At 69.5% G+C, this 55,346-nt stretch carries 56 protein-coding genes and 2 pseudogenes (1 of these 58 running past the window's edge); 30 read left to right on the forward strand and 28 right to left on the reverse strand.

Annotated features, from left to right (window positions below):
- Positions 1-324 (reverse strand): annotated as a pseudogene (locus tag ACFO8M_RS25635) (hypothetical protein); the annotation flags it as partial.
- Complete coding sequence (locus ACFO8M_RS25640) at positions 318-461, reverse strand: hypothetical protein (protein WP_387980823.1); 144 nt, start codon at positions 459-461, stop codon at positions 318-320. The pseudogene ACFO8M_RS25635 and the gene ACFO8M_RS25640, both read right to left, overlap by 7 nt.
- A 36-nt stretch (positions 462-497) precedes the next feature.
- Here ACFO8M_RS25640 and ACFO8M_RS25645 point away from each other — a divergent pair, with 36 nt between their 5' ends.
- Entirely contained in the window at positions 498-905 is a 408-nt protein-coding gene (locus ACFO8M_RS25645) for a RidA family protein (RefSeq protein ID WP_387980824.1), read from the forward strand.
- Positions 906-943: 38 nt separating this feature from the next.
- Positions 944-2,524 (forward strand): N-acyl-D-amino-acid deacylase family protein, encoded by a 1,581-nt coding sequence (locus ACFO8M_RS25650; RefSeq protein ID WP_387981038.1) that lies wholly within the window; start codon positions 944-946, stop codon positions 2,522-2,524.
- Positions 2,525-2,597: 73 nt separating this feature from the next.
- Here the strand turns inward: ACFO8M_RS25650 and ACFO8M_RS25655 are convergent, their stop codons facing one another.
- The 3 genes from ACFO8M_RS25655 to ACFO8M_RS25665 are packed head-to-tail and all read right to left on the reverse strand — an operon-like array spanning position 2,598 to position 5,724.
- The gene (locus ACFO8M_RS25655) at positions 2,598-3,434 is read right to left on the reverse strand and encodes a carbohydrate ABC transporter permease (protein ID WP_387980825.1); all 837 of its coding nucleotides are present in this window, start codon (positions 3,432-3,434) and stop codon (positions 2,598-2,600) included.
- A complete protein-coding gene (locus ACFO8M_RS25660) occupies positions 3,434-4,423 on the reverse strand; it encodes a carbohydrate ABC transporter permease (RefSeq protein WP_387980827.1) in 990 nt (329 codons plus the stop codon). Before ACFO8M_RS25660 ends, ACFO8M_RS25655 begins: the two co-directional genes overlap by 1 nt.
- Positions 4,420-5,724, reverse strand: a complete 1,305-nt coding sequence (locus ACFO8M_RS25665) for an extracellular solute-binding protein (protein WP_387981039.1) — start codon at positions 5,722-5,724, stop codon at positions 4,420-4,422. Before ACFO8M_RS25665 ends, ACFO8M_RS25660 begins: the two co-directional genes overlap by 4 nt.
- Before the next feature lie 157 nt (positions 5,725-5,881).
- Between ACFO8M_RS25665 and ACFO8M_RS25670 the strand changes: the two genes are divergently transcribed.
- The 4 genes from ACFO8M_RS25670 to ACFO8M_RS25685 all read left to right on the forward strand — a co-directional run bounded on the left by ACFO8M_RS25670 (position 5,882) and on the right by ACFO8M_RS25685 (position 9,545).
- Complete coding sequence (locus ACFO8M_RS25670) at positions 5,882-7,105, forward strand: ROK family transcriptional regulator (RefSeq protein ID WP_387980828.1); 1,224 nt, start codon at positions 5,882-5,884, stop codon at positions 7,103-7,105.
- 9 nt (positions 7,106-7,114) lie between these two features.
- Positions 7,115-7,852, forward strand: a complete 738-nt coding sequence (locus tag ACFO8M_RS25675; RefSeq protein ID WP_387980829.1) for an SDR family NAD(P)-dependent oxidoreductase — start codon at positions 7,115-7,117, stop codon at positions 7,850-7,852.
- 32 nt (positions 7,853-7,884) lie between these two features.
- Positions 7,885-9,030: a galactonate dehydratase gene (gene dgoD / locus ACFO8M_RS25680; RefSeq protein WP_387980830.1), complete on the forward strand. Its 1,146-nt coding sequence runs from the start codon at positions 7,885-7,887 to the stop codon at positions 9,028-9,030.
- A 152-nt stretch (positions 9,031-9,182) separates the two neighbouring features.
- Positions 9,183-9,545, forward strand: a complete 363-nt coding sequence (locus tag ACFO8M_RS25685; RefSeq protein ID WP_387980832.1) for a hypothetical protein — start codon at positions 9,183-9,185, stop codon at positions 9,543-9,545.
- 147 nt (positions 9,546-9,692) lie between these two features.
- Here the strand turns inward: ACFO8M_RS25685 and ACFO8M_RS25690 are convergent, their stop codons facing one another.
- A complete protein-coding gene (locus tag ACFO8M_RS25690) occupies positions 9,693-10,463 on the reverse strand; it encodes a hypothetical protein (protein WP_387980834.1) in 771 nt (256 codons plus the stop codon).
- A gap of 41 nt (positions 10,464-10,504) precedes the next feature.
- On the opposite strand from ACFO8M_RS25690, the gene ACFO8M_RS25695 reads away from it, so the two are divergent.
- Entirely contained in the window at positions 10,505-11,644 is a 1,140-nt protein-coding gene (locus ACFO8M_RS25695) for a DNA recombination protein RmuC (RefSeq protein ID WP_387980836.1), read from the forward strand.
- A gap of 120 nt (positions 11,645-11,764) precedes the next feature.
- Here the strand turns inward: ACFO8M_RS25695 and ACFO8M_RS25700 are convergent, their stop codons facing one another.
- Positions 11,765-12,727, reverse strand: a complete 963-nt coding sequence (locus ACFO8M_RS25700) for a 4-hydroxy-3-methylbut-2-enyl diphosphate reductase (RefSeq protein WP_387980837.1) — start codon at positions 12,725-12,727, stop codon at positions 11,765-11,767.
- A 143-nt stretch (positions 12,728-12,870) separates the two neighbouring features.
- Between ACFO8M_RS25700 and xseA the strand changes: the two genes are divergently transcribed.
- Positions 12,871-14,076 (forward strand): exodeoxyribonuclease VII large subunit, encoded by a 1,206-nt coding sequence (gene xseA, locus ACFO8M_RS25705; RefSeq protein WP_387980839.1) that lies wholly within the window; start codon positions 12,871-12,873, stop codon positions 14,074-14,076.
- Positions 14,077-14,090: 14 nt separating this feature from the next.
- The gene (locus ACFO8M_RS25710) at positions 14,091-14,291 is read left to right on the forward strand and encodes an exodeoxyribonuclease VII small subunit (protein WP_387981041.1); all 201 of its coding nucleotides are present in this window, start codon (positions 14,091-14,093) and stop codon (positions 14,289-14,291) included.
- A gap of 137 nt (positions 14,292-14,428) precedes the next feature.
- Here the strand turns inward: ACFO8M_RS25710 and ACFO8M_RS25715 are convergent, their stop codons facing one another.
- On the reverse strand, positions 14,429-15,082 hold the full coding sequence (locus ACFO8M_RS25715; protein ID WP_387980840.1) for a DUF4245 family protein: 654 nt from the start codon (positions 15,080-15,082) through the stop codon (positions 14,429-14,431).
- A gap of 296 nt (positions 15,083-15,378) precedes the next feature.
- Here ACFO8M_RS25715 and ACFO8M_RS25720 point away from each other — a divergent pair, with 296 nt between their 5' ends.
- From ACFO8M_RS25720 to ACFO8M_RS25730, 3 genes are all read left to right on the forward strand, one after another.
- Complete coding sequence (locus ACFO8M_RS25720) at positions 15,379-16,266, forward strand: carbohydrate kinase family protein (protein ID WP_387981043.1); 888 nt, start codon at positions 15,379-15,381, stop codon at positions 16,264-16,266.
- 53 nt (positions 16,267-16,319) lie between these two features.
- Positions 16,320-17,300: an L-histidine N(alpha)-methyltransferase gene (egtD, locus tag ACFO8M_RS25725; RefSeq protein WP_387980842.1), complete on the forward strand. Its 981-nt coding sequence runs from the start codon at positions 16,320-16,322 to the stop codon at positions 17,298-17,300.
- Between the two features lie 70 nt (positions 17,301-17,370).
- A complete protein-coding gene (locus ACFO8M_RS25730; protein ID WP_387980844.1) occupies positions 17,371-17,994 on the forward strand; it encodes a histidine phosphatase family protein in 624 nt (207 codons plus the stop codon).
- Between the two features lie 95 nt (positions 17,995-18,089).
- Here ACFO8M_RS25730 and ACFO8M_RS25735 read toward each other — a convergent pair whose 3' ends face one another.
- On the reverse strand, positions 18,090-18,932 hold the full coding sequence (locus ACFO8M_RS25735; RefSeq protein WP_387980845.1) for a class I SAM-dependent methyltransferase: 843 nt from the start codon (positions 18,930-18,932) through the stop codon (positions 18,090-18,092).
- A 267-nt stretch (positions 18,933-19,199) separates the two neighbouring features.
- On the opposite strand from ACFO8M_RS25735, the gene ACFO8M_RS25740 reads away from it, so the two are divergent.
- The 3 genes from ACFO8M_RS25740 to ACFO8M_RS25750 are packed head-to-tail and all read left to right on the forward strand — an operon-like array spanning position 19,200 to position 20,524.
- Entirely contained in the window at positions 19,200-19,529 is a 330-nt protein-coding gene (locus tag ACFO8M_RS25740) for a hypothetical protein (RefSeq protein WP_387980847.1), read from the forward strand.
- A gap of 38 nt (positions 19,530-19,567) precedes the next feature.
- Positions 19,568-20,272 carry a lysoplasmalogenase family protein gene (locus ACFO8M_RS25745; RefSeq protein ID WP_387980849.1) on the forward strand — a complete coding sequence of 235 codons (705 nt, stop codon included), beginning with the start codon at positions 19,568-19,570 and terminating at the stop codon, positions 20,270-20,272.
- Positions 20,273-20,281: 9 nt separating this feature from the next.
- A complete protein-coding gene (locus ACFO8M_RS25750; protein ID WP_387980850.1) occupies positions 20,282-20,524 on the forward strand; it encodes a hypothetical protein in 243 nt (80 codons plus the stop codon).
- Between the two features lie 124 nt (positions 20,525-20,648).
- On the opposite strand, the gene ACFO8M_RS25755 is transcribed toward ACFO8M_RS25750, so the two are convergent.
- The gene (locus tag ACFO8M_RS25755) at positions 20,649-21,431 is read right to left on the reverse strand and encodes a hypothetical protein (protein WP_387980852.1); all 783 of its coding nucleotides are present in this window, start codon (positions 21,429-21,431) and stop codon (positions 20,649-20,651) included.
- 1,765 nt (positions 21,432-23,196) lie between these two features.
- Between ACFO8M_RS25755 and ACFO8M_RS25760 the strand changes: the two genes are divergently transcribed.
- The gene (locus ACFO8M_RS25760; RefSeq protein ID WP_387981044.1) at positions 23,197-23,898 is read left to right on the forward strand and encodes an alpha/beta fold hydrolase; all 702 of its coding nucleotides are present in this window, start codon (positions 23,197-23,199) and stop codon (positions 23,896-23,898) included.
- 74 nt (positions 23,899-23,972) lie between these two features.
- Here the strand turns inward: ACFO8M_RS25760 and ACFO8M_RS25765 are convergent, their stop codons facing one another.
- The gene (locus ACFO8M_RS25765) at positions 23,973-26,114 is read right to left on the reverse strand and encodes a HelD family protein (RefSeq protein WP_387980853.1); all 2,142 of its coding nucleotides are present in this window, start codon (positions 26,112-26,114) and stop codon (positions 23,973-23,975) included.
- A 94-nt stretch (positions 26,115-26,208) separates the two neighbouring features.
- Positions 26,209-26,634, reverse strand: a complete 426-nt coding sequence (locus tag ACFO8M_RS25770; RefSeq protein WP_387980855.1) for a GNAT family N-acetyltransferase — start codon at positions 26,632-26,634, stop codon at positions 26,209-26,211.
- Between ACFO8M_RS25770 and ACFO8M_RS25775 the strand changes: the two genes are divergently transcribed.
- Positions 26,633-27,436, forward strand: coding sequence for a hypothetical protein (locus tag ACFO8M_RS25775; RefSeq protein WP_387980857.1), 804 nt, complete (start codon positions 26,633-26,635; stop codon positions 27,434-27,436). The genes ACFO8M_RS25770 and ACFO8M_RS25775 overlap by 2 nt on opposite strands.
- 274 nt (positions 27,437-27,710) lie before the next feature.
- On the opposite strand, the gene ACFO8M_RS25780 is transcribed toward ACFO8M_RS25775, so the two are convergent.
- On the reverse strand, positions 27,711-28,598 hold the full coding sequence (locus ACFO8M_RS25780) for a sulfotransferase domain-containing protein (RefSeq protein WP_387980859.1): 888 nt from the start codon (positions 28,596-28,598) through the stop codon (positions 27,711-27,713).
- 140 nt (positions 28,599-28,738) lie between these two features.
- Here ACFO8M_RS25780 and ACFO8M_RS25785 point away from each other — a divergent pair, with 140 nt between their 5' ends.
- Positions 28,739-29,281: a thioredoxin family protein gene (locus tag ACFO8M_RS25785; RefSeq protein ID WP_387980860.1), complete on the forward strand. Its 543-nt coding sequence runs from the start codon at positions 28,739-28,741 to the stop codon at positions 29,279-29,281.
- A gap of 396 nt (positions 29,282-29,677) precedes the next feature.
- Here ACFO8M_RS25785 and ACFO8M_RS25790 read toward each other — a convergent pair whose 3' ends face one another.
- The 4 genes from ACFO8M_RS25790 to ACFO8M_RS25805 form a co-directional block, all read right to left on the reverse strand.
- A complete protein-coding gene (locus ACFO8M_RS25790) occupies positions 29,678-30,271 on the reverse strand; it encodes a Maf family protein (RefSeq protein ID WP_387980862.1) in 594 nt (197 codons plus the stop codon).
- Positions 30,268-30,483 (reverse strand): acyl-CoA carboxylase subunit epsilon, encoded by a 216-nt coding sequence (locus ACFO8M_RS25795; RefSeq protein WP_387980864.1) that lies wholly within the window; start codon positions 30,481-30,483, stop codon positions 30,268-30,270. The genes ACFO8M_RS25790 and ACFO8M_RS25795 overlap by 4 nt, the downstream gene beginning before the upstream one ends.
- A gap of 23 nt (positions 30,484-30,506) precedes the next feature.
- Positions 30,507-31,517, reverse strand: coding sequence for an NYN domain-containing protein (locus ACFO8M_RS25800; RefSeq protein WP_387980865.1), 1,011 nt, complete (start codon positions 31,515-31,517; stop codon positions 30,507-30,509).
- A gap of 234 nt (positions 31,518-31,751) precedes the next feature.
- Positions 31,752-33,335 carry an acyl-CoA carboxylase subunit beta gene (locus ACFO8M_RS25805; RefSeq protein WP_387981045.1) on the reverse strand — a complete coding sequence of 528 codons (1,584 nt, stop codon included), beginning with the start codon at positions 33,333-33,335 and terminating at the stop codon, positions 31,752-31,754.
- A gap of 33 nt (positions 33,336-33,368) precedes the next feature.
- Between ACFO8M_RS25805 and ACFO8M_RS25810 the strand changes: the two genes are divergently transcribed.
- From ACFO8M_RS25810 to ACFO8M_RS25820, 3 genes are all read left to right on the forward strand, one after another.
- Positions 33,369-34,166, forward strand: coding sequence for a biotin--[acetyl-CoA-carboxylase] ligase (locus tag ACFO8M_RS25810; RefSeq protein WP_387980867.1), 798 nt, complete (start codon positions 33,369-33,371; stop codon positions 34,164-34,166).
- Positions 34,167-34,199: 33 nt separating this feature from the next.
- Complete coding sequence (locus ACFO8M_RS25815) at positions 34,200-35,192, forward strand: hypothetical protein (RefSeq protein WP_387980869.1); 993 nt, start codon at positions 34,200-34,202, stop codon at positions 35,190-35,192.
- Between the two features lie 154 nt (positions 35,193-35,346).
- On the forward strand, positions 35,347-35,874 hold the full coding sequence (locus tag ACFO8M_RS25820) for a PH domain-containing protein (protein ID WP_387980871.1): 528 nt from the start codon (positions 35,347-35,349) through the stop codon (positions 35,872-35,874).
- Between the two features lie 50 nt (positions 35,875-35,924).
- Here ACFO8M_RS25820 and ACFO8M_RS25825 read toward each other — a convergent pair whose 3' ends face one another.
- Entirely contained in the window at positions 35,925-36,449 is a 525-nt protein-coding gene (locus tag ACFO8M_RS25825) for a GtrA family protein (protein WP_387980873.1), read from the reverse strand.
- 148 nt (positions 36,450-36,597) lie between these two features.
- Positions 36,598-39,153, reverse strand: coding sequence for a sigma-70 family RNA polymerase sigma factor (locus ACFO8M_RS25830; protein WP_387980874.1), 2,556 nt, complete (start codon positions 39,151-39,153; stop codon positions 36,598-36,600).
- 356 nt (positions 39,154-39,509) lie between these two features.
- Between ACFO8M_RS25830 and ACFO8M_RS25835 the strand changes: the two genes are divergently transcribed.
- The gene (locus ACFO8M_RS25835; protein WP_387980876.1) at positions 39,510-40,322 is read left to right on the forward strand and encodes a hypothetical protein; all 813 of its coding nucleotides are present in this window, start codon (positions 39,510-39,512) and stop codon (positions 40,320-40,322) included.
- Between the two features lie 55 nt (positions 40,323-40,377).
- Positions 40,378-41,064, forward strand: coding sequence for a tRNA (guanosine(46)-N7)-methyltransferase TrmB (gene trmB / locus ACFO8M_RS25840; protein ID WP_387980878.1), 687 nt, complete (start codon positions 40,378-40,380; stop codon positions 41,062-41,064).
- A gap of 16 nt (positions 41,065-41,080) precedes the next feature.
- Here trmB and ACFO8M_RS25845 read toward each other — a convergent pair.
- The 9 genes and pseudogenes from ACFO8M_RS25845 to ACFO8M_RS25885 all read right to left on the reverse strand — a co-directional run.
- Positions 41,081-41,311, reverse strand: a pseudogene (locus ACFO8M_RS25845) (PIN domain-containing protein); the annotation flags it as partial.
- A 20-nt stretch (positions 41,312-41,331) separates the two neighbouring features.
- On the reverse strand, positions 41,332-42,573 hold the full coding sequence (locus ACFO8M_RS25850) for a deoxyguanosinetriphosphate triphosphohydrolase (RefSeq protein WP_387980879.1): 1,242 nt from the start codon (positions 42,571-42,573) through the stop codon (positions 41,332-41,334).
- A gap of 39 nt (positions 42,574-42,612) precedes the next feature.
- On the reverse strand, positions 42,613-44,409 hold the full coding sequence (locus ACFO8M_RS25855; RefSeq protein ID WP_387980881.1) for a hypothetical protein: 1,797 nt from the start codon (positions 44,407-44,409) through the stop codon (positions 42,613-42,615).
- A gap of 149 nt (positions 44,410-44,558) precedes the next feature.
- On the reverse strand, positions 44,559-45,317 hold the full coding sequence (locus tag ACFO8M_RS25860) for an MBL fold metallo-hydrolase (RefSeq protein WP_387980882.1): 759 nt from the start codon (positions 45,315-45,317) through the stop codon (positions 44,559-44,561).
- 6 nt (positions 45,318-45,323) lie between these two features.
- Positions 45,324-46,127, reverse strand: a complete 804-nt coding sequence (gene murI, locus ACFO8M_RS25865) for a glutamate racemase (RefSeq protein ID WP_387980883.1) — start codon at positions 46,125-46,127, stop codon at positions 45,324-45,326.
- Between the two features lie 209 nt (positions 46,128-46,336).
- A complete protein-coding gene (locus tag ACFO8M_RS25870; protein WP_387980885.1) occupies positions 46,337-46,798 on the reverse strand; it encodes a hypothetical protein in 462 nt (153 codons plus the stop codon).
- Positions 46,799-47,064: 266 nt separating this feature from the next.
- A complete protein-coding gene (locus tag ACFO8M_RS25875) occupies positions 47,065-48,015 on the reverse strand; it encodes a PLP-dependent cysteine synthase family protein (RefSeq protein ID WP_387980886.1) in 951 nt (316 codons plus the stop codon).
- 20 nt (positions 48,016-48,035) lie between these two features.
- Positions 48,036-48,314 (reverse strand): MoaD/ThiS family protein, encoded by a 279-nt coding sequence (locus ACFO8M_RS25880; protein WP_387980888.1) that lies wholly within the window; start codon positions 48,312-48,314, stop codon positions 48,036-48,038.
- Between the two features lie 107 nt (positions 48,315-48,421).
- Complete coding sequence (locus ACFO8M_RS25885) at positions 48,422-48,904, reverse strand: Mov34/MPN/PAD-1 family protein (protein WP_387980890.1); 483 nt, start codon at positions 48,902-48,904, stop codon at positions 48,422-48,424.
- A gap of 157 nt (positions 48,905-49,061) precedes the next feature.
- Between ACFO8M_RS25885 and ACFO8M_RS25890 the strand changes: the two genes are divergently transcribed.
- The 7 genes from ACFO8M_RS25890 to ACFO8M_RS25920 all read left to right on the forward strand — a co-directional run.
- Positions 49,062-50,357 carry a nicotinate phosphoribosyltransferase gene (locus tag ACFO8M_RS25890; protein ID WP_387980892.1) on the forward strand — a complete coding sequence of 432 codons (1,296 nt, stop codon included), beginning with the start codon at positions 49,062-49,064 and terminating at the stop codon, positions 50,355-50,357.
- A 99-nt stretch (positions 50,358-50,456) separates the two neighbouring features.
- Positions 50,457-51,233 (forward strand): sporulation protein, encoded by a 777-nt coding sequence (locus ACFO8M_RS25895; protein ID WP_387980894.1) that lies wholly within the window; start codon positions 50,457-50,459, stop codon positions 51,231-51,233.
- A gap of 163 nt (positions 51,234-51,396) precedes the next feature.
- Positions 51,397-51,915: an EXLDI protein gene (locus ACFO8M_RS25900; RefSeq protein ID WP_387980896.1), complete on the forward strand. Its 519-nt coding sequence runs from the start codon at positions 51,397-51,399 to the stop codon at positions 51,913-51,915.
- A 383-nt stretch (positions 51,916-52,298) separates the two neighbouring features.
- The gene (locus tag ACFO8M_RS25905; protein WP_387980898.1) at positions 52,299-53,261 is read left to right on the forward strand and encodes an ATP-binding cassette domain-containing protein; all 963 of its coding nucleotides are present in this window, start codon (positions 52,299-52,301) and stop codon (positions 53,259-53,261) included.
- A 58-nt stretch (positions 53,262-53,319) separates the two neighbouring features.
- Positions 53,320-54,105, forward strand: coding sequence for an ABC transporter permease (locus ACFO8M_RS25910; RefSeq protein ID WP_387980900.1), 786 nt, complete (start codon positions 53,320-53,322; stop codon positions 54,103-54,105).
- Positions 54,106-54,273: 168 nt separating this feature from the next.
- On the forward strand, positions 54,274-54,501 hold the full coding sequence (locus tag ACFO8M_RS25915; protein WP_387980902.1) for a DUF4287 domain-containing protein: 228 nt from the start codon (positions 54,274-54,276) through the stop codon (positions 54,499-54,501).
- Between the two features lie 96 nt (positions 54,502-54,597).
- A protein-coding gene (locus ACFO8M_RS25920; protein ID WP_387980904.1) for a DUF6891 domain-containing protein crosses the window boundary here: on the forward strand, positions 54,598-55,346 show its 5' portion. It continues 166 nt past the right edge of the window; the window shows 749 of its 915 coding nt (coding positions 1-749); the start codon lies at positions 54,598-54,600; its stop codon lies off the right edge, out of view.

A 55,346-nucleotide genomic window follows, 5' to 3' on the forward strand; every position in this document is an offset into this window, starting at 1 on the left:
CGGTTCCCTCACAGCACCAGGCCGGGAGCTACCCGACACCAATCCTGCTGCAACCCACACTAATCGGCTTAGTTGCAGAGCCGCCGCGGGATCGGCGATCTGGTTGGCGATGAGGACGCGGGGCACGCCGAACCGGTGGGCCACACCGGCTTGGAAGAGATTGGCGACGGTGATCGCGGCGGCGCCGGCATCGAGCTGGCGGCGCCAGAGCTCGGGGGCCATGGTGGCCTTCCCATGGGGGGCGAGGGCCAGACGCCGCTCGGCGCACCAGGCGGCCATGGAAAGGAGGTTCTGCTCAAGGGCCTGCGCCGAGAGCGTCACCACGGGGGTGGGGAGGGTGGGGGTGGGGGCCCCGAAGCGATCCACTCGGCGATGGTGAGGCCGTGGGCCGCGGCCGGGATGCCTTTGCGGCGCCAGTCGAGGACCTCGTCGTGCAGGTCGCGCAGTCGGTTCTCGTCCATGGGTCACCGCCACCAATAGGAATGTATCTTTACTATATGACCGAGAAGATCGCGATCCGCACCGACGCGGCCCCGGCCCCCGCCCACGCGTTCCCGCAGGGCGTCCGCAAAGGCCCACTGCTCACCGTCTCAGGGCAGGGCCCGGTCGATCCGGCCACCGGCGCGTACCTGCACCCCGGCGACGTGAAGGCCCAGACACGCCGCACCCTCGAGAACGTGGCGGCGATCCTCGAAGCCGGAGGCGCGAGCCTCGACGACGTGATGACCCTGCGCGTCTACCTCGCCGACCGCGAGGACTTCGCGGCGATGAACGAGGTCTACGCCGCGTTCCTCGAAGAGCGGTGCGCCGAGGGCGTCCCGTACCCGACCCGCACCACGGTGGTCTGCACGCTCCCGCGAGCCGAGATGTTGGTGGAAATCGACGCCCTGGCCTGCATAGACTGACGCTCCGTGCCAGTTGAGGGAGGCGTCGAGTGCCTGCAGTGGACATCGTGATCCGGGGAGCCGAGATCGCCGACGGGACCGGTTCGCCCCGGTACGCGGCCGAAGTCGGCGTCAAGGACGGCCGCATCGCCTCGATCGGCGAGCGCCTCGACGGCGCCAGGACGGTCGACGCCGGAGGCCTCGTCCTCGCCCCCGGGTTCATCGACATGCACGCCCACTCCGAGCTGGCGGTCCTCGCCGACCACGACCACCTCGCGAAGCTCGGCCAGGGCTGCACCCTCGAGGTCCTCGGCCAGGACGGCCTGTCCTACGCGCCCGTGGACGAGACGACCGCCCCGCAGATGTGGGAGGCCATCGCCGCGTGGAACGGCCGCCTGGACGTCGACTACGACTGGCGCACGGTCGGCGAATACCTCGACCGGCTCGATCGCGGCATCCCGACGAACGCGGCCTACCTCGTCCCCCACGGCACCGTCCGGATGCTGGCGATGGGGTGGGAGGACCGCGAGCCGACGCCCGCCGAACTCCAGGTCATGAAAGCCCATGTGGCCCAAGGCATGGAGGAGGGCGCGCTCGGGCTCTCGGCGGGCCTGAGCTACGCGCCGGGCATGTACGCCGAGACCCGCGAGCTGGTCGAATTGTGCAAGGTCGTCGCGGGCTACGGCGGCTACTTCGGCCCCCACCAGCGCAGTTACGGCGCGGGCGCGATGGAGGGCTACGCGGAGATGATCGAAATCTGCCGCGCCTCGAGCTGCGCCCTGCACCTCGCCCACGCCACCCTGAACTACGGGGTCAACGAGGGCCGGGCCGCGGAACTCCTCAAACTCGTGGACGAGGGCCTGGACGAAGGCATCCCGATCAGCCTCGACACCTACCCGTACCTGCCGGGCATGACGATGCTCGCGGCCCTGCTCCCGAGCTGGTCGGTCGCCGGAGGCTATGGGGCCCTGAAGGAACGGCTGGCCGACACCGGGACCCGGGACCGGATCCTCCATGAGCTCGACGCCGAGGGCACCGACGGCGCGAACGGCGTCCCGGTCGACTGGTCGAAGATCGAGATCGCCGGAACCGGCGACCCGGGCCTGCGCGACCTGGTGGGCCGGCGCGTGAGCGAAGCCGCCGGAACACAGCAGCCGTCCGCGTTCTTCCTCGACCTCATCGTCCGCGACGAGTTCGCCACCGCCTGCCTCATGCACGTGGGCAACGAGGAGAACGTGCGGGCGATCATGCGCCACGGCGTCCACACTGGATCAACCGACGGCGTCCTCGCCGGGGAGAAGATCCACCCGCGGGCCTGGGGTTCGTTCGCGCGCTACCTCGGCCACTACACCCGCGAGCTCGGCTTGATGAGCGTCGAGGAATGCGTGGCCCACCTGAGCGGCCGCCCGGCGGCGGTCCTCGGCCTGCGGGACCGGGGCCTCGTCAAGGAGGGCTTCGCGGCCGACCTGGTGCTCTTCGATCCCGCCACGGTCGATGCCCGGGCGACGTTCGAGCAGCCGCGGCAGCAGGCCGCGGGCGTACCGTACGTGCTGGTCAACGGGCAGATCGCGATCGCGGAAGGAAAGCGCACCGAGGCCCTCGCGGGCCGATCTGTGAGAGGCGGCGGACCGAAGGCTTGACCCCGACTCCCGGTCCACCGCCCCGGTCGTGCACCGGCGCCCCGCCGAGACGAGGTCGGGACGCCGGAAACTCTTACTTCAAACCGGAAGTGGAGAAGCCCTGCACGAAGAAGCGCTGGAAGAACAGGAAGATCAGCAACACCGGCAGGATGAACATGGTGCTGCCCGCCGCCAGCAGGTTCTGCACCGGGAAGCCCTTCTCGTTGACGTACCCGGCGGTCATCGCCACGGCCAGGGTCGTCCGGTCGGCGCTGAGCAGCAGGCTCGGCGCGACGAAGTCCCCCCAGCTGGCGGTGAACGTCAGCACCATGCAGGCGGCCAGGATCGGCCCGGACTGCGGGATGAAGATCCGCCAGAAGATCCGGACGTGGCCGCAGCCGTCGAGGATCGCCGCCTCCTCCAGCTCCTTGGGGATGCCCGCGAAGAACTGGCGGAACAGGAAGACCATGAAGGCGGCGCCGCACAGGCCCCACAGGATCCACGGCACGTAGGTGTCGACCAGGCCCATCTTGGCGAACATCAGGTAGGTCGGGATGAGCGTGATGATGCCGGGCATCATCATCGTCGAGATCAGGAGTCCGAACCAGAACTTCTTGCCCGGGGCCGAGAGCCGCGCGAAGCCGTACGCCATCCACGCCGAGGAGATGGTGGTCAGCACCGACGAGATCGTGGCGAGGATGAGCGAGTTCCGGGCGTAGCCGAGGAAGTCGATGAACGTCAGGGCATCGAGGTAGTTGTGCCACTGCGGCGTCGCGGGGAACAGCTGCACCGGGAAGACCGACAGTTCGTTCGGGGCCTTCAGTGAGGTGAGGACGAGCCATCCGAGTGGACCGGAGAAGATCACCGCGAGCGTGATCAGCGAGATGTAGAGGGCCGTCATACGGGCCCGGCGTGCGATGTCGACGTTCATCAGCCCTCCTTCCGTTCAGTGGGGTCGACGCCGCCATAGAAGACCGTGCGGTTGCCGATCTTGAACACGATGCCGGTGATGAGCAGCACGAACAGGAACAGCACCCACAGCAGTGCCGAGGCGTATCCGAAGTGGCTCTTGGCGAAGTACTCGGCGTAGACGTGCACCATGAAGAGGTAGTTGCCCTCGGGCACGGCCGTGACCGCGGCCGCGCCGTTGACCGGCGCCAGCAGCAGCGAGGGCACGAAGACCTGCAGCGAACCGATCACGCCCGTGACCACCTGGAAGAAGATGATCGGGCTGAGGATCGGCAGCGTGATCTTGAAGAACGAGTAGACCGGGCCGGCGCCGTCCACTTTGGCCGCTTCGAGCAGCTCCCTCGGCACGTCCTGCAGGGCGGCGAGGGAGATGATCATCGATCCGCCCACACCCCAGAGGATCATCAGGATCAGGACGAAGCGGGTGTACGGGTCGGCCAGCCACGAGATCGGCTCGCCCCCGGCGGCGCCGACGAGGGCGTTGGCCGCACCGGCGTTCTTGTCGAAGATGATCTTGAACGTCAGGGCCGCGGCCACGCCGGGCACTACGGCCGGCAGGTAGAACAGGGCGCGGAACAGCGTCCGGCCCCGGAAGTCGCGGTTGAGCATGACCGCCATCGCCAGGCCCGCGGCGACGCCGGTGGGCACGGTGGCGAGCATGAAGATCCCGGTGCGGCCCAGGGACGCGATGGTCTGGCTGTCCTGGAAGACCCGAACGTAGTTGTCGAAGCCCACATAGGACCAATTCGGGGAGAGCCCGTCGGTGTTCGTCAGGCTCATCCAGAACGCGTACCCCAGCGGGAACAGCGTCAGGAGGACGAACCCGGCGATCCACGGGCCGACGAACAGGTAGAACGTCCGCGTCCGTTGCCCGGCCCGACCCCGCTTGCGGCGGGGCCGGGCCGATACCGCGGGGGGAGTCTCGCGCGACGCCGAAAGCGTTGCGGTCACTTCACCAGCTCCTTGCCCTCGTCCAAGAGCGCCTGCATGTCGGTGTTGAGCGTGTCGGCCAGCGAGCCGGCGGTGGCGTCACCGTTGATGGCGTCGGGCAGGTACTGGTTGAGCACGGCGTCGAGCGCCTCGACCTTGACGTACGGGGAGAAAGTGAGGACCTTGAAGTAGTCGGCCTCGGCCTCGACTGCGGCGAGCGCCTGCTCCTGGGCGGGGGTGCCGACCGGCAGGTCCGCGCGCAGGGAGAGGAGGCTCGGCATGCCCCAGCCGCCGGCGGCCCGCTCCTTGGCGGGGTCGCCGCCCATGAACCACTCGAAGACCTGCCAGGCCTCGTCCTGGTTCTTGGAGGCCTTGGGGATCCAGTAGCCGGTGGCGCCGAAGCAGGGGCTGAGCCGCTCGCCGCCCATGGTGGGGGCGGGGGCGAGGCGGGAGGTCGCGGCGAGTTCGGCCTCGGCGCCGATGGCGCCGCCGAACCAGTAGCCGGACCAGGACTGGGCCAGGCGGCCGGTCTGGTACGGGGGCCAGTCCCAGCCGTCGGGGTTGGGTTCGACGGGGCTGAAGCCGACCTTGGCGCGGGCGTATTCGAGGTACCAGGTGAGGGCCTTCTGCCCTTCGGGCGACGAGAAGTCGATGGTGCCGAGGTCGTCGGAGAGGAGGCTGCCGCCGGCGGAGGCGGTCATGTTGGCGAGGCTGATGAACAGGCCGAGGCCGCCGGCCGAGAGGCCGTAGACGGTGGTGGTGTCGCCGTCCTTCTGGGTGAGCTCTTTGCCCATGTCGAGCCACTGGTCGTACGTGACGGGCTCGGTGTCGGAGGGGTACGCGACTCCGGCGGCGTCGAAGAGGGCGGTGTTGTACCAGAACATGGCGTCCTGGGAGTAGTCCTTCGCCATGCCGTAGCGGGGGCCTTGTCCCTGGACGGAGCCGTCGTAGCGCCACACGTCGTTGACGGGGTCGATGTCGTCCTCTTTGAGCAGTTCGCTCTTGGCGAAGTAGTCGTCCAGCGGGAGCGCCAGATCGCGGGAGACGATGTACGACGTCTCGACGGCGCCGAGGCCGCGGACCAGGTCGGGGGCGGTGCCACTGGCGAGCATCGCGGTCAGTTTGGTCGTGTCGACCTCGACGCGCTTGATCTTGAGGTCGAGTTCCTTCTCCGCGGTCTTGATGAATTCCGGGCTGAACTCGTTCTCCGGGGCCATGATCGTCAGCGTCTTCTTGCCGCCGCCTCCTCCTGCCGAAGGGGCGCAGGCGGAGAGGGCTCCGGCGGTGGCCGCGGCGGCGGCACCGGCGGCGGTGCCGCGCATCAAGCTTCGACGGGACAACGACGTCCCGAGGGATCCACGCATGGGTTTCGCCTTTCAGAAAGGGGTTCGAAAAGTCTGTGGACGAAGGCTAGCTCTCCTCGCTTAAGTTCGTCAATAGTCTTGACAAAGGTTTCTGGGCGGGCTGTATGATCGGCGCATGCCCCGGACGAAGAGCGGTTCACTCCAGTCGCTGCGCCGGGCGAACCAGGAACGGCTGCTGACCCTCTTGCTGCGCAAGGGACCTACGCACCGCGCCGAGCTCGCCCGCCGCGCGGACTTGTCGCGCACGACCGTGTCGACGATCGTTACCGAACTGATGTCGCGCGGACTCGTGATCGAGCAGGACGGCGACCCCGACGGGGACGGCCGCGCGAAGGAGACCCTCGCGATCAATCCCGGTGCGGCCGTGGCGCTCGGCCTCGACTTCACCTTCGACCACGTCTGGGTGCACCTCTCCGACTTGGCGCACAACGAGATCTCGGGCGCGGGCCGGGCCGTGGACACCGACCTTGGCTGGGCCGAGCGCATCGACGTGGCCGCCGACCTGCTCGACGGCCTCATCGCCGAGCACGGCCTCGACCGCGCCAGGTTCGTGGGCGCGGGCATCGGCCTGCCGGGCCCGATCGAGAAGGCCACCGGCATCGTCTCCACGTCGCTGCCCGACCAGCCGTGGTCCCATGTGCACGCCGCCGACGAGTTCGCCCAGCGACTGCAGCTGCCCGTGACGATCGAGAACAACACCCGGCTCGAGGCCGTGGCCGAGGCCTACAGCGGCGCGGGCCGCGGCGTGCGCGACCTCATGTACGTGGGCCTCTCGAACGGCATCGCGGCCGGGCTCATCCTCGACGGCCGGGTCTTCCGGGGCGGAGTGGGCGCCGCCGGAGAACTCGGCCACACCTCGGTCAATGTGGACGGTCCGGGGTGCCCGTGCGGCAACCGCGGCTGCCTCGTACTCCACGCCGGGATCCCCGCGGTCCTCACCGCGCTGCGACCTCACTTGGGCGCCAAGGCGACCGTGGAGGACGTGCTCGCCGCCGCCGCCTCGGGCGACCGCGCCTGCGAAGGCGTGCTGGCCGACGTCGGGCAGATGACCGGCCGGGTCCTCGCCAGCCTGTGCAACCTGCTCAACCCCGAGCGCATCGTCGTCGGCGGCGAACTCGCCCGCGCCGGCGAAGTGCTGCTCGACCCGCTGCGCACCGCGATCCGCCGGTACGCCCTCACCCTCGTGCGCGAGGTCGACGTCGTCCCCGCCGCCCTCGACCTCGGCGCCCGCGCCGGTGCCGTCGGCGGCGCGGCCCTCATCCTGCGCGAACGCCCCGGCCTGGCATCAGCGCTGGTCGCGATGACCGAGCCCGGCAAGAACGCAGGGAACGGGCGATAGGGTCGCCGAATGAATCGATTCGAGGGCAAAGTCGCCGTCGTCACCGGCGGCGCCATGGGCATCGGGGCCGCCACCGTCACACGGCTCGCCAGTGAGGGCGCGGTCGTGTACCTCGCCGACGTCGACGGCACCGCCGCAGCGGAAGTCGCCGCGACCGCAAAGGGAACCGTCCACTTCGTCCACTGCGACGTGTCCGAGCTCGCGCAGTGGAAGGCGCTCACGGAGCGGGTGATGGACGAGTACGGGCACGTCGACACGCTCGTCTCCAACGCCTACGCGCTCCGCTGGGGCGCCGCCCACGAACTTCCCGAAGAGCACTGGCACCGCGTCCTCGACGTGACCTTGAAGGCCACCTACCTCGGCATGGCCGCACTCGCCGAACAGCTCACGGCCGCATGCGGATCCGTCGTCGCCGTCTCGAGCGTGCACGCCCACGCCTCCATGCCGGGCTTCACCGCCTACGCCGCCGCCAAAGGCGGGCTCAGCGCGCTGGTGCGCCAACTCGCCGTCGAATACGCCCCGGCCGTGCGCGTCAACGCCGTCGCGCCCGGCCCCATCCGCACCCGGCAATGGGACAGCGTGGCCCCCGCGGGCATCGCGGAGGAGGCCGGACGCACCCTCGCCGGGCGCCTCGGCCGACCCGAAGAGGTCGCCTCCGCCATCGCCTTCCTCGCCTCCGATGAGGCGAGCTACATCACCGGGGCCGAACTCCCGGTCGACGGCGGCCGACTCGTCAGGCTCTCCTGACCGCTGACCCTCCACAAGAGATAGAGGTTCCCTTGAACATCGCCAGAATCGAGACCTTTCTCGTCCGACCCCGTTGGCTCTTCGTGCGCATCGAGACCGACGACGGCCTCGTCGGCTGGGGCGAGCCGATCGTCGAAGGCCGCGCCGAAGCGGTCGCCAGCGTCGTCGAAGCCCTCGCCGACCGCCTCATCGGCGCGGACGCCTCGCGCATCGAGGACCACTGGCAGGTCATGACCAAGGGCGGCTTCTACCGCGGCGGACCCGTGCTCTCCAGCGCGGTCGCCGGCATCGACCAGGCCCTGTGGGACCTCAAGGGCAAGGCCCTCGGCGTGCCGGTGTACGAGCTGCTCGGCGGCGCCGTGCGCGACACCGCCCGCGTCTACACCTGGATCGGCGGCGACTCCGCCCAGGCCCTCGCCGAAGACGCCCTGCGCGCCAAGGCGAACGGCTTCGACGCCGTCAAATGCAACGCCGCGGCCCAGCTCGGGCACATCGAGACCGCCGCCCAAGTGCACCGCATCGTCGACCAGTTCACGGAACTGCGCGCCGCCGTCGGCGACGACTTCGACTTCGCCATCGACTTCCACGGCCGCTTCTCCACCGCGATGGCCCGCCGCGTCCTGCCGCTGCTGGAACCGCTGTTCCCGCTGTTCGTGGAAGAGACCGTGCTGCCGGAATTCTCACGCGACTTGGGAGCGGTCACCGCGAGCACCTCGATCCCGATCGCCACCGGCGAGCGCCTGTACTCGCGCTGGGACTACCGCGACGTCCTGTCCACCGGCATCGCCGTCGCGCAGCCCGACCTCTCCCACGCCGGCGGCATCTCCGAGGTCCGCCGCATCGCGGCGATGGCCGAGGCCTACGACGTGGCGCTGGCCCCGCACTGCCCGCTCGGGCCGATCGCGCTCGCGGCGAGCCTCCAGGTGGACTTCGCTTCGCCGAACTTCCTCATCCAGGAGCAGAGCCTCGGCATCCACTACAACGAGGGCAACGACCTCCTCGACTACCTCGTCGACCCCTCGGTGTTCGCGTTCACCGACGGCCATGTCAAGCGCCCCACCGCACCCGGCCTGGGCATCGACATCGACGAAGCGGCGGTCCGCAAGGCCGCCAAGGACCCCCACCGCTGGCGCAACGAGATCTGGCGCCTTGAAGACGGCTCCTTCGCCGAGTGGTGACATGACCCCGGGCAAGGCGTGACGCGATACGTCATGCCTTGCCCCTCTTCACCGCCGCGACGGTTGCGGAGGGTCACTACCATGGGGCGCAACGTTATTCCCCCTCGTTCCATGGAGGACCCGTGACCGTTCCTTCTCCATACCCCGACCGAATGCCCGGCAAGACCAAAGCGGCCGTGATCATCCTGTGGATCGGCGCCGCGCTCGCCTGCGTGGGCGGCCTCCTCTTCCTGGTGGCGCTGAACTCGGTCGCCGCGTCCGACGGCGGCATCGCCACGCTCCTGATCGTGATCGTCCTGGCCAGCGGCGCGCTCAACGCGCTCTTCGCCATCGCCATCCAGAACCGCCAGAACTGGGCGCGGATCACGGCCATCGTGCTGTGCGCCATCGGGATCCCCCTCCAGGCGATCAACCTGTTCTCCGGCGACGTCTCCGCCGTACTCGGCCTGGCGCTCAACATCGTCATCATCGTCATGCTCGCCTCCGAGGAGTCGAAGGCGTGGTGCGGGCGCTGACCCGCACGTGAACGGGCCCTGCCGCATCGCGGCAGGGCCCGTTCACTTCAGGAGTGGATCAGGCCTCAGAGTCGGCGGCTCTCGGCCGTTTCAGGGCACGATAAACCCCGAGCCGCTTCGCGACTCGGGGCCTGCTTCAAACCTGGGCTACTCGAACCCGCCGAAGTCGCCTCCGCCGAAGTCCCCGCCTCCGAAATCGCCGCCGCCGAAGTCCCCGCCGGAGTCGCCGCCGGCATCCCCTCCGTCGGCGCCCGCGTCACCGGAGTCGCCACCGGCGTCGCCGCCGCTGGCGTCCCCGCCTTCGACCGCGCCCATGGCGTAAGCGGGGGCGATCATCGCGTCGATGACCATCATGCCGACGAACACGCCCGCCGCGCCCGCCAGCGCGGGCTGCCACCAAGGCGTGTTGTACCAGCCCGAGGGCACGGGACGGCCGTCGACGCGGCCGCCCGGGTAGTAGTGGCGGTTCTCGTCGCTCGGGTCGGGGGACCCGGTGTAGGTGCGGCCCTCGACCTCGGCGCTGACCGGCTCGGTGAGCGCGCCGGTGCGGCGCCGGCCGACCATCGACGGGACTTCGGGACCGGGGTCCATGTCCATCGCGGTGCGGGCGGCCCGCACGTAGAGCAGGCCTTCGATGGCGGTCTCGGCGACGAGTCGGTACTGGTTGATCGTCTTCGCGGACTCGAGCTGGGAGCCCGCGGCGGTGTAGCGCTCGCCGGCGTCGGCGAGGGCCTGACCTGCGGGGAGGTTGTCGCCTGGGGCGATGAGGTTCATGGTCTGGCCGCCGAGGCGCTCGTAGAGGCGCCTCGCTTCGGCTTCGGCGTCGGCGAGTTCGGCGAGCGCGCGCCTCTTGTTGGATTGGACCACGAACAAGATGACGACGATCGCGACGACCAGCAGGGTCAACCACAGCTCCATGTATCGAGCCTACTCGTGGCCTCACGCCTAGACTGGCCCGTATGACGTGGGTCCTATTGGCGGTGGTGTGCCTGGCGGCGGGCGGTTTCGGCGGCTGGTTCGCGGGGCGGTCGCGGCAGGCGGCGGAGCTGGCGGCGGCGACGGCGCGGCTGGAGGCCGCGGCGGACAACGAGCAGCGCCTCGAATCGACGTTGAAGGCGGTGGCGTACGAGGCGACGGACCATTCGCGGCAGGCGGTGGGGCAGGTGCTCGCGCCGATCGCGGACACGTTGGCGCGCTATGAGACGCGGCTGGGAGATGTGGAGCGGGCCCGCGTGGACGCCTACGCGCAGTTGCGGATCCAGCTTTCGGGGGTCGCGGAGACGTCGGAGGATCTGCGGGAGCAGACGGGCCGTCTGCTGGGGGCGCTGCGTTCGCCGCAGGTGCGGGGCCAGTGGGGGGAGGTGCAGTTGCGGCGGATCGTGGAGGCCGCGGGGATGGTCGAGCACTGCGATTTCTCCGAGCAGCACTCCGGGATGGTGGACGGGCGCGGTGTGCGTCCCGACCTGGTGGTGCGGTTGTCGGGCGACCGGACGCTGGTGGTGGACGCGAAGGCGCCGCTGCAGTCGTACCTGCAGGCGCTCGAGTCGGAGGACGAGGCGGGACGCGACCAGTTGTTGCGGGCGCATGCGAAGCACCTGCGGCGGCATGTGGAGGCGTTGGCGGGCAAGGAGTACTGGCGGGCGTTCGAGGACACGCCGGAGATGGTGGTGCTGTTCGTGCCGGCCGACGCGTTCTTGGACGCGGCGCTGCGCGGGGATCCGGTGCTGCTGGAGGACGCGTTCGCGAAGGGTGTGGTGATCGCCTCGCCGGCGACGCTGATGGCGCTGCTGCGGACCGTGGCGCACACGTGGCGGCAGGAGGCGTTGGCGTTGCACGCCAAGGAGGTCCACAAGTTGGGCCGGGAGCTGCACGAGCGGCTCGGCGCGGTGGCGGGTCACTTCTCGCGGCTGGGTTCGTCGCTGGAGGCGGCCGTGGGCTCCTACAACGCGGCGGTGGCGAGCGTGGAGTCGCGGCTGCTCGTGACGGCGCGGCGTTTCAGCGAGCTCGAGGTCGCGGGAGACCCGCCGGAGTCCCCTGCGCCGGTGATCACGCCGACGCGGAGGCCGAGCTGGGACGCGGCCGAGGAGATGCGCCCCTAAGGCAGTCCCCCGCCCTCCCAGGGGGGCGACCCCAGCTCAAGTCTCCCGAGCGGGTCCGACAGAAGACCGCGGATCTTACCGTCGTAAAGGAATGTGTCACCCGAAAGAGGTCGCCGGCGCTCAGACGCGACCGGCGGCCTTGAGGTCCTTGGCGAGTTCGCGCGGGAGGGAGAAGGCGATCTTCTCGGTCACCGGCTCGAACTCCTCCACGCTCGTGAAACCGCGCTCGGCCAGGTGGGCGAGCACGTCCTGCACCAGGTTGTCCGGCACCGAGGCCCCGGACGACAGGCCCACGGTGGACACTCCCTCCAGCCAGGCCTCGTCGATCTCGTGCGCGAAGTCGATCAGGTGCCCGGTCTTCGCGCCGTGCTGCACCGCGACCTCGACCAGGCGCACCGAGTTCGAGGAGTTCTTGGATCCGACCACGAGCATGACGTCGCAATCCGCCGCAATATCCTTGACCACCTGCTGGCGGTTCTGGGTCGCGTAGCAGATGTCGTCGCTCGGCGGGTTCTGGAGCATCGGCAGGCGCTTCTTGAGCCGGTCGACGGTCTCCATGGTCTCGTCGACCGAGAGCGTGGTCTGCGAGAGCCACACCACTTTCTCCGGGTCGCGGATCGTAATCCCGTCGACCGAGTCCGGCCCGTCGACGAGCTGGATGTGCTCGGGGGCCTCGCCGGAAGTGCCGATGACCTCCTCGTGGCCGTCATGGCCGATGAGCAGGATGTCGAAGTCCTCCTCCGCGTACCGCCGGGCCTCCTTGTGCACCTTGGTCACGAGGGGGCAGGTCGCGTCGATCGCCTTCAGACCGCGCTCGGCGGCCTGGTCGTGGACCTCGGGTGCCACGCCGTGCGCGGAGAAGACCACCACCGAACCCGGCGGCACCTCCTCGTTCTCCTCGACGAAGACCGCGCCCTTGCCGGCGAGGGTCTCCACCACATGCCGGTTGTGCACGATCTCCTTGCGCACGTAGACAGGCGCGCCGTAGAGCTCCAACGCCTTCTCGACGGTCACCACGGCCCGGTCCACACCCGCGCAGTACCCGCGCGGCTTGGCCAACAACACTCGCTTCGGGTCTGCCACGCCTCGATGGTAACCGGCCGCCCGGTTTCGTCACACCCTGCAGTTAGTCTGGCCACGTGACCGACGCACCGAGCAGTGCCTCCGAGCGACCAGACGCCGAGCAAGCCGCAGCAGGGCGGGCTTCTACGGGCCCGGGTGCGCCGATGAGCGCGGAGAACCCGTGGCCGCTGCGGGTCGTATCGAAGAAGATCGGCGACTGGCTCGCTCGCCTCGGCGAGGTGTGGACCGAGGGCCAGATCACCGAGATCAGCCACCGCGGCCGCACCGTCTACCTGACGCTGCGCGACCCGTCCGCCGAGGTCTCGATGCGCGTCGTCGACTTCACCGGCGCGGTCGCCGCCTGCGATCCCCCGCTGCGCGACGGCGCGCAGGTCGTCATCCGCGCCCAAGCCCAGTGGTGGGACAAGAACGGCTCGCTCTCACTGCATGTGCGCGAGATCCGGCAGGTCGGCCTCGGCGAGCTGCTCGCCCGCCTCGAACGGCTCAAGAAGCTGCTCGCCGCCGAGGGCCTGTTCGCGGCCGAGCGCAAGAAGCCGCTGCCGTTCCTGCCGTATCGGATCGGGCTCATCACCGGTCGCGCCTCTGACGCGATGCGGGATGTGCTGAAGAACGCCAAGGCCCGGCTGCCGTCCGTCGACTTCGAGGTCCGCGAGGTCGCGGTCCAGGGGCCGCGCGCGGTCAGCGAGGTGTGCGCGGCGCTCGTCGAGCTCGACCGGGACCCGGACATCGAGGTCATCGTCATCGCCCGCGGCGGCGGTTCGATGGAGGACCTGCTGCCGTTCTCGGACGAGACGCTGTGCCGGGCCGTCGCCGAAGCGGTGACTCCCGTGGTCTCGGCGATCGGGCACGAACCGGACACGCCGATCCTCGACTACGTGGCCGACTGGCGGGCCTCGACCCCGACCGAGGCCGGCAAGAAAGTGGTGCCCGACCTCGCGGAGGAGCAGCGCGGCCTGAACATCAGCCGCACCCGGCTGCGGCAGGCGTTGAACGCGATGCTGATCCACCAGTCGGACGCCTTGGCGGCGATGCGCGCCCGGCCGGTGCTCGCCAGACCGGAGACGATGCTGGAGGCCCGGGCCGAGGCGGTCGAGAACCTCGCGCACCGGATGCGGGCCCGGATGGGCTCGCGGCTGGAGCGCTCGACGGACGAACTGACGCATCTGCGGGCGCGTCTGCGCTCCCTGTCCCCGCAGTCCACACTCGACCGGGGCTACGCGATCGTGACCGACACCGAGTCGGGCGCGGTGCTGCGGGACGCGGCCGAGGCCGGGGAGGCCATCGAAGTGCGACTCGCGGCGGGGTCGCTGCGGGCGGCGGTCATACACGCGAGAGAGGAAGAGCATTGAGCACCGAGCAGCCGATGAAGCTGAGCTACGAAGAGGCCCGCGCCGAACTGGTGGCCACGGTCGAGCGCCTGGAAGCGGGCGGCGCGACCTTGGAGGAGTCCTTGAAACTGTGGGAGCGGGGCGAGAAGCTCGCCGACCTGTGCCAGTCGCACCTCGAAGGCGCGCGCGAGCGCCTGCAGGCCCGCACCGAACCCGATGCGGCGGACGAAGATTGAGACTTGAACGCCGCGTTCCCATCATCAGCCTTTAAAACGGACATCAGAGGGACTCAGTCTCGGTGAAGCTTGCGAGCCGTCGATTGGCGGAGGACGACAATGCCGCGGGGTCCGACAAGACGCGGGGTTACGTCTCGCTAAGCCCCTGTGGCCTCGGCCACGCCTTCGGCGAGTTCGGAGAGGTCGTCGGTCCCGTCGGGTTCGGCGCTGAGCACGATCGTCTCGCCGTCGAGCTCGGCCACCCACGTCTCGCCGTTCCCCGATTCGTATGCGGCCCATTCGATCCCGGCCGCCTCGACGGGGGTACCGGCACCGGTGAGGTCCTCGTCCACGTCGGCCACCGCGCCGTTGGTCTCCGCGACCTGAAGGCCGTGGCCGTCGGGCGAGTACCAGCCGGTCCGCAGCGTCACCGTCTCGCCGTCGACCGCGAGGTCGGTCGAGATCGGCTTCCACTCGTCGGAGAGCTCCGGCTCGATCGCCGCCAGGCCCAGGCTCGCCGCCGTCGCGTAGTTCTCTGTCGTGTCGACCACGCTGACCTGCCGGTCCGAGGCGAGCCACTCCCATCCGACATAGAACAGGCCGATCGGCACCAGCAGCACCGCCATCGAGAACGCCATGTCGCGCATTCGCCGCTGCTTCGGACGCGCGGGCTTGACCGCCTCAGCGTCCGCTACGGCACCGCCATCGGCCGTGCCGTCCGCAGCCTCGGCGGCACCGTCCTCGACTGCGCCTGCTTCAACAGCGCCGTCTTCCACAGCGCCGCCTGCAACCTTGACCTCTTCGGTGGACATGCCTCCATCCTGAACGACCGCCCCGCCGCCCAGCGCACCGGCCCGCCCCGGCGTGGCGCACGAGGCCCGACGCGGCCTCGGCGTTGCCAGTTCATGGCTCGCAAGCGTCGCCAAGACTGCTTGCGCAGCCGCAAGTGAGCACCGCCCCCGCACCCGGCTCCGGGTCCGCGGTTCACGCAACCGGGACGTGCCCGCCCACGATGCCGCGAATCCGACTTCCGCGCGTTCTGGCACCTGCAATAACCTTCTCCGCAGCGACATCCGCGCCCAACCGGAAGGAGCCCCCGTTGATCCTCGTGGCAGGCGAGAACATCATCGACCTCGTCCCAGCCCCCGGCGGGCAGCTGAGACCCACATGCGGCGGCGGCCCCGCGAACACCGCCGTCTCGCTCGCCCGGCGCGGCGTCCCGACCGCGCTCATCGGCGCCGTCGGCGGCGACCACTTCGGCCGCCAGATCTGGCGCCGCCACATCGCCGCGGGCGTCAACCGCGACTGGCTCCACCGCACCGACCTGTCCTCCTCGATCGGCCTCGCCATCGTCCACGAGGACGGCACCGCCGACTACGACTACTGGACCACCGGTACCGCCGACTTCGCCTGGGAAGGCCGCACCCTGCCCAAACCCGATCCGGCCCGGGTCGACCTCATCCACTTCGGCTCCCTCGCCGCCTACGTCGAGCCCTCCGCGCGCGCCATCGAGCACTGGGTGAACCGCGCCCGCCGCGCCGTCCCGATCTCCTTCGACCCGAACATCCGCCTCAGCGCCATGGGCGAACGCGCGAAGGTCGTCGAACGCACCGAACGCCTCGTCGGCCTCGCCACCCTCGTCCGCGTCTCCGAACGCGACCTCGCGCAGCTCTACCCCGACACCGCCGTGGACGAGATCGCCCGCAAATGGCTCGAAGCGGGCCCCGAACTGGTGGTCGTGACCCTCGGCGACGCAGGGTCGGTCGCCTTCCACCGCAACCACGTCACCGAGATGCCCGCCCCGCCCGTGGACGTCGTCGACCGCGTCGGCGCCGGCGACGCCTTCACCTCCGGGCTCCTCGGCTGGCTGACCTCCGCGGGCTGGATGCGCCTCGACCGCCTATCCGCCTGGGGCAACCAGGCCGTGATCGCCGCGGCCCTGCGATACGCGAGCCAGATCGCCGCCCAGGCCTGCACCGTCCCCGGCGCGCCGTGACGGCCGCCGTTCACTGAGACGAAACAAGGCCCGAGTCGACATAAGATCGTATTGTGCCTGCTCCTGAACTGCGGATCTGCCTCGACGAGACCGACCTCGAAGCGGCCCTCCGCCTCGACGCCCGGCGGGGCCTGACCTCGCACCCCAAATACCTCCCCATGCGCCTCCACTACGACGGCCGCGGTTCCACCCTCTTCGGCGAGCTCACCCGCCAGCCCGAGTACTACCAGACCCGCAGCGAACGGGCGATCCTCCACGACCGGGCCGAGGAGATCGCCGACGCGCTCGGCACCGACCCGATCTCCGTGATCGAGCTCGGCGCCGGCCGGGCCGAGAAGATCCGGCCCCTGCTGGGCGCGCTCAGCCGGGCGGGACGACTCGACGCGTTCTGGCCCTTCGACGTCGCCGAAGGCGAGGTCCGCGACGTGCTGCTCGAACTCGCCACCGCCTACCCCGACGCCCACCTCGGCGGCATCGTCGGCGACTTCACCCGCCACCTCGCGCAACTCCCCGACCACCACGACACGCGGCTCGTCGCGTTCCTCGGCGGCACCTTCGGGAACTTCACCGGCATGGAACGGAGCCAGTTCCTGCGTGACCTGCGCGAATCCCTCCGCCCCGGCGACTGGTTCCTCCTCGGCGCCGACCTCGTGAAGAACCCGGACGTGATCCTCGCGGCCTACAACGACGCCGCGGGCGTCACCGCCGAGTTCAACCGGCACGTCCTGTACGTCCTCAACCACCGGCTCGACGCCGACTTCGAACCCGACAACTTCGAGCACATCGCCCTGTGGGACAACGACACCGCCACCATCGACATGCGCCTGCGCGCCATGAAGCCCATGAAGGTGGACCTCGCGGCCCTCGACCTCGACGTCAGCTTCCGCGTGGGCGAAGAGATCCACACCGGCATCTCCACGAAGTTCCACCGCGGCGAACTCGAGAACCAGCTCCATGCCCACGGCTTCGCACCCGCGCAGTGCTGGACCGACGAACACGACTACATGGGCGTCTTCCTGGCCCGCGCGATCTGACCGGCCTGCACGCGGCCCGCGCCCGCTGATCGGGACGTGGCCCCGGCCCGGCCGGATTAAGGTGGTCGGCATGGGAGAGATCGTGCTCATCCGCCACGGCGAGACCACCTGGTCGGCCTCCGGCCAGCATACGTCCGTCACCGACCTCGAACTCACCGAGAACGGTGTGTCGCAAGCGAAAGCGCTCGCGCCGCTCCTCGCCGACCGGCACTTCGCCGCGGTCTGGTCGAGCCCGCGCAAACGGGCGCTCATCACGGCCGACCTCGCCGGCCTCGAACTCACCGCCGTCGTCCCCGACCTGGCCGAATGGGGCTACGGCGACTACGAGGGCCGCACCAGCGAGGAGATCGCAGCCGAGAACTCGGACTGGTCGCTCTGGACCGACGGCGGCAAAGGCCCCGGCGGCGAGTCCCCCGATGAGGTCACCGTCCGCCTCGACCGGGCGCTCACCGAGGCCGAACCGCTGCTGGCACGCGGCGACGTCGCGTTCATCGCACACGGCCACAGCCTCCGCGTGGCGGCGGCGAGATGGCTCGGCCGCCCGGCCCGGGACGGCCGCGATTTCAAGATCGACACCGCTTCGATCGCCGCCCTCGGCTACGAACACGGGCACCACGCGATCACCCTCTGGAACCTCACCGCGGCCGCCGCGAGCGGAACCGCCTGGCCCCCAGACGAATCGGCCGCACGATGATCCTGTCGGAAACGCGGTCGCGGCCGGTGAACTCCGGCTTCGCTCGCCGGACGGCGTCTACTCCGCGACGATCGCGGTCGTCCTACCGAGCGGCTTCAGGACCGCCAGACCACGGCTTCGATCGGCACGACACGCTCCGAGAAACGGCCCTCGGGTGCGGCGGCCGCCAGCAGGGTCCGCAGGTCGGTTTCGAAGGCGGGCAGGCGATCGGCGAACAGGTGCGGCGCCGAACTGGACAGTGAGAACACCGATGCGACGATCGCGTCGATGCCGCGATCGACGGTCCGGCCCTCGTCGATCTGGATGCGGGTCAGTTCCGTGAACCTCGCCTCCCGCATCACCTCTTCCTCGCCGCCGGCGGTTCCGCCCGCGAGTTGTCCTCGCCCGGCACGGCGAATCGGCCCGAGATAGGCGGCGACCAGATCGGCGACGTCGTCCCACGGCGGCGCGGGATGCGGCAGTGGATCGGTGTAGGGCGCGCCCCTGTGGGTGGTGGCGCTGACGTGGACCCAGGCGCCGTCCGGGGCGAGCATGTCGCGGACGCGGCGTGCCACGAGGAGCCGGTCCATCCAGTGGAAGGACTGGGCGAAGGTGGCGACTCGGAACGTGCCGAGGCCGGCCGGGAGTTCCTCGGCGCGGAGGCGGCGCCACTCCACGTTCTCGATCTCGGCTTCGGTTGCGTTGCGGCTCGCCTCGGCGAGCATGCCGGGGTCGGGATCGACTCCCACGGCGGACGCGAAGAACGGCGCGAGCAGCAGGGTCAACGACCCTGGGCCGCAACCTACGTCGAGCAGCCGACCGGTGCCGTCGAGCCCGAGCGCAGCGCGGACCGCTTCGGCGAGGCTCGGCGGGTACGGCATCCGGCCGACGCTGTAGTGGGCGGCGCTGCCGGCGAAGAGGGTCTCGTCCCACTCCCAATCGGCGGTGTCAATGGTCATTGGAGCAGTTTCCGTATCTCATCGGCGCCGGCATCGCCGATCGATTCGTAGATCGCCAGCGCTTTTCCAGTGCTCGGAGCGTTTCGGTTCGTCACTGAGGAGCGCAAGACGGTGCCCCCTCGGGCCCGGCCAGAAGTTCCGGACTTCGCCGTGGAAATCGTTGTGGTTCAAGGGGCCCGCTTTCCTCCATGAGATGCTGCTCCGGTGGACCTCGCCCATGGTCCCATACCGGTAGGCTTGCCGCAGACCTTGAACGGAGGGTGCCCGATGGATCCGATCCTGCTCACGATCGCGACCGCCGCTGCCGGGAAAGCCGCCGAGGTGCTGGCGCAGAACGGCGCGGACGTCACCCGCAAGGCCGTCGACGCGGTCCGCAGGCGTTTCGGCGGCGGGGACGCGATCGCGGGAATCGAACCGCTCGCCGCGACGATCAACGAGACCTGCGCGTCTGAACCCGAGTTCCGCTCCGAACTCGAGGGGATCATCGGCCGCCCGATCCAGGTCACCAACATCGTGAAGTTCCAGAACAACTTCCACGGCGACGGCCCGAAGAACGTGGTCCAGGCCGACACCATCAACGGCCTCACCCTCAACTGAGACGCAGCGTGTGGGGCCTCTGATAGGCTCCGGCACCCATGAGCCCTCCCCTCCTCCTGATCCGCTCGCTGCTGGTACGTGTCCCCTCGCGTTTCTGGCTGTGGGCCTTCGCGACCGCCCTCGCTGTCGACCTCGCGGCGATCAGCTTCGGCGCGGACGCCGTCCGCTGGGCGAGCAAACCCGCGTTGACGCTCCTGCTCCTCGGCTACCTGATCATCGCAACGCCACCGGGCCTGCGACCTGCCCGCCTATTTGGCCTGGGCCTCCTGCTGGCCTGCGCGGCCGACATCGCGCTGCTGGTGGATGGCACGGTCGCGTTCCTGGTGGGCATGGGCCTGTTCGGGTTCATGCAGATCACCTACTTTGTGGTGTTCATTCGCTTGGGCGCGTTGCCGATCCTGCGCCGCCGCTGGATGATCCCGGGCGGCTATCTGGTGGTCTGGCTGGTGGCCAACGTGGTGCTGTGGCCTCGCCTCGAGGCACTGGCTGTGCCGGTCGCTGTCTACAGCCTGCTCCTGGTGGCGATGGCCGCGGCGGCAAGCGGCCTCGGCCGTTTTGCGGCCGCGGGTGGACTGCTGTTCGTGGTCTCGGACCTGCTGCTGGGCCTCGGCGTGGCCGGTATCGAACTCCCGCTGCAGGACCAAGCGGTGATGACGACTTACGCGGCGGCGCAGCTGCTGCTGGTCCTCGGCACGATCAAAGCCCTGCCCGCGACGCCCCCGCCGGGCCCTGGGGCGCATTAGAGTCGATTCATGAAACGCGTCTTGTGGCTGATCGCCTTCGTCGTGGGCGGGTACTTCATCGTGCGGGCCATGATGGAGCCGTTCGTGATCGACTTCTCCGACCCGTCGAGCTACGAGAACGACTGGGGCGGCCCGAGCCTCTTCGGCGTCCTCCTCGTCCACATGGGCCCGGGAGTTCTCGCGGCTGCCCTCATCATCTACGGGCTCAGGAAGTCCAACAAGCGAAGCGAAGAGGACTCCCCGGAAGCCTGACCGCGATAGGGCTCGGCCGAAGGGCAGAGGCTGTCCCGCTGTTGATTCCGTAGCGACCGGCTGCTGGGAGATTCGCGCGCCGGGCTATTGGCCCGGGGCAGTTCGCGACTCTCACCGGCACCGGTCAGCTGTCGCGCTTGAGCTCGATCCCCGCGGCAACGCCTGTCGCCGTACGGCGCTGTTTGTCAACGCGCTGGAGTACCACCGCGACGACGACCAGTGCTGCTTCGACCAGGATCGAGACCAACGCGAGCGGGCCGTTCGCGGAGGTGAGGGCGATGGCGATCACGACGGCGCCGATTACCATGACCGGCATCAGGGCGAGAGCCGCGCGGTTGCGGCGGAAGTGCTCCTGCGAGGTGTCCATCATGTTCTCCGCGATCGCCTGGCGCGGGCGCAGGATGATCTGGACCGGCCACAGGACGACGACGAAGAGCACGATCGCCAGCAGGAGCCCGGCGGCGTACCCGAGAAGGCCGAACAGGATCGAGGGCGCGGGCGGCCCGTCGACGGCGAACCAGTAATGCCACTTGTCCCGTGCCTGCGCCGCGGCGACCGCGCCCGTTGCGCGCATGACGGTCTCGGTGGCGCCCATGGCGATCACCGCCCCGAGCGCGCCGAAGAACGGGAACGCGAACCAGCGCGGCTTCACAGTGGCCATCGACAGGTCCCGGTCTCGTCGCCACGCGAGTTCGAGTGTGGGGAAGGCGCCCGCCACGGCGGGGCCGAGGAACATGAGCCAGCTGAGGGGGCGCACGCCCTCGGTGTCGCCGACGGCGGTGGCCAGGCCCCAGGCGCTCGCGAGTGCCCCGGCGACAGCGACGATCCTTGCCGGGATGCTGTAGTTGACCGCGAGCCAGCCGCGGAGGGTCCGCGTCTCGGGAGGGTCTTGTCCGGGGGCAGCCATTTCGCGATGGTATCAACGGCCGGCCAGCGGCCCAGGTGACAATCTGCCACGGCTTCTGGGCGCGCTACCGCAAACGGAACCTGCTGCTGGAGTTCATCGCACGCTTCGCTCGTGGCCGCCTCGCGGATTCGCTTCGATTGCGCCACAGGCAGTCAGCGAAGTCGAGGTGAGAGCGAGCTGAGGGTGTGATGCCGAGGCGAGGTCGGTCGCCGCGAACGGCTGGGGCGGCGCTGGTCGCCGTTGCCTGACGGATCGCGCGGGGCCGGTCGACGCTGCCCGCGCAGCCGCGGGGCGGTAACGGTCGCCGGTTCCCACTCGGCCGCGATTCGGGTCGGCTTCAAGCCGTCAGCGACAGTGAGGCGCGGGTTGAGCGGGAAGTATGTGGCCGGGTCGCGGTCAGGTGGAGTTGGAGCCGAGCCGAATGGGCGGTGCCGGTCGTCAGCGACTCTCGGTCTCACTGTGCTTGCGCCGCAAGCAATCAGCGACGGCAAGGCGGGAGTGCTCCCGGGGTGTACCGCCGAGGCCAGGCCGGAATCGGGAAGAGCTGGGGCGCCGAGCCGACCGGGCGGTGCCGGTCGCTGACACCCTCGCAGTCGCGTTTTACTTGTGCCGCAAGCAGTCAGCACTGGCGGGGACGGCGCCGGGCCTGGGTCGTGTGCTCGGGGCCGGGCTGGCCGATGTCGCCGCCGGGCTGGGTGCGTGTCGGTCGGTGCGGCCTGTTCGGACCCGTTCCGGTTGGGTTGCAGCCAGTTGGCGACGGTCCGGTCAGAACCGGTCCCGATGTTCGGGGCGGCGGTGATGGCCGCCGCGCCCTCCCCGGTGCCAGTCGCCGCGCTCAGGGCAGCCCGGCTCGCCGTGGCGGTGCCAGTCGGTGCCGCCTGCCCGGTTGGGCGGGTTCGTTCCCGCCGCCGAGCACCCGGCGGGGTCGTGTCGGTCGCATCAGTCATGGTCGTGTCGGTCATGGTGTGTTCACCTCCTTCGTGCATGGTCGGTTCGGGTGTCGGGCCTGGTAGGTCGGGTCGCTGTTGATCGTGGTCGCGAACCCAGGGATCGTCGTGCCGTTGGCGGCCTGCTCCATCAGGCGCCTGTGCGCTTGCTGTCGTTGTCGTGACCGGCCGGATTGCCACGGGCCGTTCGTGTCCGGCAGGGAACCACACCCACCGGTCGCCGTCGGCCGGTCCATACCTGCGAGGACCCGTCACCTAAAGCAATGGCACAAGCAAGGAAGCAGATCTGTCCAGCTCCCAATCTGGCTGGCGCAACTTGGCTTCTACGAGGTGAACGGAGTATCTGGCCAGAGGCTCATGTCGTAGTCTGCTTACCACCAGACTCTACGTTCATCTGCTCGGATTTCGCATCCTTGTACGTACCTTCAATTATCCGCAACCCCAGACCACGCGGCAACACCCACACGGTGCGAAAGGCTTCATGTTCCCCGCCCCCACCACCACCAGAACCGCTGCGCCCCAACCCAAACCGACCCGCCACCCGAGAACCGACCCCACCCATCCACCTCCTCGTCGCCGCCCGCTCGAACAGCGAACCCCACCATCCCGGGATGAGGCCCCGAGGCGTACTCCAGGCCAGGTCGAGTTCGCGAGCCGAGGCAGCCCGATGAATATGGACCTCGCATCTCGTCTATATGAGTGCGGCCTCCTGGCCGCCATATCAACGGGAGTAACGCATGTCGGAGAACGTCAAACTCGGAGTCGAGCACTTCGGCGATACAGCTGCGCCCCTCGTACTACTGGCGGGCGGCACGACCATGCTCTCCTGGCCCGACTCGCTCTGCCAGGCACTTGCGCGCGGCGGGCGTCACGTAGTGCGCTACGACCTGCGCGACTCCGGGGAGTCGACGACCGTCGACCCCGAGGCGCCCGCATATACGTTGCGGGACTTGGCCGCTGACGCCGCCGCGCTCGCCCGCGAGCTCGACGACCGTCCTGCGCACCTAGCCGGCATCGGCGTCGGGGGCATGGTCGCCCAGGTCGCCGCGCTCGACCACCCGAAGGCGTTCTCGGCCCTCACGCTTGCCGGAACTCGGCCCGTCGCGCCCGGGCCGGTACAAGGACCTGCCCGACCACGACGCCGCGACGATGGGCCGACTGTTCGCGCGCCCGATGCCCGACTGGTCCGACCGCACCGCTGTAGCCCGGTTCGCCGCTGCCGGGGCGGAGATCCTCGGCGACGACCCCGCCGCGGCACGCGTGAGGGCCGAACGCATTTTCGACCGCACTCCGAGCACGGAGCCCGCGGTCCAGATGGCCAATCAGTTGGGCACGGTCTTCGCCAGACTCGACTGCCAACCGCGCTGGCGCGAGCGCCTGCCCGAGCTTGCGATGCCGACACTGGTGGTGCACGGTCGTCACAACCGGTTCTTCCCGGTCGGGAACGGCGAGGCGCTCGCGCGCGAGATCCCCGACGCTCGGCTGCTGGTGCTCGAACAGGCCGCGACAGCCATCCCTGACGCGGCCGCCGACGAGGTTGCCGCAGCGATGCTCACGCGATGATCGGGTCATCGGCGCGCAGCCGGTCGTTTTCCTAGGCGAGGTCGATTCTGGTCAGGCGCTGCGTGGCTCGGGTGAGGACCACATAGGCGACGCCAGCGCCATGGGACTTGGCGACGGCTTCGAGGTCGACGGCGATCACGGCGTCCCATTCGAGGCCCTTGGACTCCAAGGGACCCACCAGGGTCACGCGGCCGTCGTGGACGATGTCCGACAGTTCTGCGTGCCGGCTGTAGGGCGCGATGATGCCCACGGTGCCCTCGACGGCGTCGAGGGCCTGCACGACCGCACCCGCGACCTCGGGGAGGAGCGCGTCGGCGGCGACGGTCTTCTCGACGACGTCGACGCCGGTCTCGCGGACCGCCTCCGGAAGGTCGATCTTGCGCAGGCGCGGCTTCGCCCATTCGGCGGCGTACTCGAAGACCTCTTTGGAGTTCCGGTAGTTCTTGGTCAGGTGGAACTCGTAGAGGCGCCCGCGCGGGACGGCGCGGCGGCGAGATTCGGCGCTTTCCTTGGGACGCGGCCAGCTCGACTGGGCCTCGTCGCCGACGATGGTCCACCCGGCGGCGCGTCCGCGCCGTCCGAGCATGCGCCACTGCATCGGCGAGAGGTCCTGCGCCTCATCGATGATGACGTGCGCGTAGTCCTCGTAGAAGGCGTCGCGGGCCTGCCGCTCGGGCCGGTCGTAGTAGCGGTCCTGGGTGGTCGAGACCTCCTGGATGCCTTCCCACGAGCGGATCCGGTCGCGGTTGCGCGGCTGGGGTTTGACGCCGAGGAGGATGCGCAGCTCGTCGAGCAGCGCGACGTCCGGGATCGAGAAGTCGGTCTCGCGCAGCGACGCGGCGACCCCTTCGATCGCGTCCTTCTTCAGGTGCCCTTCGGCGGCCGAGGCGAGGCGGCGGGCGTCGCCGCCCCAAGCAAGGACGTCGGACGGGTCGAGGTCGGGCCACCAGTGGTCGAGGAACGTGAGGAACTCCCCGCGCGAGCCGACGTCGCGGGAGAACTTCGCGGGCTCGGCCTCTTCGACGACCGGTTTGATCTTGCGCCACAAGGCGACGAGGAGCGCGCGTCCGGCCTCGGTCTTGGCGAGGTTCGGGCGCGGTTCCTTCTCGAAGACGCGGGCGCGCGCGGCGCCGAGTTCGGCGGCGTCGAGTTTGAACACGTCGCCGCGGTAGACGATGCGCAGTTCGTGCGGCGCTCCGGGCGGGGTCTGGCGCACGAGGCGGCGCAGGATCGGGAGCATCACGGTGCCGCCCTTGACGGCCGCGACCTCGGGCCGGTCCTGGCGGGTCGCTTCGACACCGGCGTACAGCTCGCCGAGCGAGTACAGCGCGGCGGTCTCCTCGCCGAGGCTGGGCAGGACCCGGCCGATGTACTTCATGAACACGGCCGAGGGGCCGACGACGAGGATGCCGGCGGCCTCGTAGCGGCTGCGGTCCTGGTAGAGCAGGTAGGCGGCGCGGTGGAGGGCGACGACGGTCTTGCCGGTGCCGGGCCCGCCGGTGATGATGGTGGCGCCGCGGCCGGGCGCGCGGATCGCGGCGTCCTGCTCGGCCTGGATGGTGGCGACGATGTCGCGCATGCGCCCGGTCCGCTTGCGGCCCAAGGCGGCCATGAGCGCTCCGTCGCCGATCACGGGGAGGCGCTCGGCGGCGTCGTCGTTGAGCAGGTCGTCGCTGATCTCCTCGACGGTGCGGCCGAAGGAGCGGATGACGCGGCGCCGGGACACGCCCTGGCGGTCGACGGCGGTCGCGCGGTAGAACGGCGCTGAGGCGGGGGCGCGCCAGTCGACGAGCAGGGTGCGGTACTCCTCGTCGCGCACGCCGAGGCGCCCGACGTGGCGGACCTTGCCGTCGTCGAAGTCGAGCCGGCCGAAGACCAGGCCCTCATGCTGGGAGTCGAGGTCGGCGATGCGGCGGGCCGCCTGGTAGACGAACACGTCGCGTTCGTACCGCGCGCCGGGCACGGTGGCGGCGAGGTGGGCGTAGCCGGAGTCGCGGTTTTCCTCGGCTTCGCCGCGGAGCACGTCGACGCGTTCGTAGACGCGGTCGACGAAGCTCTGCTCGATCGCGATTTCCTGCTCGGGGGTGTTGGCCGGATCGGGGGCGGGCACGGCGTGGGTCGTGTCGACGTCCTGTTCTTTCCGGTCGTCGGCGGGGCCTGGTTCCTGGGACACTGCGCTCCTCGCTCGAATTCGAGAACGCACCAGCCTAGCGCGTCGAAGCGACACCCGTACGCCGATCATGGACTAGGGAGTGCTTGCGCACTGCTTAGACGGCGTCGGGCCAGACTCTGTACATCCACGAGTAGGCGTCGTCGATCTCGCCGAAGCCGAACTGCCGGTACAGCCCTTGGGCATCGGCGGTCGCGAGGAGGACGCGCCGGACGCCCATCGCCTCGGCCTCGTCCACGATGTGGCCGACGAGTCGCTTGCTCAGGCCCTGGCCGCGAGCGTCCCGCTCCACGAACACGTCGCTGAGCCACGCGAAGGTCGCACGGTCGGTGACCAGGCGCGCGAACGCGAGCTGGCGGCCCGAGTCGTCGTAGAGCCCGTACGGGACCGAGTTGTCGATGGCGGAGTCCATGCGCTCGCGGGTGCGGCCCCCGCCCCAGTACGTGTCGGTCGAGATGACCTTGTGGATCCACTCGCGGTCGAGGCGGTCGGGGTCGGAGGAGATCGTGTACGCGTCGCTCATGACCCCAACCTATGCCCGGTGCTCCGGCCGCGCCAACGCAAATCCGGCGACTGTCCTTGCGACGCAGATAGATCTCGATGAACAGGAGGTTGAACGCGATCGAACCGACGATCGCGCCGGTGTAGGCGACGGGGAACAGCGCGTCGAATTCGCCGCCGTACGCCGATTCCAGCAGCGGGAGTTGGACGGCGATGAACAGGCCGAGGTAGACCCGCAGCATGACGGCGGCAGCTACGGCGAGGTGCACGTGCGGCGGCTGCGGCTGGTGCGCGCGATGGTCGAGACCGGCTCGCTGCCGATCGCCAAGGTGCGGGAGATCCTCGCCGAGGCCCCCGATCCGGCGGAGCTCGAGACGGCGTGGGTGATCGTGCGCGGACGCGACTGGAGCCTGGTCTCGCCCGACCACTCGTATCTCGTGACGCTTGCGGACGTCATCGGCCGGATGCGGCGGCTCGGGCTCGGGCTCGGGCTCGGGCTCGGGCTCGGGCTCGGGCTCGGGCTCGGGCTCGGGCTCGGGCTCGGGCTCGGGCTCGGGCTCGGGCTCGGGCTCGGGCTCGGCGACATGTTCGAGCACGACTCGTACGCGCTCGCGGCCGAGAGCGTGGCCGAGGCCGATATCCGGCTGTTGATGAAGTGGGAGGACCGCGAAGAAATTCTCGAGACGATGATCGCGGGAACGGTCCTCGGCGACGCCCTCCTCACGACCCTTCGGCGCATCGCGCAAGTCGAGATCCCCGGTCGCCATTTCAAAGGCAATGCCGAAGGGCCCGAGGTGGAACCAGCTCAAGCCGAAGACGCGTAATCCACTGGGGAACGACGTGCCATGCGATCCACGCCTTCCACGTCCGTTTTCCATGCGAAAATAGCAATGTCTGCATTTGTCGGGTTTTCGACTGTGCAAGCCGATTGGGCGGTTCTACGCTCGTTCACACGCACCCGGTGGCGCGGCGGCAGAGAACCAAGCCTGCTCGACTAGAGACTTTGCCGCCATCACCAGGAGGCCGTCCGACGAAGTGGGGTAGTCGGGACGGCCGGCGGCGGGGCTCCAACTACCTGGCCTGGAGCCCCGCCGCACTTCATGGGCGGTGGAGCCACTCCAGGAGTGCTTCAGGGGCCATCTCCTCGACTCGCTTCGTGTAGGCCGCCAGTTCCTCGTCGCTCAGCAGCTCCGCGGCCGAGCCTGAAGTACCCCTTCGGAAGAACGCGTCGCGGCTCTTCATCACCCCGGCCGGATCGGGGGTCAGACGTTCCGCCTTCGCTTTCATCTCGCCGAAGGTCGCCGCCTTCACCAGCTCCGGCCAGCGCCCCTCCTCGACCTCGATGTCGAGCCAGGTGGCGATGCGGCGCATCTCGCCTTCGAGGTCGGCGGCGAGATCGGCGTAGTGGACGAGGAGGAGGTTCGGCTCCTCGCGGCGGCCCCAGGCGTCGTTGAGGTGCAGCATGACGCCTTGCAGGGAGTCGAGCCATTCCCTCGGTTCGGCCTCCTCTTCGGTCCAGTGGACCAGCCACTCCCGCAGGGGTTTCCGCGGCGTCGGGTCGTCGCCTTGATCGGGTTCCGGGGCGCCGGTCAGCTCCCTGATTCGGTCGCGGTCGAGGTTCTGGCCCTGGTGGTAGAGAGAGACGGCGGCGTCCAGAGGGTGGCGGGCGGCGACGATGTAGCGGCTCTCGGGGTGGATCGGGATGCCGTCGAGGGGCGTGTGGGTCTTGATGAAGCGGCGGTGGGTCTGGGCTTCGAGCCGCGCGAAGACCTCGTCTTGCGGCACGACGAGCCAGTCGAGCCAGGGCGAGAGCTCCGGGAGCGGCGCGGGCAGGTTCGGGGTCTGGAAGGCCAGGAGTGCGCAGATCATCTGCGTCCAGGTGGTGCCGTGCTTCGAGCGGGTGCTGATGACGATGTCGCCGGGTCGGGCGGGGAAGTCCGCCCAGCGGCCGGAGTCCTCGTCGGGCGAGGTGTAGCGGTAGGGCATCACGGCAGTCTAGGGATGGACGGTTCGGCGCGGCAATCGAAATGCGGGCGCCGCGGGCGAATCCCGACGCGATTGCATCGGTCTCGCGGGCTCCCTACGATGGAGGTGAGACGTCGTCTATCGCTTGGAGTGCGATTCCTTTGGCCCTCAACTCGAACATGGTGGCGCTCGGTACGGCCGCCCCCGATTTCTCGCTGCCGGATCTTGACGGGGTGTTGCGGTCGCTGGCCGATTTCGACGCTCCGATGCTGCTGGTCGCGTTCGTGTGCAACCACTGTCCGTATGTGAAGCACATCGAGCAGGTCTTCGGTGCGTTCACGGCCGGGCAGGCGGATCTGGACGTGGTGGGGATCTGCTCGAACGACGCCGAGCACTACCCCGATGACGCGCCGGTGGGTCTCGCCGACCAGGTGGCGCGCGCGAACTGGACGTTCCCGTACCTGGTCGACGAGTCGCAGGAGGTGGCGCGGGCCTACAACGCGGCCTGCACCCCCGATTTCTTCCTGTACGGGCCCGACCGCACGCTCGCCTACCGGGGCGCGTTCGACGGTTCGACCCCCGGCAACGGCGTCCCCGTCACCGGGGAGTACCTGGCGGGCGCGATCGAGCAGGTGCGCCAGGGCGAGCCGGTGCCCGAGCCGCATTTCCCGTCGACGGGTTGCGGCATCAAGTGGCGCGCATAGCCGTTCGGAGGCTCAGACCAGCGAGCCGTCGCGGGCGACGACGCGGCCGTTCTTGACGACGAGCTTCCGCTTCATCGAGGACGGTCGTGTGTCCGACGCTGGAGGCCACGCGGCGCTGGCGGTTCGAAGCGGTGGACGCCAAGGAGGCCACGAAGACCCGCCGTCGCCGCGTCAGCGCCTGATGAGCCGCCGGATCGCGACCAGGCGGGCAATTCGACCTGTCGAACCAGCCGGACAGCGATCGGTTGCAGGTGCTTTGACCTGCTGATTCACTGAACTGTCGGACCCGTGTGGGAGTGTGGTCCTTTTCGGTTGGTCGGAGGCGGATGCGGGTGGGAAGGGGCGTGCCCTATGTCCGCAGACCCGCCCGGCGGGTCCGCACACGCACCCGGCGCCCTACTTCCACAGGTCGTGCAGGGCGATCTCGAGTTCGCCGAGCATGTTGCGCAGCAACGGCATCGAAAGGCCGATCACCGTGCCGGGGTCGCCGTCGATGCGGTCGATGAACGCCGAGCCGTAGCCGTCGAGGGTGAACGAGCCCGCCACGTGCAGCGGCTCGCCCGTCGCCACGTACGCGGCGATCTCCTCGTCCGAGACCTCCGCGAAGTGCACCTCGGTGCCCGCGCACCGCACGACCTGCCGGTCGGCGGCCACATCGATGAGGCAGTGTCCGGTGTAGAGCGTCCCCGATCGGCCGCGCATCCGCTTCCAGCGCGAGGTCGCCTCCTCGGGCCCGCCGGGCTTGCCGAGGATCTCGTGCCCGAAGTGCAGCACCGAATCGCAGCCGAGCACCAGCGAGTCCGGGCCGACCAGGTTGAGGACCGCGTTCGCCTTCATCTCCGCGAGCGTCGACGCCAGCTCGGCCGGGTCATGGCCCATCACGTGGCTCTCGTCCACGCCCGAGACGATCACCTGCGGCTCGATCCCGGCGGCCTTCAGCAGCTCGCGTCGCGCAGGCGACTGCGAAGCCAGCACGAACGGCCTGCTCAACGGTCCATCCCCTTGCGGGCCGGCACCGACGTGTCGCGCCAGGACCGGCGCACCCGCAGCTGCAGGCCGGGGTTCGACCAAGCGGCCCGACGCCGGAGGGAACCGCCGCTCTCCTCCTCCTCGGGGCGCGGCAGGGCCGTGATCAGCCCGACCAGCGCGGCGAGCTCTTCGTCGGTGGGGTTGCCACGGAGGACCTTGAGTTCCAGACTCATCGCGCTACTCCTCGTCGGTCGCTCTACTCATCAATGTCGAATTCGCGGTGCACCCGTTCCCAGAAGCCGTCGCGGACCCAGATCCGCGCTTCAGGGTGGTCGCGTAGAGAGTAACCGAGTTCCTTCTCGGCTTCCACCAGGAGCTCTTTGTCGATGACCGTCGGCAGCTGCGGGCCGGGAAGCAGATCCGCTATGTTGTCCGCGCCCCTGGTCAGCAGCCACTTGTGGCCCACGTACTCCCCGATCTGACGCACCGTCTCGGGGTCGAGCTTCTCGCCGGTCTGCGTGGTGCGGACGAACTTCGGCCGAGCGGACTCGGCCTGGGCCAGCGCCTCTGCGGCGTTCATGGTCACGGCCACGGACTGGCGCTGGCCGAAGACGGCGGCCGGGCTCGGCACGCGCGGTTCGGGCTGCGTCATCGGCGCCCCGACCATGCTGTACGTGGCCGCCGCGGCGGTGCCGCTCTTGGTGAAGTAGGCCCTCAAGTCCTCGGCTTCGATGGTCGCCACGGTGTCGGACTCCCACACCAGGCGTTCGGCCTGGTTGGTGCCGTACGGCGGTTCGACGCCCCAGAGGTGGACGCGCACGCCGTAGGCCTGGGCGACCTCGACGGCGGGGACCATGTCCTCGTCGCCGGCGAGGAGGATGGCCTCGTGGACGGCGTGGTGGCGGGCGAGCAGTTCCAGGTCGGAGCGGATCTGGGCGTCGACGCCCTTCTGCTGGCCGCGCGAGTTGAGGTTCCCGAGACGGACTTTGACGAATTCCATGTTGGCGATGACGCGCTGGTCGACGGTGGGCACGCGGTCGCGGGCGGCGTCGAACCAGTACAGGCGCAGCAGTTCGCCGTCGGAGAGGTGGTGGGCGGCGCGCTCGATGAGGGACTTGATCAACTTCTCGGCGTCGACGCGGTAGTCGCGGCGGGACGTGGCGTCGAGCAGGAGCTCGGCCGCCGCCGCGTAGAGGTAGCCGACGTCGATCAATATGGCGTACCGCCGGGACGGCAACCCGGGCAGCATTCCTCCGATTGGTGTCATGGCCCACTCCCAACATCGGGCGGGACAATTCGTCCCGCTTCCCCCAGCTGTATAAGACGGTACCCGGATCGGACTCTAGGTATGGGAGTGGTGCGCGACGCTCCGCGTGGCAACGCGGTTTCGCCCGGTAGCGGCCGCGGGCGGCGCGACGGACGCGTGGGGGACTCACCGGATCGGGTGAAACCAGACGGCAAAGGGCGGCGGGGGTGATCCCCCGCCGCCCCTGCATGCTCGCTAGAGCGGGATGTTGCCGTGCTTCTTGGCGGGCAGTTCGTCGCGCTTCGAGGCGTTCATGCGCAGGCCGCGGACGAGCATCGCGCGGGTCTCGCGCGGCTGGATGACCGCGTCGATGTAGCCGAGTTCGGCTGCGGTGTACGGGTTGTTGAGCTTCTCCTCGTACTCGGCCATGAGCTCGGCGCGCTTGGCCTGCTCGTCGTCGGCCTTGGCCAGCTCGCGCCGGTAGAGGATGTTGACCGCGCCCTGCGAGCCCATGACCGCGATCTCCGCGGTCGGCCACGCCAGGTTGAGGTCGGCGCCCACGCCCTTGGAGCCCATGACGCAGTAAGCGCCGCCGTAGTCCTTGCGGGTGACGACGGTGAGTTTGGGGACGGTGGCCTCGGCGTACGCGTAGATGAGCTTCGCGCCGCGGCGGATGATCCCGTCGTGCTCCTGCGAGGTGCCCGGCAGGAAGCCGGGGACGTCCACGAAGGAGATGATCGGGATGTTGAAGGCGTCGCAGAAGCGGATGAACCGCGCGGCCTTCTCCGAGGCGTCGATGTCGAGGCACCCGGCGAAGTGCATGGGCTGGTTGGCGACCACGCCGACCGGCTTGCCGTCGAGGCGGCCGAAACCGGTGATGATGTTCTTCGCGAACAGCGGCTGGGTCTCCAGGAACTCGCCGTCGTCCAGCACCGACTCCAGCACCTTGTGCATGTCGTACGGCTGGTTCGCCGAGTCGGGGATGATCGTGTCGAGCGCGAGGTCCGTGGCGTTGAGGTCGAGTTCGACGTCCTTGGACTCGTAGGCCGGCGGCTCGTCGAGGTTGTTCGACGGCAGGTACGACAAGAGGTGCTTGACGTATTCGAGCGCGTCCGTCTCGTCCGACGCCAGGTAGTGGGCGTTGCCCGCGACCGCGTTGTGGGTGCGCGCGCCGCCCAGCTCCTCCATGCCGACGTCTTCGCCGGTCACCGCCCGGACCACGTCGGGACCGGTGATGAACATGTGGCTGGTCTGGTCGACCATGATCGTGAAGTCGGTGATCGCCGGGGAGTACACCGCGCCGCCCGCGCACGGGCCCATGATGAGCGAGATCTGCGGGATGACGCCGGAGGCGCGCACGTTGCGGAAGAAGATCTCGGAGTAGCCGCCGAGGGAGGCCACGCCTTCCTGGATGCGGGCGCCGCCGGAGTCGGAGATGCCGATGATCGGGCGGCCGGTGCGCAGCGCCAGGTCCTGGATCTTGGTGATCTTCTCGCCGGAGACCTGCCCGAGGGAGCCGCCGAGGACGGTGAAGTCCTGCGCGAACACGCAGACCTCGCGGCCCTCGATGGTGCCGTAGCCGGTGACGACGCCGTCGCCGTAGGGCCGGTTGGCCTCCATGCCGAAGTTGGTGGAGCGGTGGCGGGTGAGCGCGTCCAGCTCGACGAACGACCCCTCGTCGAGCAGCTGCTCGAGGCGTTCGCGGGCGGTGCGCTTGCCCTTCTCGTGCTGCTTCTCGATCGCCCGGGGGTTCCCGGTGGCCGCTTCGGAGAGGCGCTCGGCCAGGTCGGTGAGCCGCCCGGCGGTCGTGTGGAAGTCAGTGTCGGTCACAACTCGGATCGTATCGACTGCGCAAGTGGTTACGCTATGCGCGTGGACACACCGACGAGAAAGCCACTGGACCGACACGAGCTCTGGTCGTTGTTGTCGGAGAAGTCCGACTTCTGGACCGAACTCGATGTAGTGCAAGTCACCGGATCGACGAACACGGACCTGGCGAACGCCGCGAAGCACGGCGCCCCCGAGGGGCAGATCCTCATCGCCGAGGAGCAGGTGAGCGGCCACGGCCGACTCGACCGCCGCTGGGTGTGCCCGCCCCGCGCGGGCCTGACGATGTCGTTCCTGCTGCGCCCCACCCTGCCGCGAGAGCAGTGGGGCACGCTGAACCTCCTCACCGCGGTGGCGCTGGAGGAGACGCTCAAGGCCGTCTGCAGCGTGAGCGCGAAGCTCAAGTGGCCGAACGACCTGCTCCTCGACGACCGCAAAGTCGGCGGGATCCTCTCCCAGGTCGAAGGCGGCGCGGTCATCGTCGGCGTGGGCCTGAACGTCTCCCTCACCGAAGAGGAGCTGCCGATCCCCGAGGCGACCTCGCTCGCGCTGTCCGGAGCGTCGACGTTGGACCGCGAGGAGATCGCGGCGGGCTTCCTCGCGCACCTCGCAGCGGTGTACACGACCTGGAACGAGCGGGGCCCGGCCCCGGTGATCGAGCGGTGGCGCCGCAATTCCGCGACGCTCGGACGCCACGTGGCAGTATCGTTCCCGAACGGCCGCAAGGTCACCGGCCGCGCCGTCGCCGTCGACGACAACGGCTGCCTGCGCGTCGCCCTCGAGGACGGAGCGGTGGAGACGATCGCCGCGGGCGACATCGTCCACCTGCGGCCCGACGACTGAGGACCCGGCCGCCGAGAGCGAAGGAACGACGTATTGACCGACCGGCCGCCGAGTGACGGCGAACCTCCCGAGACCCGGCGGCCGCCGGGACCGACCGGCCTCGACCTCGAGGCCGAGCGGCTGTACCGGCTCCTGCTGTCCCGAACGGACGCATCGGTCTCGCAACTCGCGGCCGAAGCGGGCCTGGAGCCCGCCGGCGCCCGGGAGGCCCTCATGGGACTGGTCGAGGACGGCTTCGTCACGATGGTCGCCGATTCGCGGTTCCGCGCGGTCGGGCCCGACACGGTGCTCGGCGGACGCATAGCCTCTCAGCTCGGCGAGGTCCTCGGCGAATACGAGGCGCTGCGCGAACTCATGGAGATCCACCGCGCCGGGCCGGGACGCGCCGAGCACGGCGACTGGGAGGTCGTGACCGGCCCGGTCGCGATCCGCTCCCGCCTGCGCCAGCTCAAGGGCGGTGCTGAACGGATCCTGCGCACGTTCGTGCGCCCGCCGATGGTGCTGCCCGTGCCCGAAGAGGCGCTGCACGAGGAACTGCAGGCCCGCGGCGTGCGCCACCGGATCCTGTTCGACCGCACCGTGCTCGACATCGACCCGTACGCCGACTACCTGCGCCACGCGCTCGCCTCGGGCGACGAGGTGCGGTTCGCGAAGCGGCTGCCCATCAAGCTCCTGGTGGTGGACGACCGGACCACGGTCCTGGAGGAGTCGGGCGGGGGCCGCCCGAAGGCGATCATCACCGGCAGCCGGTCCATCGTGGAGTTGGCGGGGGCGCTGTTCGACCAGTTGTGGTCCACGGGCATCCCGGCGACCTCGGGCGGGGCCAGCGCCGAGCGGCTCGACGAGGACGACGCGGTGCTGTTGGGGCTCTTGATCGCCGGGCTCACCGACCAGTCGATCGCGTCGAAGCTCGGCATCGGGCTGCGCACCGTGCAGCGGCGGGTGCGCGAGCTGATGGATCTGGCCGACGTGGACACCAGGATCCAGCTCGGTTGGCACGCGGCGAAGAACGGTTGGGTGCCTTAGGCAGTGCGCGGCACCGGGCCGAGGTCTCGTCGGAATCGGGGGCCGAGCCGCTAAGCCGGGGTGTTGTACTGTGCTTTTGACATCTAGCCACGGCGAAGCTCGCGAGCCGTGAATCAGCAATGCCCCCGCCCGTTCTCACTCCTGGAGGTCCGCAGTGGGATATCCCGACGATCAGCTCGCCCGCGGTGAAGTGGTCAAGTTGCACACCCGCCCGCATTGGAAGGAGGGGGTCGGCCCCGTCCTGTGGTTCGTGGTCTTCCTGGCCATCGGCGCCATCGCGATCACCTACACGACGAAACTCGAATGGGACGGCAAGATCTGGCTGATCCTGGCCGAGGTCGTCATCATCATCGCCCTGCTCGTGTGGCTGTCGGTGCTGCCGTGGATCCGCTGGCGCTCCACCCACTACGTGATCACCGACCAGCGCATCATGTGGCGCGAAGGCCTCGTGACCCGCGAGAGCCGCCACATTCCCCTCGCCCGCGTGAACACCGTGTCCTACACCCAGAACGTCTGGGAGCGGATCTTCGGCTTCGGCGACATGAACATCGACTCCGCCTCCGACGACGGCGAGATCAACCTCATCGACGTCCCGAAGGTCGACAAGACCAAGGCGCTGCTGTACCAGCTGGCCGAGGACGACCGCTCGCGTCGTGCCGGCGCCAGCGAAGACGGCACCTGATCCATCGACGTTGAAGGCCCGTGCCGTTGCCCGGCGCGGGCCTTTCGCGTCTATTCGGCGGCGAGTTCGGGCCGGTGCCGGAAGACCCAGGTGCGGTAGGCGAAGAACCGGAAGATCGAGCCGAGGCCGACGCCGAAGACGTTGGCGGCGATGTTCACGGCCAGTTCGTTGTCGAAGTACTGCGGCCAGACCTGCGCGAGGCCGGAGTTGGCCCACAGGCAGGCCATGGCGATGAGCAGGCCGATGCCGTTGAAGAAGAAGTAGAGGGCGTACTGGCGGTGGGCGGCGGCGCTGCCGCGGCGCTCGCGCCAGGTCCAGTGGCGGTTCCCGAAGAAGGCCACGGTCATCGCGACGACGGCGGAGATGATCTTCGCCGACCAGTCGGGCCAATCGAGGCCGATGTACATCAGGTTGAACAGCCCGATGTCGACCAGGTAGGCGAACCCGCCGACGCCGGCGAAGCCGATGAGCTCGGCGGAATGGCGCTTGATCAGCGCGAAGGCGCGCACGAACAGGTTCCCTGAGCCGCTGCGGGCCGGGGTCTGCTGCGGTGTCTCGGTGGAGGAGGTCGACATCAAGCCACAGCCTACCCGCCGGAGGGCGCGGGCGGCACCGCCGAACGTCCATTCGCGGCGGCGCGGAACGGTGTCGTACCCGCGACGCACCCTTGTGTCGGGGCCTCGCGCACCGACACTCCCGACCTCGGGGGCGCCGGCCGCCGCCTCACTCCGCGGTCTCGTCCCCCAGCGGGGTCGCTACCGCCACGACGCCCACGATGAACGGGTCGTCGCCCCGTTCGAAGCGGATCACCGCGTCTTCACCGGTCGACACCCGGTAGACGTGCACGTCGACGCCGAACGCGTACCAGTCCGGGTTCTCCACGGCCCCGTTCGCCTGGCAAGAGGCGGGCTCGCCGAGGCTCTGGTCGCCCGCGGTGAGGCTGTCGCCGCTCATGTAGGCCGAGCCGCCCCACAGGGTCGCGGCGATGTCGACCTCGCCGCCGTCCTCGACCTCGATCTCGGTGTCCGCGGCGGGCGCGCCGTCGTAGACCGCGATGTCCTTGGCTTCGGCGCCCGACTCGGCGTACACGACGGTGAGCGACCAACCGGCCCAGCGCGGGTCCCTGCAGTCCGCGTCCCAGTCGCTCGGCCAGCGGTCGCATGCAGAGGTCGGCAGCTGGTGGTTGTCGGTCGCGACCCAGTACTCGCCGCCGCCCGACACCAGGGCGGTGACCTCGACGAACGCCTGCACTCCGGGGCTCGTGTCGCGCGTCGCGTCGGCGCCCAGGTCGGTCCAGGAGCCGCCGGGCCCCGCGAGCGAGACCTCCGATGGCAGGTCGTCTTCGACCCCGGCCCAGTACAGGCCGGCCCACTGGATCTCGGCGCCGCCGGGCACTTCGAGCACGGCCCCGGAGAGGGCGTCGCCTTCGCGGCCCGCGGGCGCGGTCTCGGGCTTGTAGGCCTTCATCGGCCAGCGGTCGCCGCCGCCGATGCGCACGGCCTCGCGGCAGCCGGGGACCGAGCAGGTCAGCCAGGTGTTCCCCGCGGCGGTGACGCCGGTGGCGTCGAGGCTCGCGAATCCGACGTCGCTCCCGGCGGGCGCGATGGGTACCCGCAGCGCGGTGGTGCCGCTGATGCCCGGGCCCTCCACCGCGACCTCGAAGGTCTGGTAACCGCTGACTTCTTCACCGATCATGATGTGCACGTTGGCTTCGGCGGGATCGGGCATCGACGCGACCGTGCAGTGGACGACCGCACCGGCCTCGGTGCAGGCCCAGCCGGGTTCGGCGGTCCCGGAGGCGAGCGTGATGCCCGAAGGCATCGTGATGTCGAGCGTGACGCGCTCGGAGGCGGCCTGGCCCCAGCCGTGCCGCTCGGTCACGGGTGCCTGGCCCAGCCCGCCGAACACCGGGTTCGCCTGTCCCGCAGACGACTCTGCTGTGGACGACCGCGCCTCGGACGACTCCGCGGCCCGCTCGGTGGCGGGCGCGTAGCCCCCGCCGCTCTCGCCGGGTGCTTCGAGCCGGATCGGGAGGACCGCCTCGCCCCCGGCCACCAGGCCGGTCGATCCCAGTCCGTGCTCGATGGCGTAGGAAGCGGGCTCGGCGGGCGCCTCGGGTTCCTCGTCCTCGTCCTCGGGCTCCGGTTCGGGCGCGGCCGGGTCCTCAGGTTCGGGCTCCTGCTCGGGCGGCGCGGGCCCGGGTTCGGACTCCTCTTCCGGGTCGGCGGGTTCGACCACCGAGTCGTTCGGGGCGGACTGCGGTTCCTGCTCTTCCTCGCCCGAGGTGAGCGCGAAGACCGCGACCGCGGCGGCCAATGCCACGGCCGTGCCGGTGGCGACGGTGCCCTTGGTGCCGAGCTGCTGCACGATCCGCCGGATCCAGTTCGCGACCGCCTTGAAGGGCGCGAGCAGGAACGCGAGCGCACCGCCGAACGCGATGCCCGCGGCCGAAACTCCCGCCGCGAGGTACGGCGTTGCCGCGCCGCCCAGGAAGATGAAGGCGATGACGCCGCGCAGGCCCGAGTTCAGCTCGGTGAGCTCGGCGAACAGCAGATTGCAGGTGACGCACGAATTCAGGTGGTCGTCCACTTTCGACGCTTCGCGCTCGCCGAGCTTGCCGCGCACCCGCGCGCCGATCCGGTCCACCGTCCAGCGGCACTCCTCGCGCGGCGAGTCGGCCGCGTGCTCGCTCAGGTAGTTCTGCCGCAGCTTCTCGCGCGCGCGGTAGGCCAGCGCGGAGACCCCGTTCGGGGTCATGCCGAGCATGGTGGCGATCCTGGCCGGGGAGTCCTCCTCGACCTCGGTGTGCCACAACACCATCCGCCAGCGCTCGGGGAGCTTGCCGAAGGCGAGGGCGGCGTAGCGGCGCTCCTGGCCCTCGACAGCGGGGTCGAAGTAGATCTCGCCGGAGTCGTGCTTGGTGAGGTCGTCGGTGAACTCGACCTTCTTGTCGCGCCGCACCCGGTCGTAGAAGTTGTTGCGGAGGGTCTGGAGCATGTAGGGCCGGAAGGCGAGGTCGGGGCCGCCGCCTTCGCGGAAGGTGTGGAGGAGTTTGGCGAAGGCCTCGGAGACGAGGTCGTCGGCGCCGGCGGGGTCGCGCGAGAGGATGCGCGCGAGGCGGCGCGCGGAGTGCACGTGGCGTTCGTAGAGCTCGGCGTAGGCCGTGGTGTCGCCGCTGCGGGTGGCGGCGATGAGTTCGGGGTCCGAGCGGGTCTCGGGGGTCTGGTCGGGCCCCGGGTCGACTCGCCGGGCGTCGCCGGCGGGGACGGTATCGGGCATCGTTCGCCGGTGCTCCTTCCAGGTTGCGCCCAGCTCGTACGATCGGGGTGCTCGGTTGTTGCTCGAGGGGGCGTCGTCGAGTCGAGGAATTCTCGGTGTCTCCCTTGGCTTAACGAGCGAGTGCGCCGCGAGTTGCGCCCGGTCCGCCGTTCGGGCAAGGTTCCGGCGAACTGGACATTGCAGCGAGTTTAGGGCAAAAACCCGGCATAGCCGCAAATTGTGATGTGTTTGTGACCAGGCGTGATCGTATTGGGACTTCCCGCCTTGGTTCCAGGCAACTGTCGGAAATACGTCAGGCCATTGCGTACAGTTTGCTAACGCATTCCCGGCCGACTTCGACGCAAGGGAGGTGAACGATGCCCGCATCGGTCCTATTGGCACTCCTGGCCGCGACGGCCCTGCTGGCCTTGACCCCTGCGCTGGTGCGCCGCTACGACCCCGACGAGCGCATGATCGCCGACCGCGCCTCCTCCGACGCGCGCGTGCTCGACCGCGAAGGCCACCGTCCCACCCGGCCCGCCTCCCACGACACCGTCGACCTCGGCCTCGAGAATCCGCACGAATCGGACAACTCTCTCGACGAACGGTTGGAGGGCCAAGACCTTCCCCCGCAATCGAACTCACGCGGGTGGGAGCGGCGCGGCACGCGTCACGGCGACTCGGTACGGTTGGAGACCGACGAGTCGTACACCGGCGAGGACCCCGAGATGCACGAGCAGGCCAGGCTCCGGCAGATGCGCGCCGAATGGTGGCGGCGGCGGCACCGCCGCATCCTTTACGTGCTCATCGCACTCACCGTCCTCGAACTCGCCGGCGTCGCCATCGCCGGGCCCGGCTTCTGGATCGGCGCGGGCATCTCGACGCTCGTCCTCGGCGGCTACGTCTACTTCCTGCGCGAGCGCGCCAAGCGGCAGCGCCCCCGCCGCAAGCCGAAGGCGATGATCACCGCCGAGCCCGAGCACGAGGAGGTCGGCCCGCCGACCTACGTCCCGGAGCAGCCCGACGGCGACGACCTCGACGAGGATCCCGACCGCGAATCGTTCCTGTTCGAGAACGGCACCTTGGGCGACGAGCCGGCCCCGCCGCCGCGGCCCGAACCGCGCCGGCCCGACGGCCCCGCCGGCGTGCGCGGCCGCTCCTATGAGGCCCCGGCGAAGCTCGAACGCTGATCCGCCCCGTTCATGAGGCAGAGCACAGCCGCACAGCGGCTAAACTTGCCCGGTTATGCCTGAGGAATCGCAGCACCGCCACATCCTGACGTTCAACTTCCGTCAAGGACGCAACAAGCCGCGTCACGACGACGCCTTCGCGCGCCTGTGGCCGCGCTACGGCCTGGAGTGGGAGCCCGAGGAGGGCCGGGTCGACTTCGCGAAGCTCTTCGGCCGCACCGCTCCCGTGATCTTGGAGATCGGCTCGGGCAACGGCGAGGCCGCCGCCGCGATGGGCGACGCCGACCGCGACCGCGACCTGCTCGCCGTCGAGGTCTACCCGCAGGGCATCGCCGACCTCATGGACCGCGCCGAAGAGCGCGGCCTCGACAACCTTCGGATCTACCAGGGCGACGCACTGCCGCTGCTGTGGAACGGCATCGCCCCCGAGTCGCTCGACGAGATCCGGGTGTACTTCCCCGACCCGTGGCCGAAGAAGCGCCACCACAAGCGCCGCATCATCCAGGCCGAGCACGTGAAGACCATGGCCGGGCTCCTGCGCCCCGGCGGCGTCGTCCACTGCGCCACCGACATCGCCGACTACGCCGAGCAGATGCTGGAAGTGCTGAGCGCCGAGGAAGCCCTCGAGAACACCGCCGAAGGCTTCGCCCCCCGCCCCGGCCACCGCCCGGTCACCAAGTTCGAACGTCGCGGCGTCGCAGCGGACCGCGCCATCTTCGACCTGGTCTTCCGCAAGCGCTGACATCGCCTCGGGCGAGTCAATTCATGCCTTCTGGCCCGAACCACTCGATCGGCTGACCGGTTACCGCTGCAACGCATTCGAAGTCGCGGTCCCGATGAAGCAGCGTGAGGTCATGCAGCTCCGCGGCGGCCGCGATGACCAGATCCGATGCTCCAGCACTGCGATGCTCACCGCGGCGAGTGAGCTCCCGCTGCACTTCCTTCGCTCTGCGGAGCATCCGGTCATCGGTGAGCACCCAGCCGAACATGTCGCCGAGGATTGGTTCGGTCAGGCGGTGAGGCGCTTGTGCCAGGCTTCCGCTGAGGCGTCGGTCAGGGAGGCGACCTGGTCGATGGCGACGCGGAGCTTGGCGGCGTCGTCGGCGGCGTGGTTCCAGAGTTCGGCGAACATCGGCTCCATGGCGTCCGCGCCGCGCTCGCAGAGCAGGGCGACGAGGTCTTGGAGGATCTCGCGCTGGCGGGTGTACCAGGACTCGTCGCTTCGCGGCTGCATCACGTAGCGCCAGGCGATGCCCTTCAAGAGCGCGCACTGGACGCGTTCGCGCTCGGGGACGACCAGGTCGGCGTCGTAGCGGTGGAGGCGGCCGTCGCCGAACTGGGCCCGGGTGGCCTTCGCGGCGGCGGTCACGAAGCGGCCCACCATGGTCGAGGTGACGTTCTTGACCGCGACCATCGCGCCGAAGGAGCCGTCGTAGTCGTGGATGCTCGCCATGACCGGGTCGGCCAGGAGTTCGCGGAGCGCTTCGCCCAAGGCCGCAGGGGATTCGTCGGAATAGCGCTCGGCGACGGCCAGGCAGACCTCGGCCTGCTCGTCGCGGTCGCGCATGAGATGGGCGAGGTTGATGTAGCCGCCGTGGAGGCCGTCGTCGACGTCGTGGACCGAGTAGGCCACGTCGTCGGACCAGTCCATCACTTGGGCCTCAAGGCATTTCACGCCTTCGGGGGCGCCGCCGCGGAGCCATTCGAAGACCGGCCGGTCGTCCTCGTAGCACCCGAACTTTCGCACGCCTTCCTTGGCGGCCCAAGGGTATTTGCAGGTCGCGTCGAGCGAGGCGCGGGTGAGGTTCAGGCCCGCGGAATGGCCGTTCAGGTCGAGCACTTTGGCTTCGAGGCGGGTGAGCACGCGGAGGGTCTGGGCGTTCCCTTCGAAGCCGCCGCAGGGGCCGGCGATCTCGTGGAGGGCGTCCTCCCCGTTGTGGCCGAAGGGCGGGTGGCCGAGGTCGTGGGCGAGGCCGGCCACGTCCACCACGTCCGGGTAGCAGCCGAGTGCCGAGCCCATCTCGCGGGAGATCTGGGCGACCTCGAGGGAGTGGGTGAGGCGGGTGCGCAGGAAGTCGTCGGTGCCCGCGGTGTGGACCTGGGTCTTGTCGGCGAGCCGCCGGAACCCGGCGGAGTGGAGGATGCGGGCGCGGTCGCGCTGGAACGGGGTGCGGACCGAATCGGGTTCCGCCACCAGCCGTTCCTCGGCGGGCCAGCGCGCCTGGAGGGTGCGGAGAACGGGATCGGTCACGACATCGAGCCTAGCGCGACCGATCCCGTCACTCAGGGGTTAATCCTTCAGGTAGAGACGGATGACGCCGGTGCCGTCGCCGCCGTCGCTGCCGTGGGCCCAGGCGACGGCCGAAAGCGGTTCGGCGCCTTCGAAGTCGTCCGGGTAGGCCGCGGCGGCGGCTTCGAGGTCGACCCAGAGCGCGAGCGCGGTCTCGCTGGGAGCGACGTCGGCGAAGCTCTGGAAGCGGGCGTCGTCGGCGAGGGACTCGGCGGCGACCTCGGATCCGGTGAAGCTGATGCCGTTGTCGGTGACCTCGTAGCCTTCGGGCAGCTCCTCGCCGGCGGTGGTCTCCAGGAGTTCCTGGAGTTCGGCGGCGCGGTCGTCGGCGAGTTCGACGGCGAGGTACACGGATTCCTCGCTGAACTCGTCGTCGGCGGAGAAGGTCATGGCGCCGCTGAGGTTGGCCCCGGCGAGGAGGTCGGTGAACTGGTTGACGGTGGACTCGATCTCCTCGAAGTCGGGCCCGTAGACGATGTCGCCGTCCTGGCCGTAGTCGACGGGCTCGTCCTCGGTGCCGTACATCCAGTAGCGGGATTCGAGTTCGAAGTAGCGCTCTTCACCGGCGGCGTCGAGCGTGCCGGCGAGGTACTGGTCCTCGAGTTCGAGGTACTCGGCGTACTCTGCGTCGGTGAGCGGCTCGCCGAGCGGCATCGCGGGCTCGGTGGAGGTCGCGCTGCCGCCGCCGTAGAAGTACTCCTCGGCGATGCCGAGCCAGTCGGCGACGAGGTCGCCGATGTCCTCGGGGATGTACGCGGCCATGGCGAGGTCGCCGGCGGGCATGTCGGCCATGGCGGAGACGAGGTCCGAGGAGCCGGTCCACGGGTCGTCCTGGTCGCCGAAGAGCCGGTAGTTGAGTTCGAAGCCGTCGTCGAAGGCGGAGAGGCCCGCGATCATCTGGCCGGAGTAGAGCTCGGAGAGCATCGCGGTGTCGGTGCCGCCGGTCAGCTCGGCGAGGTCCACGATCGCGTCCATGTCGACCCAGTAGGTGACGAGCTGGTCGCCGTCGAGCCAGGAGCGGGCCTCGTCGTACGCGTCGGAAGCGGCGAGGGGCTCGGATCCGGCTTCGCTCTCGGCGGCCGCGAGGGCCTCGGCGGCGCCCGACTCGCCCGCGACGAGGAGGACGTGGTCGTCCTCGACGGCGTAGGCGAGCTGGTCGGCTCCGATTCCGGCGGCGGCGCGCAGTTGCGCGAGTCCGTCTTCGGCGGCGTTCGCGTCGGTGCTGGCGAGGCTGATCACGGCGTACTGCTGGTCGTCGTGGCTCCACATGGCCATGCCGTGGCGGTTGCCGAGCCAGGAGGCGACGTCGTCTTCGGCGTCGACGCCTTCGAGGCCGGACTCCTCGAGGAGGTCGGCCGTCATGTCGTCGGTGTCGGCGTAATCGAGGTCCTCGAACTTGCTGAGGTGCTCGAGGAGCTTCGGGGTCTGGTCGAAGGAGGGATCGAGGTTGATCTCCATGTACATCGACGCGGAGGCGGGGAAGCTCTCGGCCGGGTCGGGTCCGCCCTTGAGGACGAACTTGAAGAGGACGACGGCGCCGATCGCGGCGAGGAGCACGACGGAGAGGATCGCGGCGACGGCGATCTTGGGGCCGCGCCCGCGTCCGGCCCCGGACGGGGGCACCGGGACGGGCGTGTACGCGCCCGGCGGGACGTATGGGGGCTGGCCGCCCCCGGGCTGCTGCGGGACGCCCTGCTCTACATAGGGCTGCGGCTGGTAGGCGCCCTGCGGCGGCCCGTACGCTCCGGGCGGCTGATAGGCGTTGCCGGAGTACGGCTGGGGGCTATCGCTCGACATCCTTCGACGCTACGACCACTGCGCAACAGCCGTATCCCGGGAACGTGCCAGATGCGACGCGAAGCGGTCGCACCGAGCGTCCTCGGCGCGTATCGATGGCGGGTTCGGGACTCGTGAAGCCGTTGGGCGGCAGCGCGAAGCGGCCCGGGTCAGAACTCGTAGACCTGGCCGGGGCGGACGATTTCGACGGGTCCGGTGTAGGCGGCGCGGGCCTCGGCGAGGGTCTGGTCCTTGGAGTTCCAAGGCTCGACGAGGTGGGTCAGGAGCAGGCGGGCGGCCCCGGACTTCGTGGCGTACTCCCCCGCTTCCTTGCCGGTGAGGTGCACGTCCTTCGGATTGTCGCGCCCCTCCAGATAGGAGGCTTCGGCGAGGAGCACGTCGCAGTGAGTGGCGAGTGCCTCGAGCGCCTGGCAGGGACCGGAGTCCGAGGTGTAGGCCAGGGACGATCCGGCGTACTCGACGCGGAGCCCGTAGGTCTCCACCGGGTGCGCGACCCGGTCGGCGGTGACGGTGAGCGGGCCCAGGTCGAACGTGCCGGGCTGGAGCTCCTGGAAGTCGTAGACGTCCCGCATCGACGGATGGCAGAGCTCGCCCTGCCCGCCGTAGGCGGCGACGATGCGCTCGGCGACGCCGGTGGGGCCGTAGAGCGGCAGCGGGTGCTTCGGCGCGTCGGAGGCGTAGCGGCGCATCACGGCGTACGCGCAGGCGTCGAAGAAGTGGTCGGCGTGCAGGTGGGTGACGATGACCGCGTCGATCAAGTGCGGGTCGACGTGCTTCTGCAGTTCACCGAGCGAACCGGTGCCGAAGTCGATCAGCAGGCGGTAGCCCCCCGCTTCGACCAGGTAGGCCGAGCAGGGCGTGTCGGGTGCCGGGAACGAGCCGGCGCATCCGATAACCGTCAGTTTCATGGCAGATCACACCTTGTCCATTACGGCCGCCGCCGCGTTCGGGAACAGGTTGCCCAGGAACCGGCGCGCGGTCCTGGTGAAGGCCTCCGGGTCGCCGGTCGCGAGGAACCGGTGCTCGGCGGGTGCGGTGCGGGCGGCCAGGAGGTCGTGTTCGGTCAGCACCCGGTAGAGTTCGCGAGCGCATTCGCTTGCGGAGTTCACCAGTGTCACGTCCTCTCCCATCACCAGTCCTATGAGTCCCGACAGCAGCGGATAGTGGGTGCAGCCCAACACGACAGTGTCGACGTCCGACTGCTGTAGCGGCTCAAGGTACCCCTGGGCGAGGCCCAGGAGCTGTCGGCCGGTTGTCACACCGCGTTCCACGAAATCCACGAACGCCGGGCAGGCGACGGCGATCGCCTTGACGTCCGGGACGGCGTTGAAAGCGTCCAGGTACGCGCCCGAGGAGATCGTGGAGACCGTCCCGATGACCCCGACCCGGCCGGTGCGCGTCGTGGCGACGGCGCGGCGGACGGCGGGCCGGATGACCTCGACGACCGGGATGTCGTAGCGGTCGCGGATGTCGGCCAGGCTTGCCGCCGAAGCGGAGTTGCAGGCCACCACGAGCGCTTTGACCTCCTGTTCGACCAGGTGGTCGCAGACGTCGAGCGAAAGCTGGCGGACCTCGGCGATGGGCCGGGGACCGTACGGGACGTGGGCGGTGTCGCCGACGTAGACCAGTTGCTCGGCGGGCAGCAGTTCGCTGATCGATCGGGCGACGGTCAGGCCTCCGACACCGGAGTCGAAGATCCCGATGGGCGCGTCGTTCATGGGCTCCGAGCGTACGTCCAATCGGGCCTGGCGCGCCCCCGCTCGTCACGGGAATGTCGTCAAAATGACAGGGTGGCGATCGCCACACGAACGGTGGCGGAACGGCGTTTTCGTCGGTCCCTGGCGGGAGACTGGGGCCGGGTTCTATACTGCCCCACCCTGGGCGGGAGCTCCCCTGCCCGCGGCGCCTGGCCTGCTTACGTGCGGCGCTAGGCGATCCGCAGCATCACGAACGCTGCGAAGAGCGTGATCGTGGAGGCGGCCATGAACATCCAGGGCACGCCGCGGAAGCGGAGCGTCGCGAAGGCCATCATCGTGAGGATCATGCCGATCACGCCGCAGGAGATGAACGCGGGCGTGAACCAGGCGGGGCTGTCGCCGAAGACCTGGAACAGGCCCACGATCGCGGTCGCGACCCCGGCGAGCACCAGCACGAGCGCCCACGTGGCGACCCCGGCGAGGCGCCGCAGCCGGACCGCGGGCTTTTCGGGCAGGACCCGGCCGACCGCGCCGTCGTCGACCGGGGCGATGCCGCCCTTGATGCTGCCGAGGGTGGTCGTTTCCGCTTGCGGCGCTGCAGTTTGCCAGGCCGCGCTCTCCGGCGCTGCGCCTTGCCTGGGCAGGCTGTTCGCCTTGCCGGTCGTGAAGGAACGCAGCTTGCCGGTGATCATGCGGCCCAGGCTAGCAAGCCACTGAGGACGACTCCGGATCGCACCGCGCGGGTGCGGCCCACACCTCGGGATTTGGAAAATCACAGCCTGCGCCCGCGAAATGTCGTACCCGCCACGCACCCTTGGCAGTGCGCATTGACGGCTCGCGAGCTTCGCCGAGGCCGGGTGCCGGAATCGACACACCCGACCTCGGGGGCCGAATCACCCTCCGCGCATGCGAACGGCCGGACCCGAGAGGGCCCGGCCGTTCGTTCCGTTCAGTCGCGTTACGCCCAGACCTGGCCGTCCAACGCGTTCGCCGCGTCGTCCATCCCGTCCGAGTAAGCGCCCGTCGACAGGTACTTCCAGCCGCCGTCGGCCACCAGCATCGCGATGTCCGCGCTGCGTCCGGCCTTCACGGCCTCGCGCGCCAGCGCGAGCCCCGCGTGCAGCACGGCGCCCGTCGAGAGCCCCACGAACAGGCCCTCCTCGCTCAGGATCTCCCGAGTCCGGCGCAGCGCGTCCTCGGTGCCCACCGAGAGCCGCCGGTCGAGGACCTTCTCGTCGTACAGCTCGGGCACGAACCCCTCGTCGAGGTTCCGCAGCCCGTACACCAGCTCGCCGTACCGCGGCTCGGCCGCGACGATCTGGACGCCCGGCGCCTGCTCGCGCAGGTACCGGCCGACGCCCATGAGCGTCGCCGTCGTTCCGAGCCCGGCCACGAAGTGCGTGATCTCGGGCAGGTCGCGCAGCAGCTCAGGGCCGGTGCCCTCGTAGTGCGCGGCCGCGTTCGCGGGGTTCGCGTACTGGTTGAGCATCACCAGGTCGGGACGCTCGGCCGCCATCAGGCGGGCCTTCGCGACGGCCGCGTTCGAGCCGCCCGCGGCCGGCGAGAACACGATCTCCGCGCCGAACGCGGTCAGCAGCTGCCGCCGCTCCAGCGAGGTGTTCTCGGGCATGACGGCGATGAGCTTGTACCCCTTGCGCCGCGCCAGCATCGCCACGGCGATGCCGGTGTTGCCCGAGGTCGGCTCGAGGATGGTCGCTCCGGGCTGCAGGAGCCCGTCTTCCTCGGCCGCCTCGATCATGCGGGCGGCCACCCGGTCCTTGACCGAACCGGTCGGGTTCGCGCCCTCCAGCTTCGCCCACAGCCGGACGTCGGGCGAGGGCGACAGCCGCGGCAGTCCGACCAGCGGCGTGTCGCCGAGGGTCGCGGTGATGTCCGTGAAACGTGCCACGGGACTGTCCCTTCTGCGAGCTACATGCCGCCCGCGACGGCGGGGAGGATGGTGACCGAGTCGCCGTCGGCGAGGGCGGCGTCGAGGCCGCCGATGAACCGCACGTCCTCGTCGTTGATGTAGACGTTCACGAAGCGGTGCAGGGTGCCCTCGTCGGTCACGATGCGGCCCTTGAGGCCGGTGTGCTCGGCGTCGAGGCTGTCGAAGAGCTTCGCGAGGGTGTCGCCCTCGCCGGTGACGAGCTTCTGGCCACCGGTGTGGGTGCGCAGGATGGTGGGGACGCGAACTTCAACGGACATATTGGATTTCCTTTTACTCTCTGAACAGCCCGGCAGGGGCCTTCGATGTGTCTGACGCGCAGCTGGCACTGCATGACGAAGCCGGGAACGCGGGTCCCGGCGGAAACTCAGGAACAGTCGTAGACCGTCGAGTCGGGGGTGTGGGCGAACTTGTAGCTCTGCACCGCCTCGGGCGCCCCGGTCACCTCGATGGGCTCCTCGGTGACGACCTCGTCGGCGATGCGGAACGAGCGGACCTCGGCGATGTCGGGGTCCTTCGTCGTCACCAGCACGTAGTGCGCGCCCGGCAGCCCCAGCTGCGAGGCGATCCCGGCGTCCGAACGCGAAGGGTAGGCCTCGGTGTGGGTGTGCGAGTGGTAGGCCACGACGACTTCCTCGTCGTTGTCCCACATCTGGTCGTAGACCTGCTTCCACTCTTCCGCGTCGAACTCGTAGAAGGTGGTGGAGCGGGCAGCGTTGATCATCGGGATGTGCCTCTTCGGCTCTCCCGTGCCCTCGGGGCCCGCGATGAGGCCGCACGCCTCGTCGGGGTGGTCAGCCCGGGCGTGCGCGACCATCGCCTCGACCAGTTCATGCGCGATCCGCAACACGCAAGCAAGCGTACACGCGGCGCGAGGAGGCCAGAAGCCCTCGCTCAGAGCGTGAGATAAGACCCTCCACCTGCATTGGAAGGGAATAAAGGGGCGGGCGTGAACACCGCTCGCTCACAGGACCCGCGGGCATCGCAGGTGCATTACGCTCACCGGTATGTCCGTGACGCTCCCCCGCACGCCCCTGTACACCGACCACTACGAGTACACGATGCTCGAGGCGGCCCTCCGCGACGGCACCGCCGAGCTGCCCTGCGTGTTCGAGGTGTTCGGGCGCCGCCTCCCCACCGGCCGCCGCTACGGCGTGGTCGGCGGCATCGGCCGCCTCTCCGAGGCCATCGAGCGCTTCCGCTTCGAGGACAGCGACCTCGAAGACCTCACCTCTCGCGGCGTCATCAAGCAGTCCACGGCCGAATGGCTCGCCGACTACCGCTTCAAAGGCGACATCGACGTCTACGCCGAAGGCGAGCTGTACTTCCCCGGCTCCCCCATCGTGACCGTGTCCGGGACGTTCGCCGAATGCGTGCTCCTGGAGACCCTGACCCTCTCGATCCTCAACCACGACAGCGCGATCGCCAGCGCCGCCGCCCGGATGGTGACGGCCGCGCGCGGGCGTCCGATCCTCGAGATGGGTTCCCGCCGTACGCATGAGGCCGCCGCGATCGCCGCTTCCCGGGCGGCGTACCTGGCCGGGTTCGTGGCCACTTCGAACCTCGAGGCGGGACGCCGGTACGGGGTGCCGACCTCGGGTACGAGCGCCCACGCGTTCACGCTGCTGCACAAGTCCGAGATCGAGGCGTTCCAGGCGCAGATCGACGCGTTCGGCACCGACACGACGCTGCTGGTGGACACGTACGACATCACGCAGGGCATCCGCAACGCGATCGAGGCGGCCGGACCGCGTCTGCGCGCCATCCGCATCGACTCGGGCGACCTCGACGTGATGGCCACGGGTGCAAGGGAGCTGCTCGACGAACTCGGCGCGTACGACACGAAGATCGTCGTCTCCGGCGACCTCGACGAGTTCTCGATCGCGGCGCTGGCGGCGGCCCCTGTGGACATTTACGGGGCGGGCACGGCCGTGGTGGTCGGTTCGGGCGCGCCGACGGCGCAGCTGGTGTACAAACTGGTCGAAGTGGAGGGCCGCCCGGTCGCGAAGCGCTCGGAGCACAAGGGCACCACCGGGGGCCGCAAGGTGGCGGTGCGCCGGCACAAGCCCACGGGCACGGCGACCGAGGAGGTCGTGGTGTCCCAGGGCGAGCCCGAGCCGCTCCCGGGCGACAAGCGACTTCAGGTGCCGCTCTTCGCGAATGGTGAACTCGTTCCGCAGCCGTCCCTGGAGGATTCACGTGAACTGCTGCGGCAGCGGCTCATCTCGATCCCTTGGGAGGGGCTGAAACTCTCCCCGGGCGATCCGGCGATCCCGGTGGTCCAGCAGCACGGGGGCGAATAGGCGCGGCGCTTTCGGGATACGATCGGTGCGCCCCTGTCCGCGTTCCCACCCCCTGTGCCTTCGTAGTACCTGCGATCCTCCCCGAAAGGAACCGCCCCAATGGTGTTCAGCAAGCTCAAGGCCATTCTCGGTAGTGGCATCCAAGTCGACACGCTCTTGCACGAGAAGCACGTCGTCCCCGGCGGGGTCCTGAAGGGCGAGGTGCGGATCTCCGGCGCCGAAGTGGACGCCGCAGTGGAGAGCGTCGAGATCGAGTTCACCGCCCTGGTCGAGGACGACAGCAAGGGCGAGGACGCGGCCGGCGTCGTGCACGACTACTTCAAGGCCGAGATCTCTGGCAAGTTCGACCTCGCGAAGGGCACTGCCCACCCGATCGCGTTCGAGGTGCAGGTGCCTTGGGAGACGCCGTTCAACAACGTAGAGAAGCGCCCGCTCGTGGGCGGCATGAAGCTCGGCGTCTCGACGCACCTGTCGCTGGACCAGGCGCTGGACAAGGGCGACCTCGACTGGCTGACCGTGGAGGCGCTGCCGGTGCACAAGGCGGTCTGGGATGCGTTGGAGGCCTTGGGCTTCGCGTTCCAGGAGACCGACCTGGAGCTGGGGACGATCCAGGGCGCGACGGTGCCGTTCTACCAGGAGGTCGAGTTCTGGGCGACCGAGGGCGAGTTCCACGGCCGCGTCCAGGAGCTCGAGGTCGTCTTCGTTGTCGGCGAGGCGAACACGGATGTGGTCTTCGCCGCCGACAACTCCGCGGAGCTGCTGGCCCCGGACCTGAACTCGACGATCCGGTTCTCGCTGCCGACGTCCGAGCCGGGTGACGTGACCGAGACCGTGAAGGCCCAGCTGACGCAGCTGCTGGCCCAGAAGGGCGCATAACTCCAGCTCATAGCGCTGAAGGGCGGTTCCGCGGATCGACGCGGGGCCGCCCATCGGCGTGCCCGCTGAAGAATTCCGGGATCGGACTTGCATACGTTCTACGTATACGTATAGTCTCTACGTATACCAAGGACAGCCCCTGGAAGGAGGTTAAGATGCCGTCATGCCCAACAAGACGATCTACGTCGCCGACAAGGACCTGCCCCTCTACACCCGAGCGCAGGAACTGGCGGGAGGCAACCTCTCCAAGGCGATCTCGACGGCGCTCAAGCGCTACGTCGACGCCGAGGAGGGACGCCTCGAGGGCTACGAGGAGATCACGGTCCCGGTCGGCCCGGGCTCCGGACGCAAGCGGCAGCGGCAGCGCTTCACCGGCATCAAGCTCGGCGAATGGGTCCGCTCGAACGAGAAGAAGGCCGAGATCTACCGCGTCTACCGGTCCCGGTCCGGCAAGTTCGTGATCCACACCGAGAAGACGCCCGACTTCGTGCACGAGACCAACGAGACCGGCTGGCGCAAGCTCCTCGGCTTCGGCGAGCAGAGCTACGCCATGAACTACGGCGACGCCGCGCTCGAGGTCGTCGACTCGCTCGACGAGCTCAAGGCCAAGATCCCGGCCGAGCTGTACCAGATGGTCGCCGCCACCGCCGAGGCTCCGCCCGTGCAGGACCTCGACATCTAGACACCGCCGTCACTCGGCGGCACCGTCTCTCGACCGCTATGCGCTGACAACTGCTGCGCCGCAAGCGCAACGACCGTCATAACGGTCCCGGACAGGCGCCGGCAGCCGAGCGCACCCACTGCAACCCAGGACGAGCGGGGCGGAGCCCTGCCCACTGACAGTCCACATTGCACTGTGACTGTCCCGAAACCTCGAGGTGAACCCGTGTTCGACCTTGGAATGGTGCTCACGCTCTACCCGCCGCCGCGTCCGCTTGCACCGGAGCCGCCGCCGCGTCAGGTCGATGTCAGCGCCGTGTCAGCGGCCCCGGCCAAAGTACTCACATGCCCGGCGAGGAACACCGAACCGGAACCAGAACGCCAAGACCCCCGAAAGAAGGAACCATGACCGCCAACCAGCCGATGGCCATCGAAGCCCGGAACCTCACCAAGTCCTACGGAGAGAAGTCCGTCCTCGGCGGCATCGACATCGCCGTCCCCGAAGGCACCATCTTCTCCCTCCTCGGCCCCAACGGCGCCGGCAAGACCACCACGGTGAACATCCTGACGACGCTCATCCCCGCCAGCGGCGGCGACGCGTTCATCCACGGCAGCCACGTGGCCGGCGACGCCGACGCGGTCCGCAAGAGCATCGGCGTCACCGGCCAGTTCGCGGCCGTCGACGGCCTGCTCACCGGCCGCGAGAACCTCCACCTCATGGGCCGCCTCCACCACCTGGGCAAGGCCGAGACCAAGCGCCGCACCGAAGACCTGCTCGAGCGGTTCGACCTCATGGACGCCGCCAAGCGCGCCCCGGCCACCTACTCCGGCGGCATGAAGCGCCGCCTCGACATCGCCATGTGCCTCATGGGCGACCCGAAGGTGATCTTCCTGGACGAGCCGACCACCGGCCTCGACCCGGCCGGCCGCCGGACCGTGTGGGCGATCATCCGCGAACTCGTCAAGGGCGGCACCACGATCTTCCTCACCACGCAGTACCTGGAGGAGGCCGACGAGCTGGCCGACCGCATCGCGGTCCTCGACGGCGGCAAGATCGTCGCCGAGGGCACGCCCGAGGAGCTCAAGCGGCTCGTCCCCGGCGGCCACGTCAAGCTCCGCCTCCACCGCGGCGACCAGGTCGCGAAGGCCGTGCAGGTCCTCGCCGCCACCGTCTCCGAGACCGACGCGCTCGGCATCCAGGTCGCCTCGGACGGCTCGGTCGACTCGCTGCGCAAGATCCTCGACACCATCGACCGCGAGGGCATCGAGGTCGACGAGCTGACGGTCCACACGCCGGACCTCGACGACGTCTTCCTGACCCTCACCGGCCACACCACCAACATCGAGGCCGCGGCCGCCGCCGCGTAACCCGCCCCAGACCGTTTCGCAAGCCCGCCAAAGCTTCACAAGAACCAGGAGAACTCCGATGAGCACCCTCACCTACACCGTTTCCGACACGTCCACCATGCTGCGCCGCCAGCTCAAGCACATGCTCCGCTACCCGTCGCTGACCGTCATGCTCGTCGGCATGCCGGTGGTCTTCCTCCTCCTGTTCGTCTACGTCTTCGGCGGCACGATCGGCGACGGCCTCGGCGGCCCGACCGGCGGACGCGAGGCCTACCTGACCTATCTGACACCCGGCATGCTGCTCATGGCGATCGTCGCCGCGGTGCAGGGCACCGCGATCAGCGTGGCCATGGACATGACCGAAGGCATCATCGACCGGTTCCGCACCATGTCGATCGCCCGGGTCTCCGTCCTCACCGGACACGTGATCGCCTCGATCATCCAGACGTTCCTGTGCATCGCCGTGACGCTCGGCGTCGCCATCGCGATCGGCTTCCGCCCCGAGGCGGACGTGCTCGGCTGGGTCGGCCTCGCCGGCGTCCTCGTCCTGATCTCCTTCGGCCTCACCTGGCTCACCGTGGGTCTGGGCATGGCCGCCAAGACCGTCGAGGAAGCCTCCAACTCGCCGATGCCGCTGATGCTCCTGCCGTTCCTCGGCTCCGCGTTCGTGCCCACCGACTCGATGCCCACGGTGGTCCAGTACTTCGCCGAATACCAGCCCTTCACCCCCTTCATCGAGGTCGTCCGCGCCCTGCTGTTCGCCAACGCGGTCGACGGCAAGGACCTGATCCTGACGATCGTCTGGTCGCTGGCCTTCGCCCTGATCGGCTACGTGATCTCGAAGAAGAAGTTCAACAAGCGCTAAGCGCCGCAGACCGAATCAGGAAACACCCCCGTCGGGCGGGTCGCGAAAGCGGCCCGCCCTTCGGGGTTCTCGTGGTCGGGGGAACGCTGGGATCTCCGCGATGAATTCTCGGTGGCGGCATCGTCTGCACGGGTGACACTGATCAGCTTCCGCAAAAGGGGAACCGCCATGACCGCCCAGCCCAGAGGCCCGCACTCCTACTTCCCCTCCATCGAGAAGACGTATGGCCGCCCGATCGCCGACTGGCTCACCGACCTCGCCGCGAGCGACCTCGACGGCCACAAACCGCTCGTCGAATGGCTCAAGGCAGAGCACGGGCTGGGCCACGGCCACGCGAACGCCCTCGTCACCTACCACCGCAACCCGGGCAAGTGGCCGACTTACACCGCCGCGTGAGCCTGACTGCGACCCCGATCCTCGCCGAGCGGAAGGCCTTCTCGGCTCGCTTCGCCGGCCCGAGAAGGCCTTTGAGCGTCGTCGTAGGGTGTTTTCATGAGCCACACCCCTGACGTGCCGCTGCCCGTCCGCGGCTATGACGACCGGAACCGAAGCTTCGCCCGCCTCACCGCGAGCGACCTCGCCGAGCGCGTGCGACGCCTCGAGGACGGGTCCTCCGAATGGATCGTCGTGCAGCGCGTCCCGGACATGCCGCATGACACCATCCAGGCCGCGGGAGACGTTGAGGCCGGCCGCATCGACGTGTCGTTCCGGGTCGGCGACGAGCCTTGGATGGAGGCGGCGCTCGACGCGGATGCGGCGGCCGAGGTGTTCGTGGCCTGGGCGCGCAACGAATCCGGTTGGGACGGCGGGCATCCCTGGGCGCGGGCCGAGTGGTGGGACGCCGAGCCGGTGCCCGCACCCGCCCCCGAGGCGGCCGCGGAGACGACCGTCCTGGCGGCCAAGTACCTCGGCGAGGGCTACCGTTCCTTCGACGAGATGGTGCGGGCGCTGGAGGAGATGTCAGAGGCCGACCCGCCGATCACCAAGGCGCAGGCCCGCGAGATCCTCGCCCCGATGTGGCGCGAGCATGCTGCGGCGCAAGCGGACTGGGGAACCACCGACTGCGATCGGATCACCGCGGCCTTCGCCGAGCTCGACCAGAGCGGCATCATCGCCCGGGAGCACTTCTCGTGCTGCCAGAACTGCGGCACCGCCGAGATCTGGACCGAGGCCGACCTCACCGACCGCGGTTACGTCTTCTTCCACATCCAGGACACCGAAACCGCGGGCGACGGGGTGCT

Origin of the sequence: Glycomyces rhizosphaerae, assembly GCF_042647865.1 — a bacterium.
GTDB lineage: Bacteria > Actinomycetota > Actinomycetes > Mycobacteriales > Micromonosporaceae > Glycomyces > Glycomyces rhizosphaerae.

Coding starts and splice junctions, on each gene's coding strand:
- ACFO8M_RS25685 (WP_387980832.1), top strand. CDS start 9,183: ATGCCCGGCAAGACCAAAGCGGCCGTGATCATCCTGTGGATCGGCGCC.
- ACFO8M_RS25715 (WP_387980840.1), bottom strand. CDS start 15,082: ATGTCCACCGAAGAGGTCAAGGTTGCAGGCGGCGCTGTGGAAGACGGC.
- ACFO8M_RS25780 (WP_387980859.1), bottom strand. CDS start 28,598: ATGCCCTACCGCTACACCTCGCCCGACGAGGACTCCGGCCGCTGGGCG.
- ACFO8M_RS25775 (WP_387980857.1), top strand. CDS start 26,633: ATGACCCCAACCTATGCCCGGTGCTCCGGCCGCGCCAACGCAAATCCG.
- ACFO8M_RS25880 (WP_387980888.1), bottom strand. CDS start 48,314: ATGTCCGTTGAAGTTCGCGTCCCCACCATCCTGCGCACCCACACCGGT.
- ACFO8M_RS25710 (WP_387981041.1), top strand. CDS start 14,091: ATGAAGCTGAGCTACGAAGAGGCCCGCGCCGAACTGGTGGCCACGGTC.
- ACFO8M_RS25695 (WP_387980836.1), top strand. CDS start 10,505: ATGACGTGGGTCCTATTGGCGGTGGTGTGCCTGGCGGCGGGCGGTTTC.
- ACFO8M_RS25910 (WP_387980900.1), top strand. CDS start 53,320: ATGAGCACCCTCACCTACACCGTTTCCGACACGTCCACCATGCTGCGC.
- ACFO8M_RS25905 (WP_387980898.1), top strand. CDS start 52,299: ATGACCGCCAACCAGCCGATGGCCATCGAAGCCCGGAACCTCACCAAG.
- ACFO8M_RS25665 (WP_387981039.1), bottom strand. CDS start 5,724: ATGCGCGGCACCGCCGCCGGTGCCGCCGCCGCGGCCACCGCCGGAGCC.
- ACFO8M_RS25915 (WP_387980902.1), top strand. CDS start 54,274: ATGACCGCCCAGCCCAGAGGCCCGCACTCCTACTTCCCCTCCATCGAG.
- ACFO8M_RS25640 (WP_387980823.1), bottom strand. CDS start 461: ATGGACGAGAACCGACTGCGCGACCTGCACGACGAGGTCCTCGACTGG.
- ACFO8M_RS25670 (WP_387980828.1), top strand. CDS start 5,882: ATGCCCCGGACGAAGAGCGGTTCACTCCAGTCGCTGCGCCGGGCGAAC.
- ACFO8M_RS25900 (WP_387980896.1), top strand. CDS start 51,397: ATGCCCAACAAGACGATCTACGTCGCCGACAAGGACCTGCCCCTCTAC.
- ACFO8M_RS25800 (WP_387980865.1), bottom strand. CDS start 31,517: ATGACACCAATCGGAGGAATGCTGCCCGGGTTGCCGTCCCGGCGGTAC.
- ACFO8M_RS25745 (WP_387980849.1), top strand. CDS start 19,568: ATGAGCCCTCCCCTCCTCCTGATCCGCTCGCTGCTGGTACGTGTCCCC.
- ACFO8M_RS25730 (WP_387980844.1), top strand. CDS start 17,371: ATGGGAGAGATCGTGCTCATCCGCCACGGCGAGACCACCTGGTCGGCC.
- ACFO8M_RS25770 (WP_387980855.1), bottom strand. CDS start 26,634: ATGAGCGACGCGTACACGATCTCCTCCGACCCCGACCGCCTCGACCGC.
- ACFO8M_RS25825 (WP_387980873.1), bottom strand. CDS start 36,449: ATGTCGACCTCCTCCACCGAGACACCGCAGCAGACCCCGGCCCGCAGC.
- ACFO8M_RS25795 (WP_387980864.1), bottom strand. CDS start 30,483: ATGAGTCTGGAACTCAAGGTCCTCCGTGGCAACCCCACCGACGAAGAG.
- ACFO8M_RS25755 (WP_387980852.1), bottom strand. CDS start 21,431: ATGGCTGCCCCCGGACAAGACCCTCCCGAGACGCGGACCCTCCGCGGC.
- ACFO8M_RS25890 (WP_387980892.1), top strand. CDS start 49,062: ATGTCCGTGACGCTCCCCCGCACGCCCCTGTACACCGACCACTACGAG.
- ACFO8M_RS25870 (WP_387980885.1), bottom strand. CDS start 46,798: ATGATCACCGGCAAGCTGCGTTCCTTCACGACCGGCAAGGCGAACAGC.
- ACFO8M_RS25895 (WP_387980894.1), top strand. CDS start 50,457: ATGGTGTTCAGCAAGCTCAAGGCCATTCTCGGTAGTGGCATCCAAGTC.
- murI (WP_387980883.1), bottom strand. CDS start 46,127: ATGAACGACGCGCCCATCGGGATCTTCGACTCCGGTGTCGGAGGCCTG.
- ACFO8M_RS25690 (WP_387980834.1), bottom strand. CDS start 10,463: ATGGAGCTGTGGTTGACCCTGCTGGTCGTCGCGATCGTCGTCATCTTG.
- ACFO8M_RS25740 (WP_387980847.1), top strand. CDS start 19,200: ATGGATCCGATCCTGCTCACGATCGCGACCGCCGCTGCCGGGAAAGCC.
- ACFO8M_RS25735 (WP_387980845.1), bottom strand. CDS start 18,932: ATGACCATTGACACCGCCGATTGGGAGTGGGACGAGACCCTCTTCGCC.
- ACFO8M_RS25655 (WP_387980825.1), bottom strand. CDS start 3,434: ATGAACGTCGACATCGCACGCCGGGCCCGTATGACGGCCCTCTACATC.
- ACFO8M_RS25835 (WP_387980876.1), top strand. CDS start 39,510: ATGCCCGCATCGGTCCTATTGGCACTCCTGGCCGCGACGGCCCTGCTG.
- trmB (WP_387980878.1), top strand. CDS start 40,378: ATGCCTGAGGAATCGCAGCACCGCCACATCCTGACGTTCAACTTCCGT.
- ACFO8M_RS25645 (WP_387980824.1), top strand. CDS start 498: ATGACCGAGAAGATCGCGATCCGCACCGACGCGGCCCCGGCCCCCGCC.
- ACFO8M_RS25675 (WP_387980829.1), top strand. CDS start 7,115: ATGAATCGATTCGAGGGCAAAGTCGCCGTCGTCACCGGCGGCGCCATG.
- ACFO8M_RS25830 (WP_387980874.1), bottom strand. CDS start 39,153: ATGCCCGATACCGTCCCCGCCGGCGACGCCCGGCGAGTCGACCCGGGG.
- xseA (WP_387980839.1), top strand. CDS start 12,871: ATGAGCGCGGAGAACCCGTGGCCGCTGCGGGTCGTATCGAAGAAGATC.
- ACFO8M_RS25860 (WP_387980882.1), bottom strand. CDS start 45,317: ATGAAACTGACGGTTATCGGATGCGCCGGCTCGTTCCCGGCACCCGAC.
- ACFO8M_RS25760 (WP_387981044.1), top strand. CDS start 23,197: ATGCTCTCCTGGCCCGACTCGCTCTGCCAGGCACTTGCGCGCGGCGGG.
- ACFO8M_RS25855 (WP_387980881.1), bottom strand. CDS start 44,409: ATGTCGAGCGATAGCCCCCAGCCGTACTCCGGCAACGCCTATCAGCCG.
- ACFO8M_RS25750 (WP_387980850.1), top strand. CDS start 20,282: ATGAAACGCGTCTTGTGGCTGATCGCCTTCGTCGTGGGCGGGTACTTC.